The organism is Streptomyces purpurogeneiscleroticus, from assembly GCF_020024005.1.
GTDB lineage: Bacteria > Actinomycetota > Actinomycetes > Streptomycetales > Streptomycetaceae > Streptomyces > Streptomyces purpurogeneiscleroticus.
This window is the reverse complement of the sequence record NZ_NHSG01000393.1, coordinates 1-51,282: the sequence shown is the minus strand read 5'-3', so window position 1 is coordinate 51,282 and position 51,282 is coordinate 1. Positions and strand designations below refer to the sequence as shown.

At 69.8% G+C, this 51,282-nt stretch carries 51 protein-coding genes and 1 pseudogene; 26 read left to right on the top strand and 26 right to left on the bottom strand.

Annotation, left to right across the window (positions count from 1 at the left end):
- Window positions 1-1,308, top strand: a 1,308-nt coding sequence (locus tag CCS38_RS28975; protein ID WP_223736297.1) for a tetratricopeptide repeat protein, incomplete at its 5' end; no start/stop codon positions are given.
- A 191-nt stretch (window positions 1,309-1,499) separates the two neighbouring features.
- Here the strand turns inward: CCS38_RS28975 and CCS38_RS28970 are convergent.
- From CCS38_RS28970 to CCS38_RS28955, 4 genes and pseudogenes are all read right to left on the bottom strand, one after another.
- Window positions 1,500-1,649: a hypothetical protein gene (locus CCS38_RS28970; protein WP_223736296.1), complete on the bottom strand. Its 150-nt coding sequence runs from the start codon at window positions 1,647-1,649 to the stop codon at window positions 1,500-1,502.
- Window positions 1,650-1,791: 142 nt separating this feature from the next.
- On the bottom strand, window positions 1,792-2,721 hold the full coding sequence (locus CCS38_RS28965; protein WP_223736295.1) for an Lsr2 family DNA-binding protein: 930 nt from the start codon (window positions 2,719-2,721) through the stop codon (window positions 1,792-1,794).
- Entirely contained in the window at window positions 2,718-3,089 is a 372-nt protein-coding gene (locus CCS38_RS28960) for a hypothetical protein (protein WP_308050894.1), read from the bottom strand. The genes CCS38_RS28965 and CCS38_RS28960 overlap by 4 nt, the downstream gene beginning before the upstream one ends.
- A gap of 65 nt (window positions 3,090-3,154) precedes the next feature.
- A pseudogene (locus CCS38_RS28955) lies at window positions 3,155-3,355 on the bottom strand (GGDEF domain-containing protein); the annotation flags it as partial.
- A gap of 87 nt (window positions 3,356-3,442) precedes the next feature.
- Here CCS38_RS28955 and CCS38_RS28950 point away from each other — a divergent pair.
- Together CCS38_RS28950 and CCS38_RS28945 are read left to right on the top strand one after the other, a co-directional pair.
- Entirely contained in the window at window positions 3,443-4,198 is a 756-nt protein-coding gene (locus tag CCS38_RS28950) for a hypothetical protein (protein ID WP_223736294.1), read from the top strand.
- Between the two features lie 346 nt (window positions 4,199-4,544).
- Window positions 4,545-5,312 carry a hypothetical protein gene (locus tag CCS38_RS28945; protein ID WP_223736293.1) on the top strand — a complete coding sequence of 256 codons (768 nt, stop codon included), beginning with the start codon at window positions 4,545-4,547 and terminating at the stop codon, window positions 5,310-5,312.
- A gap of 113 nt (window positions 5,313-5,425) precedes the next feature.
- On the opposite strand, the gene CCS38_RS28940 is transcribed toward CCS38_RS28945, so the two are convergent.
- The 4 genes from CCS38_RS28940 to CCS38_RS28930 form a co-directional block, all read right to left on the bottom strand.
- Window positions 5,426-6,055 (bottom strand): hypothetical protein, encoded by a 630-nt coding sequence (locus CCS38_RS28940; protein WP_223736301.1) that lies wholly within the window; start codon window positions 6,053-6,055, stop codon window positions 5,426-5,428.
- An 81-nt stretch (window positions 6,056-6,136) separates the two neighbouring features.
- Entirely contained in the window at window positions 6,137-6,265 is a 129-nt protein-coding gene (locus tag CCS38_RS35395; protein ID WP_263302682.1) for a hypothetical protein, read from the bottom strand.
- Window positions 6,237-7,301, bottom strand: a complete 1,065-nt coding sequence (locus tag CCS38_RS28935) for a site-specific integrase (RefSeq protein ID WP_223736292.1) — start codon at window positions 7,299-7,301, stop codon at window positions 6,237-6,239. Before CCS38_RS28935 ends, CCS38_RS35395 begins: the two co-directional genes overlap by 29 nt.
- A gap of 87 nt (window positions 7,302-7,388) precedes the next feature.
- On the bottom strand, window positions 7,389-7,619 hold the full coding sequence (locus tag CCS38_RS28930; protein ID WP_223736291.1) for a hypothetical protein: 231 nt from the start codon (window positions 7,617-7,619) through the stop codon (window positions 7,389-7,391).
- A 178-nt stretch (window positions 7,620-7,797) separates the two neighbouring features.
- Between CCS38_RS28930 and CCS38_RS28925 the strand changes: the two genes are divergently transcribed.
- Window positions 7,798-8,553 carry a GntT/GntP/DsdX family permease gene (locus CCS38_RS28925; RefSeq protein ID WP_223736290.1) on the top strand — a complete coding sequence of 252 codons (756 nt, stop codon included), beginning with the start codon at window positions 7,798-7,800 and terminating at the stop codon, window positions 8,551-8,553.
- Here CCS38_RS28925 and fdhD read toward each other — a convergent pair.
- The 3 genes from fdhD to CCS38_RS28910 all read right to left on the bottom strand — a co-directional run bounded on the left by fdhD (window position 8,525) and on the right by CCS38_RS28910 (window position 12,674).
- Window positions 8,525-9,370: a formate dehydrogenase accessory sulfurtransferase FdhD gene (gene fdhD, locus CCS38_RS28920; protein WP_223736289.1), complete on the bottom strand. Its 846-nt coding sequence runs from the start codon at window positions 9,368-9,370 to the stop codon at window positions 8,525-8,527. The genes CCS38_RS28925 and fdhD overlap by 29 nt on opposite strands.
- Entirely contained in the window at window positions 9,358-11,667 is a 2,310-nt protein-coding gene (locus CCS38_RS28915; RefSeq protein WP_223736288.1) for an FdhF/YdeP family oxidoreductase, read from the bottom strand. The genes fdhD and CCS38_RS28915 overlap by 13 nt, the downstream gene beginning before the upstream one ends.
- Window positions 11,668-11,735: 68 nt before the next feature.
- Entirely contained in the window at window positions 11,736-12,674 is a 939-nt protein-coding gene (locus CCS38_RS28910) for a LysR family transcriptional regulator (RefSeq protein WP_223736287.1), read from the bottom strand.
- 176 nt (window positions 12,675-12,850) lie between these two features.
- Here CCS38_RS28910 and CCS38_RS28905 point away from each other — a divergent pair, with 176 nt between their 5' ends.
- Complete coding sequence (locus tag CCS38_RS28905) at window positions 12,851-14,365, top strand: SulP family inorganic anion transporter (protein ID WP_223736286.1); 1,515 nt, start codon at window positions 12,851-12,853, stop codon at window positions 14,363-14,365.
- A 38-nt stretch (window positions 14,366-14,403) separates the two neighbouring features.
- Here the strand turns inward: CCS38_RS28905 and CCS38_RS28900 are convergent, their stop codons facing one another.
- On the bottom strand, window positions 14,404-14,817 hold the full coding sequence (locus CCS38_RS28900; RefSeq protein WP_223736285.1) for an arsenate reductase ArsC: 414 nt from the start codon (window positions 14,815-14,817) through the stop codon (window positions 14,404-14,406).
- A gap of 61 nt (window positions 14,818-14,878) precedes the next feature.
- On the opposite strand from CCS38_RS28900, the gene CCS38_RS28895 reads away from it, so the two are divergent.
- Together CCS38_RS28895 and arsB are read left to right on the top strand one after the other, a co-directional pair.
- A complete protein-coding gene (locus CCS38_RS28895) occupies window positions 14,879-15,190 on the top strand; it encodes an ArsR/SmtB family transcription factor (protein WP_223736284.1) in 312 nt (103 codons plus the stop codon).
- Complete coding sequence (gene arsB, locus CCS38_RS28890; RefSeq protein WP_223736283.1) at window positions 15,190-16,281, top strand: ACR3 family arsenite efflux transporter; 1,092 nt, start codon at window positions 15,190-15,192, stop codon at window positions 16,279-16,281. The genes CCS38_RS28895 and arsB overlap by 1 nt, the downstream gene beginning before the upstream one ends.
- Before the next feature lie 10 nt (window positions 16,282-16,291).
- On the opposite strand, the gene CCS38_RS28885 is transcribed toward arsB, so the two are convergent.
- Entirely contained in the window at window positions 16,292-16,654 is a 363-nt protein-coding gene (locus CCS38_RS28885; protein ID WP_223736282.1) for an ArsR/SmtB family transcription factor, read from the bottom strand.
- A 94-nt stretch (window positions 16,655-16,748) separates the two neighbouring features.
- On the opposite strand from CCS38_RS28885, the gene CCS38_RS28880 reads away from it, so the two are divergent.
- The 5 genes from CCS38_RS28880 (at window position 16,749) to folP (ending at window position 21,473) form a co-directional block, all read left to right on the top strand.
- On the top strand, window positions 16,749-18,116 hold the full coding sequence (locus CCS38_RS28880) for an NAD(P)-binding domain-containing protein (RefSeq protein ID WP_223736281.1): 1,368 nt from the start codon (window positions 16,749-16,751) through the stop codon (window positions 18,114-18,116).
- 34 nt (window positions 18,117-18,150) lie between these two features.
- Window positions 18,151-18,819, top strand: a complete 669-nt coding sequence (locus CCS38_RS28875; RefSeq protein ID WP_223736280.1) for a class I SAM-dependent methyltransferase — start codon at window positions 18,151-18,153, stop codon at window positions 18,817-18,819.
- A 223-nt stretch (window positions 18,820-19,042) separates the two neighbouring features.
- Complete coding sequence (locus tag CCS38_RS28870) at window positions 19,043-19,411, top strand: bifunctional 3-phenylpropionate/cinnamic acid dioxygenase ferredoxin subunit (protein ID WP_223736279.1); 369 nt, start codon at window positions 19,043-19,045, stop codon at window positions 19,409-19,411.
- Entirely contained in the window at window positions 19,408-20,592 is a 1,185-nt protein-coding gene (locus CCS38_RS28865) for an NAD(P)/FAD-dependent oxidoreductase (protein ID WP_223736278.1), read from the top strand. Before CCS38_RS28870 ends, CCS38_RS28865 begins: the two co-directional genes overlap by 4 nt.
- Complete coding sequence (gene folP / locus CCS38_RS28860) at window positions 20,589-21,473, top strand: dihydropteroate synthase (protein WP_372457162.1); 885 nt, start codon at window positions 20,589-20,591, stop codon at window positions 21,471-21,473. Before CCS38_RS28865 ends, folP begins: the two co-directional genes overlap by 4 nt.
- On the opposite strand, the gene CCS38_RS28855 is transcribed toward folP, so the two are convergent.
- Together CCS38_RS28855 and purU are read right to left on the bottom strand one after the other, a co-directional pair.
- Entirely contained in the window at window positions 21,470-22,261 is a 792-nt protein-coding gene (locus CCS38_RS28855; protein ID WP_223736277.1) for an IclR family transcriptional regulator, read from the bottom strand. The genes folP and CCS38_RS28855 overlap by 4 nt on opposite strands.
- Before the next feature lie 88 nt (window positions 22,262-22,349).
- On the bottom strand, window positions 22,350-23,222 hold the full coding sequence (gene purU / locus CCS38_RS28850) for a formyltetrahydrofolate deformylase (RefSeq protein ID WP_223736276.1): 873 nt from the start codon (window positions 23,220-23,222) through the stop codon (window positions 22,350-22,352).
- 275 nt (window positions 23,223-23,497) lie between these two features.
- Between purU and CCS38_RS28845 the strand changes: the two genes are divergently transcribed.
- The 3 genes from CCS38_RS28845 to CCS38_RS28835 all read left to right on the top strand — a co-directional run bounded on the left by CCS38_RS28845 (window position 23,498) and on the right by CCS38_RS28835 (window position 28,065).
- Window positions 23,498-25,951, top strand: coding sequence for a GcvT family protein (locus tag CCS38_RS28845; protein ID WP_223736275.1), 2,454 nt, complete (start codon window positions 23,498-23,500; stop codon window positions 25,949-25,951).
- Between the two features lie 28 nt (window positions 25,952-25,979).
- Complete coding sequence (locus CCS38_RS28840) at window positions 25,980-26,846, top strand: bifunctional methylenetetrahydrofolate dehydrogenase/methenyltetrahydrofolate cyclohydrolase (RefSeq protein WP_223736274.1); 867 nt, start codon at window positions 25,980-25,982, stop codon at window positions 26,844-26,846.
- Window positions 26,847-26,940: 94 nt separating this feature from the next.
- A complete protein-coding gene (locus CCS38_RS28835; protein WP_223736273.1) occupies window positions 26,941-28,065 on the top strand; it encodes an aromatic ring-hydroxylating oxygenase subunit alpha in 1,125 nt (374 codons plus the stop codon).
- A 123-nt stretch (window positions 28,066-28,188) separates the two neighbouring features.
- On the opposite strand, the gene CCS38_RS28830 is transcribed toward CCS38_RS28835, so the two are convergent.
- Window positions 28,189-28,911 carry a helix-turn-helix domain-containing protein gene (locus CCS38_RS28830; protein WP_223736272.1) on the bottom strand — a complete coding sequence of 241 codons (723 nt, stop codon included), beginning with the start codon at window positions 28,909-28,911 and terminating at the stop codon, window positions 28,189-28,191.
- Window positions 28,912-29,175: 264 nt separating this feature from the next.
- Here CCS38_RS28830 and CCS38_RS28825 point away from each other — a divergent pair, with 264 nt between their 5' ends.
- Window positions 29,176-29,652, top strand: a complete 477-nt coding sequence (locus CCS38_RS28825) for a CBS domain-containing protein (RefSeq protein ID WP_223736271.1) — start codon at window positions 29,176-29,178, stop codon at window positions 29,650-29,652.
- Window positions 29,653-29,699: 47 nt separating this feature from the next.
- Here CCS38_RS28825 and CCS38_RS28820 read toward each other — a convergent pair whose 3' ends face one another.
- A complete protein-coding gene (locus CCS38_RS28820) occupies window positions 29,700-30,221 on the bottom strand; it encodes a flavodoxin domain-containing protein (RefSeq protein WP_223736270.1) in 522 nt (173 codons plus the stop codon).
- 303 nt (window positions 30,222-30,524) lie between these two features.
- Here CCS38_RS28820 and CCS38_RS28815 point away from each other — a divergent pair, with 303 nt between their 5' ends.
- The gene (locus tag CCS38_RS28815) at window positions 30,525-31,400 is read left to right on the top strand and encodes a universal stress protein (protein ID WP_223736299.1); all 876 of its coding nucleotides are present in this window, start codon (window positions 30,525-30,527) and stop codon (window positions 31,398-31,400) included.
- Between the two features lie 12 nt (window positions 31,401-31,412).
- On the opposite strand, the gene ppk2 is transcribed toward CCS38_RS28815, so the two are convergent.
- On the bottom strand, window positions 31,413-32,246 hold the full coding sequence (ppk2, locus tag CCS38_RS28810) for a polyphosphate kinase 2 (RefSeq protein WP_223736269.1): 834 nt from the start codon (window positions 32,244-32,246) through the stop codon (window positions 31,413-31,415).
- Window positions 32,247-32,546: 300 nt separating this feature from the next.
- Here ppk2 and CCS38_RS28805 point away from each other — a divergent pair, with 300 nt between their 5' ends.
- The 3 genes from CCS38_RS28805 to CCS38_RS28795 all read left to right on the top strand — a co-directional run bounded on the left by CCS38_RS28805 (window position 32,547) and on the right by CCS38_RS28795 (window position 36,817).
- Window positions 32,547-33,359 (top strand): HAD family hydrolase, encoded by an 813-nt coding sequence (locus CCS38_RS28805; RefSeq protein WP_223736298.1) that lies wholly within the window; start codon window positions 32,547-32,549, stop codon window positions 33,357-33,359.
- A gap of 4 nt (window positions 33,360-33,363) precedes the next feature.
- Window positions 33,364-35,757: a glycoside hydrolase family 65 protein gene (locus CCS38_RS28800; protein WP_223736268.1), complete on the top strand. Its 2,394-nt coding sequence runs from the start codon at window positions 33,364-33,366 to the stop codon at window positions 35,755-35,757.
- A gap of 145 nt (window positions 35,758-35,902) precedes the next feature.
- On the top strand, window positions 35,903-36,817 hold the full coding sequence (locus CCS38_RS28795) for a universal stress protein (RefSeq protein WP_223736267.1): 915 nt from the start codon (window positions 35,903-35,905) through the stop codon (window positions 36,815-36,817).
- 37 nt (window positions 36,818-36,854) lie between these two features.
- Here CCS38_RS28795 and CCS38_RS28790 read toward each other — a convergent pair whose 3' ends face one another.
- The 4 genes from CCS38_RS28790 to CCS38_RS28775 all read right to left on the bottom strand — a co-directional run bounded on the left by CCS38_RS28790 (window position 36,855) and on the right by CCS38_RS28775 (window position 39,901).
- Entirely contained in the window at window positions 36,855-37,745 is an 891-nt protein-coding gene (locus CCS38_RS28790) for a universal stress protein (RefSeq protein ID WP_223736266.1), read from the bottom strand.
- A 129-nt stretch (window positions 37,746-37,874) separates the two neighbouring features.
- A complete protein-coding gene (locus CCS38_RS28785) occupies window positions 37,875-38,165 on the bottom strand; it encodes a dsRBD fold-containing protein (protein ID WP_223736265.1) in 291 nt (96 codons plus the stop codon).
- A 134-nt stretch (window positions 38,166-38,299) separates the two neighbouring features.
- Window positions 38,300-38,878 (bottom strand): Rv1733c family protein, encoded by a 579-nt coding sequence (locus CCS38_RS28780; RefSeq protein WP_223736264.1) that lies wholly within the window; start codon window positions 38,876-38,878, stop codon window positions 38,300-38,302.
- A gap of 603 nt (window positions 38,879-39,481) precedes the next feature.
- Window positions 39,482-39,901, bottom strand: coding sequence for a CBS domain-containing protein (locus CCS38_RS28775; RefSeq protein ID WP_223736263.1), 420 nt, complete (start codon window positions 39,899-39,901; stop codon window positions 39,482-39,484).
- Window positions 39,902-40,162: 261 nt separating this feature from the next.
- Here CCS38_RS28775 and acsA point away from each other — a divergent pair, with 261 nt between their 5' ends.
- From acsA to CCS38_RS28750, 5 genes are read left to right on the top strand one after another with little or no spacing between them, the layout of a single operon-like run.
- Complete coding sequence (acsA, locus tag CCS38_RS28770) at window positions 40,163-41,953, top strand: acetate--CoA ligase (protein WP_223736262.1); 1,791 nt, start codon at window positions 40,163-40,165, stop codon at window positions 41,951-41,953.
- Window positions 41,950-43,098 carry a pyruvate dehydrogenase (acetyl-transferring) E1 component subunit alpha gene (pdhA, locus tag CCS38_RS28765; protein WP_223736261.1) on the top strand — a complete coding sequence of 383 codons (1,149 nt, stop codon included), beginning with the start codon at window positions 41,950-41,952 and terminating at the stop codon, window positions 43,096-43,098. The genes acsA and pdhA overlap by 4 nt, the downstream gene beginning before the upstream one ends.
- Entirely contained in the window at window positions 43,019-44,038 is a 1,020-nt protein-coding gene (locus CCS38_RS28760; RefSeq protein WP_223736260.1) for an alpha-ketoacid dehydrogenase subunit beta, read from the top strand. The genes pdhA and CCS38_RS28760 overlap by 80 nt, the downstream gene beginning before the upstream one ends.
- Complete coding sequence (locus CCS38_RS28755; protein WP_223736259.1) at window positions 44,031-45,446, top strand: dihydrolipoamide acetyltransferase family protein; 1,416 nt, start codon at window positions 44,031-44,033, stop codon at window positions 45,444-45,446. Before CCS38_RS28760 ends, CCS38_RS28755 begins: the two co-directional genes overlap by 8 nt.
- Window positions 45,443-45,715: an acyl carrier protein gene (locus tag CCS38_RS28750; RefSeq protein WP_223736258.1), complete on the top strand. Its 273-nt coding sequence runs from the start codon at window positions 45,443-45,445 to the stop codon at window positions 45,713-45,715. The genes CCS38_RS28755 and CCS38_RS28750 overlap by 4 nt, the downstream gene beginning before the upstream one ends.
- A 372-nt stretch (window positions 45,716-46,087) precedes the next feature.
- On the opposite strand, the gene tuf is transcribed toward CCS38_RS28750, so the two are convergent.
- From tuf to CCS38_RS35780, 3 genes are all read right to left on the bottom strand, one after another.
- The gene (tuf, locus tag CCS38_RS28745) at window positions 46,088-47,281 is read right to left on the bottom strand and encodes an elongation factor Tu (RefSeq protein WP_223736257.1); all 1,194 of its coding nucleotides are present in this window, start codon (window positions 47,279-47,281) and stop codon (window positions 46,088-46,090) included.
- 273 nt (window positions 47,282-47,554) lie between these two features.
- Window positions 47,555-48,706, bottom strand: coding sequence for a site-2 protease family protein (locus CCS38_RS28740; RefSeq protein ID WP_223736256.1), 1,152 nt, complete (start codon window positions 48,704-48,706; stop codon window positions 47,555-47,557).
- Between the two features lie 77 nt (window positions 48,707-48,783).
- The gene (locus CCS38_RS35780; RefSeq protein ID WP_223736255.1) at window positions 48,784-48,999 is read right to left on the bottom strand and encodes a DUF2180 family protein; all 216 of its coding nucleotides are present in this window, start codon (window positions 48,997-48,999) and stop codon (window positions 48,784-48,786) included.
- A gap of 545 nt (window positions 49,000-49,544) precedes the next feature.
- Between CCS38_RS35780 and CCS38_RS28730 the strand changes: the two genes are divergently transcribed.
- Window positions 49,545-50,423, top strand: coding sequence for a universal stress protein (locus CCS38_RS28730; RefSeq protein WP_223736254.1), 879 nt, complete (start codon window positions 49,545-49,547; stop codon window positions 50,421-50,423).
- Between the two features lie 159 nt (window positions 50,424-50,582).
- Here CCS38_RS28730 and CCS38_RS28725 read toward each other — a convergent pair whose 3' ends face one another.
- A complete protein-coding gene (locus tag CCS38_RS28725; RefSeq protein ID WP_223736253.1) occupies window positions 50,583-50,894 on the bottom strand; it encodes a hypothetical protein in 312 nt (103 codons plus the stop codon).
- Between the last annotated feature and the right edge of the window lie 388 nt (window positions 50,895-51,282).

The following is a 51,282-nucleotide window of genomic DNA, read 5'->3' as shown; positions in this document are numbered from 1 at the left end:
CCCCACACCGTCCTGACCAGCCCGCCCGCCCTCACTTACCTGACCGCGCACCGGACCTCAGGCGGTACCACCGGCCGGGTGAGCACCGAGGACGCGATCGTTGCCATGCGCTGCCTGCACCGCCTCAGCCTCGCCGACCACATCCCCAGCACACCCCACCGGGCCGTGCGCGTCCATGCCCTCGTCCAACGCGTTACCCGCGAAAGTCTGCCCGCCGATCAGCAGGATGCTCTCGCCCGGACCGCCGCCGATGCCCTGGTGGCTGCCTGGCCCGACATAGAACGCGACACCGGCCTCGCCCGCGCCCTGCGGGCCAACGCCGAGACACTCATGCGCCATGCAGAAGGCGCCCTGTACCAGCCCGACGCCCATGAGCTGCTCTTCCGCCTGGGCGAGAGCCTCGACCGAAGCGGACAGTTCACCGCCGCCATTGCGCACTTCCACCGCCTTGCCCGCACTATCCGTGAGGACCTCAGCCCAGACCGTCCCGCAGTGCTCACCATCCGGCACAACCTCGCTCACCTCATAGGGACGGCCGGGGATCCGGCCGGTGCAACCACTGCCTACACCGAACTGCTGCCCGATCTAGTGCAAGTGCTGGGCCCAGACCACCCCGACACCCTCGTCACGCGCCTCGCCATCGCCTGGTGGCAAGGGGTGGCGGGGGACGCGGCCGGCGCTGCCGCGGCCTTGGCGGACCTTTTGCCCGACCAGGTACGGCTCCTGGGCCCCAACCATCCCTACACCCTCATCGGGCGGTCGACATACTGCTGGTGGCAGGGGGTTGCCGGGGATCCGGGCGGTGCGGCCGCCGGTTATGCCGACCTGCTGCCCGACCTGGTGCGGATGCTGGGCCCGGATGCCCGCGCCTCCCTTGCCACCCGGGGCTCCCTCGCCTGGTGGCAGGGGGCAGCAGGAGACGCGGCCAGCGCTGCCGCAGCCTTGGCCGACCTCCTGCCCGACCTGGTGCGGGTGCAGGGCCCGGATGGACCTGTCACTCTTCTCACCCGTCTTGCTCTAGCCCGCTGGCAGGATGAGGCAGGTACCGCCGCCATAACCGCCCACGCCGTCTCCGAAGTGCTGCCCGACCTGGTGCGGGTGCTTGGCCCGAACCACCCCGGCACTCGCACCATCCGAGCCATCCTCGACCGGCGGCGGACAGAGGCGGGAGAAGGGACCAACGCGGTCGCCACGCTCGCTGAACTGTTTCCCCGCTTGGCGCCGCTGATAAGCCATCCTCACTTCCTCACCGCCCGGCACGACCTCACCTCCTTCCGAAAACAGGCCAACACCGAAAGTGACGACTAAGTCCCCATGCGAGTAGGGCCAGGCGCCGCACTGCTCCGTGCCTGACGACGGCACGGGTGCCGAGGACGGCAACCTGCCTGTGGCGGTCGACCACTACTGCACCTTTCGCCACGCGACCGCAGCGCTGGCTGTCACCAGCAGGAACGACTGTTGCCCAGCCACGGAAAATATTGCATTAGATGCGTTTCCTCCTATTTGTGCTCGCTGCAGACGACCTGGTATGCGGCGCGGCCGGTGCAGCCGGACTGCGGGTCGCGGGGTCGGCCGGAGGGCTTGACCGCGTGGTCGCAGCGGCTGGAGTCGGCGTGCTGCGGCTCGATGCTGACGGTGATGCGGGCCATCGAGGAGTCCTCATTTCGGTGTGGTGGGACGACGAAGCGCCGTGCCCGCGGGAGGCGGCACGGAGCTTCGGGCGGTACGACTGCCGCCACCGCTCGCAGCCGTCGCCAGGCTGATGACGGCTGCGAGCGTCAGTCGGCCTGCCTAAGGGCGGTCCGGGCGGGCGGCATCGTAGGCGTCGAGGACGCTCTTGGCGGGCAGGCCGCGGTCAGCGACCTGGTGGCCGTGAGCGCGGGCCCAGGTACGGATCGCCGCGAGCTCGCACTTGGACCGCTTGTGCAGCGCGGTGGGCGGGGACGTCGCCACGGGAGTGCGGGGGCCGGCCTTCACGGCGCGCAGCTGCTCTTGGGCCTGTTCCAGCTCGGCCTTGAGCGTGGCGATGCGCTCTTCAGCTTCGCGCTGGGCGCCCTCGGCAGCAAGCCGGGTGGTCAGCTCGGCCAGGTCGCCGCGCACTCGGGCGGCCTTGTTGCAGATGCTGGCGGTCTGGTGGGTCTCAGCCCAGGCGAGCAGCTGCTGCACGGAATCCCCGGCGGCGCTTTCGGCGAGCGGAGTGCCGTCGCTGTCGGCGGCGATCTTGCGTTCCTGGGCGGTGACGAGAGCGGTGATCTCGTCCTCGGTCAGACCGGTCGCCTCGGTGATCTGGGCAACGGGGTGGTCGGCGTAGTACATGGACAGCGCCGTCGCCTCGAACGCGTTGGGGGACTGGGGCATGTCACGGCCTCCTGTCGGATCGGAGAGCAGAGGGAACAGGGCGGTCAGGGCGTCTTCGTGGTGGGGGAGGCCGACGGCGGCCAGGAGGCCGGCGAGGTCGTCCTTGTCGTGGACGTGGCGTGCTGTGACGCGAGCCGCGGCGATGAACTGCTGCTCGCTGGCGGCCTCGAGGATGGCGCGGTTCTGCGCCTGGCGGTCCGGGGTCAGCGGCTGGCGCCACGGCTCGTACGGGGTCGGCCGGGTGGGGATGAGCTCCAGCTCCAGGTGGGCCAGGGCCTGCTCACGCTCGGTGGCATCGGTGCCGTCCTCGATGGTGGACAGCTGCGGTTCGGTCCGGCAGTGGGGCGTTCCGGTACGGCTCATGACTGTGCCTCCGGGCCGAGGTGAGGGAGCTGGAGGAGAACCTGGTCCAGGACGTCGGGCAGCGGCCGCCAGGGGCCCAGCGCGCCGACGGCGGGGACAGGCAGCGGCAGAGCGCTGACGTCGGTGAGGACCAGGTGGTACTGGCCGGGGTGGGCCCACGGGCTGCACGGTCCGTCGTCCGCGTGGCAGTCGGCCAGGCGCGCGACGCCGAGGATCGCGCTGCTGGGCAGGTCACGGCCGCGAAGGGTGGTGGCGACCAGCGGGTTGCGCAGGGCCGGGTGGTCGAGGGTGCGTCCGGCGTGCAGCAGGAGCCAGCCGCGCCAGGACCAGGGCTGCGGCCGGTTCTCGGTCCGCTTGGTGCCGTGCACGATGCAGGTGGTCTAGGGTTGCCGGATGGTGATGCCGCGAATCCAGTCACGAGACGGTGACACGCTCATGCGGCCCTCCGAAGGAGTGGAGTGGTGTGGGTGCCGGGGCGGCCAGCGCGACGGCCATTGATGGACGGCACGTTGGTGTGCCGCGCGGTAGCGAGGACGGCGCGGCCGGAGTACTTGCCCACGTAAAGGGCGGCGTCGGCGGCGCGCTGCAGCGCGGACAGCTCACGGATACCGAGGACGTCCGGGGCCGCGGCGCCGTCGGCGAACCGGTCGTGGCCCGCTGGATGCCCAGCGACGGCAAGCAGATCTGGTACATCGCCCCGGACGGGATCAACTGGAACACTGTGGTCGGCTGGCTCGTCCAGCGTGCCCTGCCTGCGCACGTCCCAGGCGCTCTTCGCCGGGTCCGTTCCCCGCACAGCGTCAACCCCGACCTGGAGACGACCGCCGAGTCCTCAGCGCGCCGTGCGCTGGAGGAACTGGAGCGCCACTACGCCGCCGAGAAGGCTCGGCTGGAGGCCGAGCAGAAGCGAGCGAAGGATGCGGCGGAGCCGGTCCGGTCCGGCCTGCTGTTCGGCACCGGCAGTGCGCTGGTCAACGCCGTCGCGGTCGTTCTGCACGCGGCCGGCTTTGACGTTACTGACCTGGACGAGGAACTGGGCACGAAGTCAGCGGACCTGCTCGCCGTCTGGGGCGGGGAGGCACGCCTCGTCGAAGTGAAGTCTGAAGGCGGCCCGGCGAAGGAAGCGCTGGTGGCCGATCTGGAGCGCCACCTGAGCACCTGGCCGAAGCTGCGCCCCACCCAGCCGGTCACTCGTGGAACCTTGGTCGTCAACCACCAGCACAAACTCGACCCCGCGCAGCGTAAGCAGGAGGTATACGAGCGCCCCGAGTTCGTAGCCACCCTCCAGCATCCGGTGATTCCAGCAACGGGCCTCTTCGAGTGGTGGCGGACCGAGGACTGGGCAACCGTGCGAACTGCCGTCCTCGGGCAACATCACGGCACGGAGCCGAGCCGGCCCGAGCCAGCTGAGCCCGAAACCTCGGCCGCGGCGCGTCGCGGCTTCTGGTCCCGCTTCGGCCGCTTCGCCGACTCGTGACAGCACAGTCAGCACCGGCCAGCGGCGCTCTGTAGGCAGCCTGAAAGGCCGATCCGGTGGGCCCCGTCAGCAAGTCCCGCCAGCAAGCGTCCCGCTTATCATCGAGCCTTGACGGCCTCCAACGTCTCCTCCAGCCACCGTCCGACCGGTCTCGCCCTTCCGTTGTAGCCGCGGTCCGAACGCGTGGAGCCGCCGCCGAACCCTGGACGTTCAAGCCGGAACATGCGTGACAGTTGATGGCTACAGGGGCCCTACCCGCGCGGGTTCATCAGCGGCTCGCTCACAAACTCCGAGCAGCCTCAGTATGTTTACTCCGAAAGCGCCTTTGGGTCGGAAGGATCGTCGCATGACTCTCACCATGGCCTGGATCAGAAGGGTCGGCGAGACGGAAGAGATGATCATCGCGAGCGACAGTCGGCTCAGGTCGCTGGGCGCCTGGGACACGGCACCGAAGATCATTCCGCTGCCGCGCGGGGACGCCGCGATCGCCTTCGCGGGAGAGACCGACTATGCCTACCCGATGATGATCCAGGTCGTTAACTCCATCAACTTCTATGACGGTGCGCTCAGCCGGAGGCAGCCGCTGGCAAAGCTCAAGGGTCATCTCATCCGCGTGATCAACTTGATGCTCGACCAGCACAAAGACGTGCCGACCGAGTTGTGGGAAGCTCCGGCGGCCTTCTTCCTCCTGGCGGGATACGACTGGACCACCAACGAGTTCAAGATCTGGAAGCTGCACTTCGACAAGAGCATCGGCAGGTTCACCTTCAGCCCCGCCTCGTCATGGAGGGGTGAAGGACACGATGAGAAGGTGCTGTCGATCATCGGCGATGAGATCGGGGCAGCGCGGGAAGTCGTCTTGGAGAACCTGCGAGGCCCGGATGGGATTCGCTCGGGCGCGTTCGACATGGAACCTATGAGGGCCTTGGCCTTCATGGTCGACGCTGAGAGGTTCCGCTCGATCGGCGGCCACATCCAGATGGTCAAGGTCTACAAGGCTTTGCAGTGCGTGCCGTTTACCATCTCCCGCAACGGGACGAGGTCGCTGCTGGGTCGCCCGCTGCTCGACTACGAGAAGTCCGAGACTATCCCGACGCTGACGCTGGACTATTAGTGGCTTGCGTCAGAGGTCCGCTGCGCTGCTGATGTTCGATCTCGTTCGCCGTCCAAGTGCAATGGCCGGTGGCTGCCTTGCCGAAACTACCTGCGAACTTCAGTCGCAGAGCACTACCCCGCAGGCCAATGTGGGTTCGGCGTGCCGTCATCGCTCATGTGCGCCCGCTGCCAGATCCCTTTCCAGTGGAACGGCGTCTCCGGGACGAACCGGTGCCGCTGCTCGCACGGACATGGCGCCAGCACCCACGCGCACCCACGGCACAGCTCCACCCAGCCGTGCCCGGTCGAGTTCGATACCAGCGGTCTCTCGTCCCCGCAGGCGGGGCAGCCGGGGAGGTCGGCGCCGTCCAGAATCGTGTTCTGTCGCCGGACGTACTCAGGCAGCCGCAGCGACGGATGGCGAAACCGCAGCCACCACGGTCGCGGAGCCAGGCCGTTGCAGCAGCCCGGCTCGACGAAGACGGTGTCGGTGGCATTCTCGGTCACCCGGAACCCTCCGGCGGCGAACAGATCAGGCATGGTGAGCAGCCCGTGCAGGAATGTGCCGAGCGGGTCGGTCGGGCACAGCCCGTGCTCCTCCTCCGGCTCGAAGTCGTTGCAGGCGGCGATCTGCAGAATCGCCGTGCCGACCTCCGCCGGAGCCAGCCCCCCGTTCAGCAGGAGGTAGCCATACGATTCCTGCTCGCCAACCGGCCAGAGCGCGAAGTCGTCGGCGGCGGAGATCTCCAGAACGGGTTGCATCACAATCACATGGGGATGATGCCGGACCCACTGCTACACCGCCACGGGCTTTCAGCTGGCATCGGGCTCGGATCGGGCCCGCTACCTGGGCAGTTTCGCAATGCGCTCCGGGCAGGCGGCGCCGACATAGCGCATGGCGGTCTGCGCGGTGATCCCGAAAAGCCGCATCAGCTTGAGGGGATCACCGGTGGCAAACGCCTCGTTGAGCATGCGGTCCTGCCGCACGCCGACGAGCGTGGAGGGTTCTGCGAAGCAATGTTCTGCTGACCACCGGATGATCTGGGTCGAGGGCGGTCTTCTGGCTGACGAGAAGGTAGGGGTTCGACGATGCCGACCAGCGGTGGTGGCGATAGGCGAGCCACTCGCTGGCGAGTCGGTGGGTGAATTCCTCCAGGTAGAGGGTGTGACGCAGCAAGCCGCGGCGGACTTCGAGAGTGCCGTGAGCAAGGTTGAGGTCGTTCGTCCGAATCGTGCGAAGCTCTTTACCAGGCAGCGCGTGAATGGCCACCAAGGCGATGACCAGGCGGCTGAGCGGAGACTTTGCCTGATCCATCAGTCCGGCCAGTAGATCGCTGCGCATGGACTTCGGGAGTCCCTTCAGGTGACCGACCGAAAGCTGGCGGGTCGGGTCCCGGAACACCATCCGTTCCCACTTGAGCGCCTTGAACAGGCTGCGCAGGCTCACCGCGAGCTGCTGGCGCTCTTGTCCTGACAGGCCGGATACCACCGCCTCAATATGGTCAGTCGTGATCTTTCGCAGAGTGGTCACGCCGGCGGCTGTCCACGTGGTGAGGACGGGTTCAATGTGGGCGAGGTAACGGCGAATGCTGCGGTAATCGCGGACCTCGCCCTCGCGGCGCCCCTGGCTGCGCAGAAGGGTCACCCATGCGTGGATCTCGCTGGCGAGCGGGTCCGGGAGGACACTGATCGCGACCTGGATCCACGCGAGATTTACGTCCTGGCGGCGGTCCGGATCATCAATGAGCAGACCATGAGAACGGAGGAACTGACAGACCGGCTTCGCCGCGAGAGTCGCAGAACAACTGGCCAAATCGTGGACATCGTGCTCCAGGATGGCGTTCTCAGCGCCCAGCCAGTGCACCAGGATGGTCAGCGTGCGGATGTTCTTGCGGTAGTCAGGCGTCCGACGATCGAGGATGAGCTGGTCGAACTCCTCGACCAGCCGCCGTGCTGCCTCCGACAGCGGCAACTCGCCAGGACCTCGGCGCCCCAGGCGGGCCAGCACAGGCGACCAGTCGCGCCGGGGATTTGAAAGCGTTTCCTGCCCGCGGAACGTCCCAGCGGGGCCGGGGGATCGCTCGCAGGTATGCCGCTACGGCTCGGCCGCGCTCGCGCAGCAGCTTCTCTCTGGCCCTTCGAGCCACTGACCTTCGCTGTCCGTCATGTCGCTATCGAGCGGGCAGTAGTGCGGATGGGCATCGCAGAACTGATAGAAGGCCAGGCGCCACGCGTAGGAGCGGACCATCTCGTCTACGGAGGACTCTGACTGCGGTACCGGATCGACGGGGAAGCCCAGTCGGGCAGCGGCCTCGGGGGTGGTCATCGGGAGCCTTTCTGGATGGCAGCAGCGGGGGGTGATGTGCGGGTGAACGAAGCCGTCAGACGGTCACTCCTGGCTTCACGTCACTTACGGGCTGGCCACCACCGCATCAGGCCGGTCCGGCGGGCGAGCCATGCCGAAAACGCCCCGCCCGCACCCCTCCACCCCCGAGGAGCCGCACATGCCCACCGAAAACCCCGCTCCCCGCACCGCGGTGATCGGTCTTGGCGCCATGGGACTGCCCATGGCCCGCCGGCTGGCCGCCGCGCTGCCCGTCACCGTCTTCGACATCGCCGCCGAGCGGCGCGCGCTGGTCACCGCCGAGGGCGCGGCCGAGGCCGACACCCCGGCGGGCGCCGCGCGAGACGCCGATGTGGTGCTGCTGGCCGTACGCGACCAGGCGCAGGTCGACGCTGCCCTGTTCGGTACGGATTGTGCCGCGTCGGTGCTGCGCCCCGGCGCGGTCGTCGTCCTGACCAGCACCGTCGGCCCGGAGGCCGCCCGCGCCACCGCGGACCGTCTCGCCGAGCTGTCCGTGCACCTGGTCGACGCGCCGGTCAGCGGCGGTCCCACCCGGGCCGGCAACGGCGATCTGCTGATCGTCGTCGGCGCCGCCGAGGAGGCCCGCGCGCTCGCCGCGCCCGTCCTGCTGCGCGCGGTCCAGGGCTCGACCACGGTCGCCCTGGTCACTACGGCCGGACTCGTCACCCCACTGCTGGCGCGCACCGACCTGTCCCCGCAGCAACTGGCCCTCGTCTGCCTCGCGATGGGCGCGGGCGGCCTGTCCGTCTCGCACATCAACGACGCCGGGTACTGGATGTTCACCAAGCTCGTCGGGCTGGACGTGGTCGCGGGGCTGCGCACCTGGACGGTCCTCACCACGGCCATGGGCCTCATCGGCTTCGCCCTTACGGCGTTGCTGTGGCAGGTGATGTAGTCAGCCGCTCGGAGCCGGTGTACACATTCATCGACGTACCCCGGAGGAAGCCGACCAGCGTCAGCCCGCTCTCCGCTGCCAGGTCCACGGCGAGCGAGGAAGGGGCGGAGACGGCGGCCAGCATCGGAATTCCCGCCATCACCGCCTTCTGCACCAGCTCGAAGGAGGCCCGGCCGCTGACCATCAGTACCGTCCCGCGCAACGGCAGCAGGCCGGAGCGCAGGGCGTGGCCGACGACCTTGTCCACGGCGTTGTGCCGGCCGACGTCCTCGCGCAGGCACAGCAGCTCGCCGTCGGACGTGAAGAGCCCGGCGGCGTGCAGGCCGCCGGTGCTGTCGAACACCCGCTGGGCCGCCCGCAGTTGGTCGGGGAGGCCGGTCAGTGTCTCCGGTGCGATGCTCAGTGGGTCCTCGGCCACGGACCACGCAGCCGAGGTGCGTACCGCGTCCAGACTGGCCTTGCCGCACAGCCCGCACGACGACGTGGTGTAGAAGTTGCGTTCCAGCGAGGCGTCCGGGGCGGCAACGCCCTCGGCCAGGACGACATCGACCACGTTGTACGTGTTGCCGCCGTCGGACGTGGCGCCCGCGCAGTAGCGGATCCCGGCCACGTCGCCGGCGGCGTGCACCACCCCCTCGCTCACCAGGAAGCCGGCCGCGAGGTCGAAGTCGTCGCCCGGGGTGCGCATGGTCACCGTGAGCGGCCGACCGCCGACCCGGATCTCCATCGGCTCCTCGGCGGCCAGGGTGTCCGGGCGGTACGAGGACACCCCGTCCCGGATGCGCAGCACCCGCCGCCGCGCGGTCACGCGTCCCACGCCGCGCTCCGCTCCTTGGGCTCCAGGCGGACCACAACGCCCTTGGAGGTGGGGCAGTTGCTGAAGTCGGCAACGCTGTCCAGCGGGACCAGGACGTTGGTTTCGGGGTAGTAGGCCGCCGCGGAGCCCCGGCTCGCGGGGTAGCCGACGACGCGGAAGTCCTCCGCGCGGCGTTCCTTCCCGTCGTGCCAGACGCCCACCAGATCCACGACGGAGCGGTCTTCGATGCCCAGTTCCGCCAGGTCGGCGGGGTTGACGAGCACGACCCGGCGGGCGTTGTGAATGCCGCGGTAGCGGTCGTTCGGTGCGTACCAGACGGTGTTCCACTGGTCGTGCGAGCGCAGGGTCTGCAGCAGCAGATGCCCCTCGGGGACGTGCGGCATCGTGAACTCGTTGGAGGTGAACACGGCCTTGCCGCTCGGGGTGCGGAAGACCCGCTCGTTCACCGGGTTGGGCAGATGGAAGCCGCCGGGCTGCGCCACCCGGGCGTTGAAGTCCTCGAAGCCCGGTACTACACGGGAGATCCGGTCGCGGATGGTGCCGTAGTCGCCCTCGAACTGCTCCCAGGGGATGAACGGATCGTCCCCCAGGGTCCGGTGCGCCAGCCGGCTGATGATCGCGACCTCGCTGAGCAGCTGCGGGGAGGCGGGCGGCAGCTTCCCCCGGGAGGCGTGGACGTCACTCATCGAGTCCTCGACGGTGATGAACTGCTCGACGCCGTTCTGGAAGTCCTTGTCGCTGCGGCCCAGCGTGGGCAGGATCAGGGCGGTGTCACCGCAGACGGTGTGGGAGCGGTTGAGCTTGGTGGAGATGTGCGCGGTGAGCCGGCACTTGCGCATCGCCTCCTCGGTGACCGCGCTGTCGGGAGTGGCCCGTACGAAGTTTCCCGCGACACCGAGGAAGACCTTGGCGCGGCCTTCGTACATCGCGTGGATGCCGTTCACCGCGTCCAGACCGTGCTGGGCGGGCGGCGTGAAGCCGAACTCCTTCTCCAGCGCATCGAGGAACCTCTGCGGCATCTTCTCCCACACGCCCATGGTGCGGTCGCCCTGGACGTTGCTGTGGCCGCGCACCGGGCACACGCCCGCGCCGGGCCTGCCGATGTTGCCGCGGAGCAGCAGGAAGTTGACGATCTCGCGGATGGTGGGGACCCCGTGCTTGTGCTGGGTCAGCCCCATCGCCCAGCACACAATGATCTTCTTGCTCTTCAGGACCTGGGCATGGACGCCCTCGATCTCCTCGCGCGTGAGCCCGGTCGCTTCGAGGACGTGCTCCCAGGAGACCTTCCGCACGTGCTCGGTGAATTCGGTGCTGCCGATGGTGTGGGCCTGGATGAAGTCGTGGTCGAGCACGGTGCCCGGCGCGGCGTCCTCGGCCTCCAGCAGCAGCCGGTTCAGGGCCTGGAAGAGGGCGAGGTCGCCGCCCGCGCGGATGTGCAGGAACCGGTCGGCGATCGGCGTGCCGCGGCCGATCACACCGCGCGCCCGCTGCGGGTGCTTGAAGCGCATCAGCCCGGCCTCGGGCAGGGTGTTGACCGCGATGACCTGACCGCCGTTGCGCTTGGTCTCCTCCAGCGCCGAGAGCATCCGCGGGTGGTTGGTACCCGGATTCTGACCTACGACGAAGACCAGGTCGGAGCCGTGAATATCGTCCAGCGAGACGCTGCCCTTGCCGATACCCAGCGTCTCCGTCATCGCGAAGCCGCTGGACTCGTGGCACATGTTGGAGCAGTCCGGCAGGTTGTTGGTGCCGTACGCGCGGGCGAAGAGCTGGAGGAGGAAGGCGGCCTCGTTGTTCAGCCGCCCCGATACGTAGAAGAGCGCCTCGTCGGGGGAGGCCAGCGCCTTGAGTTCCTCGGCGAGCAGGCCGAACGCCTCGTCCCAGTCGATCGGCTCGTAGTGGGTCGCGCCGGGCCGCTTGACCATCGGCTCGGTCAGCCGGCCCTGCTGGTTGAGCCAGTAGTCGGACTTGGTGTCCAGCTCGGCGATCGAGTGCGCGCGGAAGAAGTCCCGGGTGACGCGCCGCGAGGTGGCCTCGTCGTTGATGTGCTTGGCGCCGTTCTCGCAGTACTCGTTCATGTGCCGCTTGCCCGGCGCGGGCTCGGGCCAGGCACAGCCCGGGCAGTCGATGCCCTTGGGCTGATTGACGTTCAGCAGGGTCAGCGCGGTGCGCCGCGGGGACGTCTGGCCCAGCGAGTACTCCAGCGCGTGCGTCACGGCGGGCAGACCGGTCGCCCAGGTCTTGGGCGGAGTGACCGACAGGTCGTCGGCGGGATCCTCGATCTCTGCACGGCTCATGCCCTGACCTTCCGGCAATTCCCGGAGACAAGTCAAAGAGGGGTTTCCGATTGCTTGATAGGCGCCGCTTATTGGGCTGCGGAATTGCCGGGGAGTCGCTCCAGGGCGGCGGCGAGGTCGGTCTGCCGGGCGATCTCCATCAGGGCGCGGGCCATGACGGAATCCGGCTCGCGGGCGGTCGTCACCAGCCCGATGGGGACCGAACGGGTGGGTTCGACCAGCGGTACGGCGCGCATGCCGGGCGGAATACCGAAGACGTGCAGCCAGGCGTGCGGCACGATGCTGGCCCACCGGCCCGTCCTGACGTGCGCGAAGAGCGCGGCCACCGAGTCGGTCTCCACGCGGGGCGTCGGCCGCACCCCGGCCTCGGCGAACAGCTCGTCCAGCACCCTGCGCCCCTGCATGGTCCCGGTCAGCAGGCACAGTGGCAGCCGCGACGCCTCCGCCCAGGTCGCCGTCGTCCGACGGCCCAGATTGTCGGCCGCGGAGGTCAGCAGTACATACCGTTCCTGGTACAGCGGAACCGTCCGGAAATTCTCCGGATTCTCGGAGATGCCCTCGCGCAGATAACTGATGGCGGCATCGATTTCGAAATTCTGCAGCCGCCGGAGAATGTCCGCCGACCGGAGGTCCGCCTGGACATCCACGGTGACCAGCGGGTGCGCCGCGCAGAACGGGTCGATGAGCAGGGAGACGGCGCCGGTCGCGGTCGGGACGGCGCCGATCCGTATCCGCCCGCTCAGTCCGGTGCGCAGCGCGCCGACCTCGTCCTTGAGGGCGTCACGGTCGGCGAGGATGCGCTGCGCCCACACCACGATGCGCTCGCCCTCCGGCGTGAGCCCCTCATAGGTACGGCCGCGCCGGACCAGCGGCACGTCCAGCTCCTCCTCCAGCTTCCGGATCGCCTCCGAGAGCGCGGGCTGGGAGACGTAGCACGCCTGGGCGGCACGCGCGAAATGGCGCTCTCGGGAGAGCGCCACCAGATATTCGAGTTGGCGAAACAGCACGTCAAGGGTCTACCCGACGGCCCGCTGGAACGCCAGTCGGGACGGCGGGTGAGCCGGTCGCCCGCCTCGGAGTGCCGGACGGTGCGAGTAGAGTTTCCGGAGGAGGGCGGTACACGCTGCCCTCCTTTGCCGTGTCCGGGCCGATGCCGCCCCCGGCGAAAATCTTGTGCCCGAGCATGACAGGTTCTGCGTTGTTGTCTTTTTTCCCGTCCGCTTTTCCGTCCGCGGCCGGCCGCCCCGCCTGGCTGGCCTCGCCCAAGGTCTTCCGTACCGAGGTCCTGGCCGGTCTGGTCGTCGGTCTGGCCCTGATCCCCGAGGCGATCTCCTTCTCGGTGATCGCCGGGGTCGACCCGAAGGTGGGACTGTTCGCCGCCTGCGTCATGGCGATGGTGATCGCCTTCGTCGGCGGCCGCCCGGCCATGATCTCCGCCTCCACCGGTGCCGTCGCCCTGGTCGTCGCTCCCGTCGCCCGCGAGCACGGGCTGGGTTACCTGCTCGCCACCGCCGTCCTCGCCGGCGTCTTCCAGATTGCCCTCGGCGTCCTCGGCGTGGCCAAGCTGATGCGGTTCGTGCCGCGCTCGGTGATGGTCGGCTTCGTCAACGCGCTCGGCATCCTGCTCTTCGCGGCCCAGATCCCCAACCTCCGCGACGTGCCGTGGGCGGTCTACCCGCTGGTCGTCGCCGGGCTGGCGCTGATGATCTTCTTCCCGAGGCTCACCAAGGCCGTGCCCGCGCCGCTGGTCTCCATCGTCATCCTCACGGTCATCACCGTGGCGGCCGGCATCGCGGTCCCCACCGTCGGCGACAAGGGCAAGCTGCCGTCCTCACTGCCCGTACCGGGACTGCCGGACGTACCGTTCACCCTCCACACCCTGACCGTCATCGCCCCCTACGCGCTGGCGATGGCCCTGGTGGGGCTCATGGAGTCGCTGATGACGGCGAAGCTGGTGGACGAGATCACCGACACCCGCTCCAACAAGACCCGCGAGTCCATCGGCCAGGGCATCGCCAACATCACCGCCGGCTTCTTCGGCGGCATGGGCGGCTGCGCCATGATCGGCCAGACGATGATCAACGTGAAGAACGGCGCCCGTACGCGTCTGTCGACGTTCCTGGCCGGGTTCTTCCTGCTGATCCTGTGCATCGTCCTCGGGCCGGTCGTCTCCGAAATCCCGATGGCCGCGCTGGTCGCGGTGATGGTGCTGGTCTCGGTCGGCACCTTCGACTGGCACTCGGTCAAGCCCGCCACGCTCAAGCGGATGCCGATCGGCGAGACCACCGTCATGGTGATCACGGTCATCGTCGTGGTCGCCACCGACAACCTCTCCATCGGTGTCGTCGTCGGCACCCTCACCGCCATGGTGATCTTTGCCCGGCGCGTGGCCCACCTCGCCCACGTCACCTCGGTCACCGACCCCGACGGCACCCAGGTCGTGTACTCCGTCACCGGCGAGCTCTTCTTCGCCTCCTCCAACGACCTGGTCACGCAGTTCGACTACGCCGGCGACCCGGACCACGTGGTGATCGACCTGACCGCCGCCCACGTCTGGGACGCCTCCTCCGTCGCCGCACTGGACGCGGTCGAGACCAAGTACACCCAGCGCGGCAAGACCGTCGAGATCATCGGCCTGAACGAGCCCAGCGCCCGCCTGCACAAGACGCTGAGCGGGGAACTGGCCGACAGCCACTGACCGGACCAGTGCCGGTCATTTCCGGCGCACGTCGTCGCTCACCGCGTCTCCTGCGGGGCGATCTCGGCGATCAGGTCCGCCACCCGGCGCTTGATCTCATCGCGGATCGGACGTACGGCTTCGACGCCCTGGCCTGCCGGGTCGTCCAGCTTCCAGTCCAGGTAGCGCTTGCCGGGAAAGACGGGGCAGGCGTCGCCGCAGCCCATCGTGATGCACACGTCGGACGCCTGGACGGCGTCGACGGTCAGGACCTTGGGCCGCTGCGCGGACATGTCGATGCCGACCTCGCGCATGGCCTCGACGGCGGCGGGGTTGACCCGGTCGGCGGGGGCGGAGCCGGCGGAACGTACCTCGATACGGTCCCCGGCCAGGTGGGACAGCCATGCGGCGGCCATTTGGGAGCGCCCGGCGTTGTGGACGCACACGAACAGAACGGAGGGCTTCTCGGGCATCGGGGACCTTCTCATCAGTGGCCAATGGCATCAGTGAAAACTGATGTGAAAGTATCAGTCCATGATGACGTCAGCCAATGCTGAACTGATCAGGGTCCTCGCCGACCCGCTCAGGCTTCGGATCGTGTCCCTCCTCGCCCACGAGACCCTGTGCACGACGCACCTGGTGGCGGAGACCGGGGCCCGGCAGACGAATCTCTCCAACCACCTCCGTGTCCTGCGCGAGGCGGGTGTGGTGGAGACCGAGCCGTGCGGCCGCTTCACCTACTACAAGCTGCGCCCCGCGGCGTTGGAGTCCCTGGGTGCGATGTTCGGCGAGCTGGCCGCCACCGCGCGTACGACGATCGAGACCGACCGAAAGCGAGCCTGCTGATGACCGCGACCGAATCCGGCACCACCTCACCCCCGACCGGTGAGGATGCCTCGATCGTCGCCAAGCTCTCCACGCTCGACCGCTTCCTGGCGCTGTGGATCCTCCTCGCGATGGCCGTCGGTCTCGGCCTGGGGCGCCTGATCCCCGGCCTGAACAGTGCGCTGAGCAAGGTCGAGGTCGGCGGCATCTCGCTGCCGATCGCCCTCGGCCTGCTGGTCATGATGTACCCGGTCCTCGCCAAGGTCCGTTACGACAAGCTGGACGCCGTCACCGGTGACCGCAAGCTGATGATCTCGTCCCTGGTCATCAACTGGCTCGTCGGGCCCGCCGTGATGTTCGCGCTGGCGTGGATCTTCCTGCCCGACCTCCCCGAGTACCGGACCGGCCTGATCATCGTCGGGCTGGCCCGCTGCATCGCCATGGTCATCATCTGGAACGACCTGGCCTGCGGCGACCGTGAGGCCGCCGCCGTCCTCGTCGCCCTGAACTCGGTCTTCCAGGTCATCGCGTTCGGCCTGCTCGGCTGGTTCTACCTCGACCTGCTGCCCCAGTGGCTCGGGCTCGGGAACGGCCAGGGCCTGGACGTCCCGGTCTGGCACATCGCCCTGAACGTGATCGTCTTCCTCGGCATCCCGCTGCTCGCCGGCTTCCTCACCCGCCGCATCGGCGAGAACAAGCTCGGCCGCGAGCGCTACGAGTCGACGTTCCTGCCGAAGATCGGCCCCTGGGCGCTGTACGGCCTGCTCTTCACGATCGTCATCCTCTTCGCCCTGCAAGGAAAGACGATCACCACGCAGCCCCTGGACGTCGCCCGGATCGCCCTGCCGCTGCTGGTCTACTTCGCCGTGATGTGGGCCGGTACCTTCCTGCTCGGCAAGGGCATCGGCCTGGCGTACGACCGCACCGCCACCCTCGCCTTCACCGCCGCCGGCAACAACTTCGAACTGGCCATCGCGGTCGCCATCGCCACCTTCGGCGTCACCTCCGGCCAGGCCCTGTCCGGTGTCGTGGGCCCGCTCATCGAGGTGCCGGTACTGGTGGCACTGGTGTACGTCTCGCTGGCCTGGCGCAAGAAGTTCACCACGCGCTGACGCACTCGCCTCAGGCGCTGTACCGCCCCAGCGTCTGCCCCATCGCGGCCAACACCGAGGGCTCGACGCGGTAGTACACCCACGTCCCCCGCCGCTCCGAAGCGAGCAGGCCGGCTTCCCTGAGCTTCTTCAGGTGGTGGGAGACGGTGGGCTGGGAGACGCCGACATCGGAGATGTCGCACACGCATGCCTCGCCGCCCTCGTGCGAGGCGACCAGCGAGAAGAGCCGGAGCCGTACCGGATCGCCGAGGGCCTTGAACATCTTGGCGGTCCGCTCCGCCTCTTCCGCGGTCAGCGGGCGCTCGGTGAGCGGCGGGCAGCACGGCGCCGCGGTCTCCGGCTCCAGCATCGGCAGGCTTTCGGAATTCGACATGTGTCTATGTTGACACGTGTCGAATCCGATGGCCATGCTGGCAGTGCAACCCATCGACGGATGTCGAATCAGGGGAATCGAAGGAGTCGTCGTCGTGAACGCACCCACCACCACCGGACTTCCTGTCGTGGTCGTCGGGGCCGGTCCCATCGGCCTGGCAGCTGCCGCGCACCTCATCGAGCGCGGCCTCACCCCGCTGGTTCTGGAGGCCGGGCCGTCCGCGGGTACCGCCGTCCGGGAGTGGGCGCACGTACGGCTGTTCTCGCCCTGGGCCGAGGTCGTCGACCCTGCCGCCGAGAAGCTGCTGGCCCCGACGGGCTGGGTCCGGCCGGCCGGCGAGACCTACCCTTCGGGCGCGGACTGGGCCGAGCGGTACCTCCAGCCGCTGGCCGGCGTCCTCGGTGACAAGGTCCGCTTCGGCGTCCGCGTCACCGGCGTCTCCCGCGTCGGCCGCGACCGCGTGGTCGACGCCGGCCGGGAGGACCAGCCCTTCGCGGTCCACCTCCGGCACGCCGACGGCACCGAGGAGCGGCTGACGGCCCACGCGGTGATCGACGCCTCCGGTACCTGGTCCACGCCCGGCCCGCTGGGCGGCGACGGCCTCCCCGCCCTCGGCGAACACACTGCCGCCGACCGCATCTCCTACCGCGTCCCCGACCTCAAGAACCCGGCCGTCCGCGCCCGTTACGCGGGCAAGCGCACCGCCGTGATCGGCTCCGGCGCCTCGGCCTTCACCGCCCTCGCCTACCTTGCCGACCTCGCCAAGGAGGCCCCGGGCACGCACACCACCTGGGTCCTGCGGCGCGGCATCAGCGGCAGCACATTCGGCGGCGGCGAGGCCGACCAGCTCCCGGCCCGCGGCGCGCTGGGTCTGCGCGCCAAGGCCGCCGTGGACGACGGGTACGCCGACGCCGTCACCGGCTTCCGTACCACCGCCGTCGAGCCGGACGGCGAGCGGCTCGTCCTGGTCGCCGAGGACGGCCGCCGCCTCGACCCGGTGGACGAGGTCATCACCCTCACCGGCTTCCGCCCCGACCTGAGCTTCCTGGTCGAACTCCGCCTCGGCCTCGACGAACGCCTCCAGGCCCCCGTCGAGCTCGCCCCGCTGATCGACCCCAACGTGCACTCCTGCGGCACCGTCTACCCGCACGGCGTCAAGGAGCTCTCCCACCCCGAGCGGGGCATCTACCTCGTGGGCATGAAGAGCTACGGGCGTGCCCCGACGTTCCTCGCGATGACCGGATACGAGCAGGTCCGCTCCATCGCCGCCGCCCTGGCCGGTGACCAGGAGGCCGCCGAGCGCGTGGAGCTCACCCTCCCGGAGACCGGCGTCTGCGGGGGAGCGGGCCTCTTCGACGCCCCGGAGGCCGCCGAGGCGGACCGGTCCGGCGGGGCGTGCTGCGCCGCCCCGGCCACCCTCCAGATCGGAGTCGGCGCGCCCGCTCCCTCCGGAGGCTGCTGACGCCACCGGGGCGCCGCCCGGTTAGCCTCGAACCATGGCGGCACGGGACCGGGAGCTGGGTGAGACCCAGCGCGCGCACTGGCAGAGTACGTACAGTGCCCACCCCGGCATGTACGGCGACCAGCCCTCCGCGTCCGCCGTGCACGCCGCCGGTGTCTTTCGCGCCGCCGGAGCCGGTGACGTGCTGGAACTCGGCTGCGGGCACGGCCGCGACGCGCTGTACTTCGCATGGTGCGGCTTCACCGTGCAGGCGACCGACTTCAGCTCGGTCGGGCTCCAGCAGCTGCGTGCCGCTGCCGCGGCCGCCGGGCTCGACGGCAAGGTCACAACGGCGGTCCACGACGTACGTGATCCGTTGCCGTTGCCGGCTTCCTCGGTGGATGCGGTGTTCGCGCACATGCTGCTGTGCATGGCCCTGTCCACCCAGGAGATCCACGCGGTGGTCGGCGAGATCCGTCGCGTGCTGCGGCCGGGCGGGACGCTCGTGTACACCGCCCGGCACACCGGCGACGCCCACTACGGCACCGGCATCGCCCACGGTGACGACATCTTCGAGCACGGCGGCTTCGCCGTGCATTTCTTCCCGCGCGACCTGGTCGACGTCCTCGCCGAGGGCTGGGAGCTGAACGAAGTCCACACCTTCGAGGAAGGCGAACTGCCCCGCCGCCTGTGGCGCGTCACGCAGACCGTGCCCCGAGCCTGAACGCTGCGCCCGGCTGCCGCCCGCCGAGCGGCCTCGCCCTTGAAGGGGCTGCGTAGGTGATAGTCGCGTCATTTCACATGGCGATTTTCGTTGCGCGATACGCAACTCATGGACTGTCGTCCGTTCTTTGTTTGAGCGCCTTGACAGGGGTTCAGGGGGCCCGCAGACTCGTTGCGTAAGGCGCAGCCTGTTTCTTCATACGCAACGTATGCAACGAGGTGCCATGATGATTCCCGCAGGTCGTCTCGCCGACATCCCGCGAGGCGAGTCCTACCGGCTCGAGACCGACCCGCCCGTCGCGGTGTTCCACACCGAGGACGGCGAGGTCTATGCGATCGACGACACCTGCACCCATCAGGACGCCTCGTTGTCCGACGGCTGGCTGGAGGGGTGCGCGGTCGAATGTCCGCTGCACGCCTCGACGTTCGATCTGCGTACAGGCAAGGTGGACGGCCCGCCGGCCAGGCTCCCCGTGCGCACGCACCAGGTCCTCATCGAGGACGGCATGGTCTACGTCGCACTGTCCGACGCCCCGCCGAACCTGCCGCCGTCCTGCGTCGCCGCGCGCCTGGCAGGAGGGGTGGTGGCATGAAGACGGTCGCCGTCGTCGGTGCCTCGCTTGCCGGACTCTTCGCTGCCCGGTCGCTGCGCAAGCAGGGCTATGACGGGCGCCTCGTCCTCATCGGGGAGGAGACCCACCGGCCCTACGACAGACCGCCGCTGTCGAAGGAGTTCCTCACCGGAAAGGTGGATGAGGGCGAGCTCGCCCTTGAGGCGGAGGGTGAGGACCTCGACGCCGAGTGGGTTCTCGGGACGCGGGCCGTCGGTCTGGAGACCCGGGAGCGCGCGGTACGGCTCGCCGACGAGAGGGTCGTGCGTGCGGACGGTGTCGTGATCGCCACGGGGGCCGCCGCGCGAAGGCTGCCCGGTAGCGAGGGCCTGGCAGGCGTGCATGTACTGCGTACGCTCGACGATGCCCGTGCGCTGCGGGACGACCTGGCACACGGTGGCCGGCTGGTCGTCGTGGGCGGGGGATTCGTCGGTGCCGAAGTGGCCTCGACCGCCGCCGTGATGGGCCTGGACGTGACGTTCGTTGTGGCCGGGCCCACGCCGCTCGCCGGTCCGCTGGGGACGGAAATGGCCTCAGCCGTATCGGAGTTGCATGCCGATCACGGCGTTCGTCTGGTGTGCGGCACCGGCGTGCGAGGGGTGACCGGGAAGCCGGGGGAGCGGGTGGAGGCGGTCGTGCTCGACGACGGCCGCAGCCTGCCGGCCGACATCGTCGTGGTGGGCATCGGCGCGAATCCCTGCACCGACTGGCTGGAGGGGTCGGGCGTTGCGCTCGACAACGGCGTGCGGTGCGGGGCCGACGGCATCACGAGTGTGCCGGGCGTCGTCGCGGTCGGTGACTGCGCGGCCTGGTACGACCCGGCTTTCGGCACCCATCGCCGGATCGAGCACTGGACCGGCGCCAAGGAGCGCCCGGCGGCGGCCGTGGCCGCCCTGCTGTCCGGTGGCACCGCCCCCGCCGGACCGCCCCGCCCGCCGTACTTCTGGTCCGACCAGTACGGAGTGAAGATCCAGTTCGCCGGGCACGCGGCGCGGGCCGACAGTGTGACCGTCGAGGACGGCAGCCCGGCCGACCGCAGCTTCCTCGCGGTCTACCGGCGCGCCGGGGAGCCGGTTGGCGTACTGGGCGTGGATCGCACCAAGCTCTTCACGCGCTGGCGCCGGCAGCTCGCCACCGCGGTGGCGCAGGGCGGCACCGCATGAGCACCGCAACACGGCCGAGCCAGGGCGCCCCCGCGCTGTATCCGCACGGGCTCCCTCGACCCGCCCGGACGCTGGTCATGGGCATTGTGAATGTCACGCCCGACTCGTTCTCCGACGGCGGGCGGTGGTACGGCTCCGAGCAGGCCGTCGCGCACGGACTCGCGCTGCTCGACGAGGGCGCGGACATCCTGGACGTGGGCGGTGAGTCGACCCGTCCCGGTGCGCTGCGTCCGTCACCCGAGGAGGAGCTGCGGCGCGTGCTGCCCGTCGTCCGCGAGCTCGCTGCCACCGGCGTGCCCGTCAGTGTCGACACCATGCGGGCCGAGGTGGCCGCTCGCGCCATCGAGGCCGGCGCGACGCTGGTCAACGATGTCTCGGGCGGTCTCGCCGATCCCGCGATGCTGCCGCTGATGGCGCGGGCCGGGCTGCCGTACGTGGCCATGCACTGGCGCGGGCACTCCGCCGGCATGCAGGCCAACGCCGTGTACGACGATGTGGTCGCCGATGTGGTGGACGAGTTGCGGTTGCGGGTCGAGGCGGCGCTGCACGCCGGCATCCGGCCGGAGTGCATCGTCCTGGATCCGGGGCTGGGGTTCGCCAAGTCCCCTGAACACAACTGGGAGTTGCTGGGGCGGCTGCGGGAGGTTGTCGGGCTCGGTCATCCGGTACTCGTGGGCGCGGCCCGCAAGTCCTTCCTGGGGCAGCTGCTCACGGACCCGGCGACGGGCCTGCCCCGCCCGGCGGACCAGCGGGACGCGGCCACTTCCGCGGTGTCCGTCCTGGCCGCCACGCAGGGGGCCTGGTGCGTGCGTGTGCACGACGTCGCCTCGACGGCCGACGCGGTGCGGGTGACTGCCCGCTGGGGTCTGGCGGCCTTCTAGCCCGGATACCCCAGGCGCCGGCTGAGCTCCTCCGCCCCTGCGACCAGGGCCGGTGCGAGCTCGTGCATGCGTTCCTCGGTGAAGCGGAAGGCCGGTCCCGAGGCGGTCAGTGCCGCGACGGTTTCGCCGTCGCGCGAGCGGACCGGAGCGGCCACGGCGTTCAGGCCCTCCTCGTACTCCTCCATTGTGATGGCATAGCCCTGCTCCCGGGTCTCGGCCAGCGCTGCTTCCAGCTTCTTCCTGGACGTCAGCGTGCGGGGCGTCATGCGCGCGAGCCGGGTCTCGGCGAGGAGCGCGCGCCGGCGCTCGGGGGAGAGGTGGGCCAGCAGGACCTTGCCGCTCGATGTGCAGTGCGGCGGCGTCAGCCGTCCGACCCAGTTCTGCGCGGTGATGGCCGACGGGCCGCGCACCTGGTCGAGGTTGATCACGTAGTGGGACTCGAGCACGGCGATGTTCATCGTCTCGCCCAGTTTTCCGGCGAGGCGCTCGCAGATCTTCCGACCGTGCTTGGTGATGTCGATGCGTGCTGTCACCGCGCCGGCCAGGCGCACGATGCCGAAGCCGAGCCGGTACTTCCCGCGCTCGCTCTCCTGCTCGACCATCCCGCGCGCTTCCAGGGCACCGAGCAGTCGGAACGCGGTGGACTTGTGCACACCGAGCGCCGCGGCCACGTCACTCACGCCGGCCTCGCCGTGTTGGGCCAGTAGCTCCAGCACGGAGACAGCCCGGTCGACGGACTGCACTCCGCCGCTGGAAGCGCCCGCGGGCTCAGTGCGGTAGTTGCTCATAACGGAACTATATGGGCCAACGGAAGTGCTGCCCCGGAACGTCCTCGGTGGGTGTCCTGAGAGGGCGCCCCGGAGGTGAAGCTCCCGGTCAGCGAAGGACGACCGTGCGGTTGCCGTTGACCATGATCCGGCTCTCGCTGTGCCACTCCACGGCCCTGGCGAGGACCTGTGCCTCGACGTCGCGGCCCAGGGTGACCAGGGTGTCGGGGCTCTGCGAATGGTCCACGCGGACGACGCCCTGCTCGATGATGGGGCCCTCGTCGAGGTCCGGGGTGACGTAGTGCGCCGTGGCGCCGACGAGCTTGACGCCGCGCTCGTGCGCCTGGTTGTACGGCCGTGCGCCCTTGAAGCTCGGCAGGAACGAGTGGTGAATGTTGATCGCCCGGCCTTCGAGCTGCTTGCACAGATCGTTCGACAGGATCTGCATGTAGCGGGCGAGGACCACCAGGTCGATGTCGAGTTCGTCGACCAGTTCCAGCAGCCGCGCCTCCGCCTCGGGCTTGGTGTCGCGCGTCACGGGGATGTGGTGGAACGGGATCCCGTGGCTCTCCGCGAGCGGTTCGAAGTCCCGGTGGTTGGAGACGATCGCCGGCACCTCGATGTTGAGCGCGCCGGTGCTGCGTCGGAAGAGCAGGTCGTTCAGGCAGTGGCCGAACTTCGACACCATGATCAGCGTGCGGGTCGGGGTCGACGCATCGTGCAGCTGCCAGGAGAACCGGTACGCCTCCGCCACGGGGGCGAAGCCGGAGCGCAGATCGTCCAGCGAGATGTCCGGATCCGGGACGTCGAAGCGCATGCGCAGGAAGAAGTGGCCCTGCAACCGGTCGTCGAACTGCTGGCTCTCCTGGATGTTTCCGGAGTGCTGGACGACGAAGCCGGTGACGGCGTGGACCAGGCCGGAGCGGTCGGGGCACGAGACGGTGAGGATGAACTCGCGATCGGGCTGCGGTCGAGCGGACACGGAGACCTCCCAATGGGTGCGCATTACGCAACAGCGTGTTTGATACGCAACATAGTCCGGACGTGACGGCCTGCGGTCAAGGGCTCTGATCGACCTCGCTGATCAGGGAGTTGCGGCACCGGGCCGACCAAGCACCCGCTCTCCGGCCCGCCGAGCCGCGTGCGCCCGATGCCCCCGGATCACCTCTTGACACGGGTCTGGGTGGACTGCACTGTGTGTTGCGCAACCCGATGCGCGTTGCGCATGAAGCAACTTTTCGATGGGAGGGTGTGGCGATGGCAGGACCGCGCGTGGTCATCATCGGTGCGGGCGTCGTGGGGGCGGCGCTGGCCGACGAGCTGTCCGTCCGGGGCTGGACCGAGGTGACGGTGGTCGACCAGGGGCCCCTGCCGGCCACCGGCGGGTCCTCGTCACACGCTCCGGGCCTGGTGTTCCAGACCAATGCCTCGAAAGCCCTGACGGAGATGGCCCGCTACACGGTGGAGAAGTTCTCCTCGCTGCAGGTGGCCGGGGAGCCGTGCTTCCTGCCGGTGGGCGGGCTGGAGATCGCCACGACGCCGGAACGGCTGGCGGAGCTGCAGCGCCGGCACGGCTGGGTGACGTCGTGGGGTGTCGAGGCGCGGCTGCTGGGCCCCGAGGAGTGCGTCCGGCTGCATCCGCTGGTGAACGCCGAGCGGGTCCTGGGCGGCATGCTGATCCCGACCGACGGCCTGGCGAAGGCGGTACTGGCGGTCGAGGCACAGCTGAAGGCGGCCGAGGACCGCGGAGCGCGCCTCCTGGGCGAGCACGAGGTCCTGGACGTCCGCACCGAGGACGACGGCACCGGCGGTGACCGGGTGACCTCGGTGGTCACCGACCAGGGCGAAATCCCGGCGGACATCGTGGTGTGCTGTGCCGGCATCTGGGGGCCGAAGGTCGCCCGCATGGTCGGCATGGACCTCCCCCTGACCCCGCTCGCCCACCAGTTGGCCTGGACGGGACCGGTGCCGGCGCTGGCGGGCCAGGACGAGGAGGCCGTACGTCCGATCCTGCGCCACCAGGACGCCGATCTCTACTACCGGGACCGCTACGACCGGCTGGGCATCGGCTACTACGGGCACCGCGCGATGCCCGTGTCGGCCGATGACATCGTCTCGGTGAACGAAGCCGAAGAGATGCCCTCCGTCCTGCGCTTCACCCCCGAGGACTTCGCCGACGCCTGGACCGAGACGCAGTCGCTGCTCCCGGCGACGCAGGAGGCCAAGGTCGAGGAAGGTATCAACGGACTGTTCTCCTTCACCACCGACGGAATGCCACTGCTGGGCGAGTCGTCGCAGGTGAAGGGCTTCTGGGTGGCGGAAGCGGTGTGGGTGACCCACTCCGCGGGCGTGGGCCGGGCCGTCGCCGAGTGGCTGGTGGACGGGTACTGCTCCTCGTTCGATCTGCACGAGTGCGACGTCAACCGGTTCGACCCGCACCAGCTGGCCCCCGAGTACGTCCTGGCGCGGGACTGCCAGAACTTCGACGAGGTCTACGACATCCTCCACCCCCTCCAGCCGGCTGGTGCGCCACGACCCCTGCGCACCAGCCCCTTCCTGCCCCGCCAGCAGGAGCTCGGTGCGTACTTCTTGGAAGCATCGGGCTTTGAGCGGCCCCAGTGGTACGCGGCCAATGAGCCCCTGCTGGCGGGGCGGGAGATCCCCACACCGAACGACTGGGCGGCCCGCCACTGGTCGCCGATCGTCGGGGCCGAGGCCCAGGCGACCCGCGAGGGCGTCGCACTGTACGACATGACCGCACTGAAGCGGCTGGAGGTCACCGGCCGCGGCGCCGCGGCCTTCCTGCAGCACCTGACGACGGGGAACATCGACAAGTCGGTGGGCTCGGTCACGTACACACTGCTGCTGGACGTGGACGGCGGGATCCGCAGCGATGTGACGATCGCCCGGCTGGGACGCAACCGCTTCCAGGTCGGCGCGAACGGCGCGCTCGACCTGGACTGGCTCACCCGGCACCTCCCGGCGGACGGCTCCGTGTCGGTGCGCGACATCACCGCCGGCACCTGCTGCATCGGCCTGTGGGGGCCCAAGGCCCGGGAGGTGCTCCAGCCGCTGACCGACGCGGACTTCTCCAACGCCGGGCTGAAGTTCTTCCGCGCGAAGGAGGCGTACATCGGCTCCGTCCCCGTCACCGCGATGCGGCTGTCCTACGTCGGCGAGCTCGGCTGGGAGCTGTACACCACCGCCGACATGGGACTGAAGCTCTGGGACACGCTCTGGGAGGCGGCCCGGCCGTACGGCGGCATCGCGGCAGGCCGGGGCGCGTTCAACAGCCTGCGGCTGGAGAAAGGCTACCGGTCCTTCGGTACCGACATGACGTACGAGCACGACCCGTACGAGGCCGGCGTGGGCTTCGCGGTGAAGATGGACAAGGGCGACTTCATCGGCCGCGAGGCGCTGCTGCGGCGCTCCGAGCGGGTGCAGCGCCGCCTGGCCTGTCTGACCATCGACGACCCCAGTGCCGTGGTCATGGGCAAGGAACCGGTCCTCGACGGGGACTGCGCCGTCGGCTACGTCACCAGCGCCGCGTACGGCTACACGATCGGCAAGGCCATCGCCTACGCCTGGCTGCCCGCCGAACTGGCCACTCGCGGCCGCACCCTGCACATCGGCTACTTCGACCAGGCCATCCCGGCGGTCGTCACCGAGGAACCACTGTTCGACCCGAAGATGCAGCGCCTTCGCGGCTGAGCCGTGCCCATCCAAGAAGGGGAGCGACATGAGCGCAAACATCCTTGACGGCCGCCGCACCGCGGCCGCCATCCGTGCCGAACTCACCACCCGCGTAAAGGCGTTGGCCGAGCGGGGCGTCGTACCGGGCCTCGGCACGGTACTGGTCGGTGACGACCCCGGCAGCCACGCGTACGTGGGCGGCAAGCACCGCGACTGCGCGCAGGTCGGGATCGCCTCGATCCGCCGTGAGCTGCCGGCCGACGCCACCCAGGACCAGGTCGAGGCAGTCATCGACGAACTCAACGCCGACCCGGCCTGCACCGGCTACATCGTCCAACTGCCCCTCCCGCGCGGGCTCGACGCCAACGCCGTACTGGAGCGGATGGACCCGGCGAAGGACGCCGACGGCCTGCACCCGGTCAGCCTGGGGCGCCTGGTCCTCGGCGTCGAGAGCCCGCTGCCCTGCACCCCGCGCGGCATCGTCGAGCTGCTGCGACGCCACGACGTACCGCTCGCCGGCGCCCGGGTCTGCGTGATCGGCCGCGGTGTCACGGTCGGCCGGCCCATCGGCCTGCTGCTCACCCGCAGATCGGAAAACGCAACGGTGACGCTCTGCCACACCGGCACCAAGGGCCTGCCCTGGCATGTCCGCGAGGCGGATGTCGTCGTCGCGGCAGCCGGTTCGCCGGGCCTGATCACTCCGGACATGGTCCGGCCGGGCGCCGCCGTCCTGGACGTCGGCATCACCCGCACGGAAGAGGGCCTGCTCGGTGACGTGCATCCGGACGTCGCGGCCGTCGCCGGTTGGGTGGCCCCGATGCCCGGCGGTGTCGGTCCCATGACGCGGGCGATGCTCCTCGCCAACGTCGTCGAGGCGGCCGAACGCAACGCCGGCCTTCACACCGCCGCATGAAGGCACCCCGGCACCTCCTGACAGCCGACAGCTCACAGCCCCACCCTTTGCGCTTTTTCTCCCCTACCCAAGGCACTTCTCTTCGAGGTGAACCATGACCACGACCGGACTGCCGGAGAGCCTGATCGCGACTCTCCCCGGTGACTACTACACGGACCCGGAGATCTTCCGGCTGGAGCAGGAGCACATCTTTGAATCGATGTGGTTCTGCGCGGCGCGCTCCGCGGACCTGGACAAGCCGGGCGCGTTCAAGACCGTGGATGTCGGGCGCGAGAGCGTCCTGCTGACCCGGTCGCGGGACAACTCCGTCCGGGCCTTCTTCAACGTGTGCCGGCACCGGGGCGCCAAGCTGTGCACGGAGGAGTCCGGCGAGGTGAAGCGGGCGTTCCAATGCCCGTACCACGCCTGGACGTACGACCTCACGGGCAAGCTCGTCGCGGCCCCGAACCTGACGAAGATGCCGGACATCGGCCGGACCGAGTACGGCCTGGCGAACGTGGCGGTGCGCGAGTGGCTCGGCTATGTGTGGGTGTGCCTGGCCGAGAACCCGCCCCCGTTCGAGGAGTCGGTGATCCAGGACGTGGTGGCACGCCTGGGCGACGCCGAGTCGATCAGCGCGTACGACGTGGAGAACCTGGAGCTCGGCAAGCGGATCGTCTACGACGTGCAGGCGAACTGGAAGCTCATCATCGAGAACTTCATGGAGTGCTACCACTGCGCCACGATCCACCCGGAACTGACCGAAGTACTGCCGGAATTCGCCGACGGCTTCGCGGCGCAGTACTACGTGGGTCACGGTGCGGAGTTCGGTGAGGACGTCAAGGGCTTCACCGTTGACGGCTCGGAGGGCCTGGACCGCATTCCGGGTGTCTCCGAGGGCCAGGACCGCCGGTACTACGCGATCACGGTGCGGCCGCAGGTGTTCATCAACCTGGTTCCCGACCACGTCATCTTCCACCGGATGTACCCGGTGGCGGCCGACCGCACGATCGTGGAGTGCGACTGGCTGTACCTCCCGCACGTCGTCGAGAGCGGCAAGGACGTCAGCCGCTCGGTGGAGCTGTTCGACCGGGTCAACCGCCAGGACTTCGACGCCTGCGAGCGCTGCCAGCCGGCGATGAGCTCACGCCTGTACGCCAAGGGCGGCGTCCTGGTCCCGAGCGAGCACCACATCGGTGAGTTCCACGACTGGGTCCAGAACCGCCTCGGCACCTACTGAACCTACTGAGCCCTCCATACCCGCACGGATGCCGGGCGGCGAGCAGCCTCTGCTCACCGCCCGGCAGCTGCCGTCGCGGAGCTGGGTCCTTCTGCGTCCGATTGGTACACCGGCCGCTCGGTCTCATCCGTTACTCCGGGACCGGCGAGACTCTGAGGACGAGCCGCCACCCTGAACGCGAATCCGACGCCCCGTGATCCGAGCCGGGCGGATGACGATCCACTGGTCGCGGCCCTCGCCGGCCCACGGGGTCGTATAGGCGCGTTCGTCCAGCGCGCGGGCTTCGTCGGCGTCGGTGACCAGATGGGCGGTACCGACGACCAGAACGCTCCAGCCCTGGCTGAACGCCTCGTCGATGTGATCGACTTCGAGCGCAGTCTCGTGGCCGGCCGCCGCGGCCGGACCGGACCCCGGAGCGGTCCGGTAGGCGATCAGATCGCCGGCGACGGTGTAGTTGACGGGGAAGATCCCGGGTACGCCGCCCACGGTGACCGCCACCCTCCCGACGCCATGCGTGCCGAGCCTCGCCCGGCATTCGTCGTCGCTGAGTTCCCACACCTCGGGATGGGTGCCGGCCATCCCGAGGCCGGGCGGGAGCTCCCCTGTCCCGCCCGCCAGGTCCGCCACGGAGGTCTCCAGCGCATGGGCCAGGCGCAGCATGAAGGCGATGTCGGGCATGGCCGACCCCTCCTCCACGAACTGGAGGTAGCCCGGTGCGGCACCCGCCCGCGCCGCCACCTGTTCGCGGGTCAGCCCCAACTGCTGCCGACGCAGCGTGGCCCGGCGCCCCAGGTCACTTCGGTCCATTCCCGGCCCGTACCGGGCGCCGGTCTCGTGATTCTCCATCGCGCACGTCCCTTCGTCCCCCGCCGCCAGTGGCGATCACCGGGCCCCAGGACTCCAGTCTGCGGCAGCGCACACGCCCGGCGCATGGGCCGATCGGTCCTCACCAGGGGTGGACCGGCCTTGCCCGGGCTGCCCGGTCCCTCGGCTGAACCGTTCGGCCCTGGAGCTCGCCGGCGAGCAGTGGTGTCATGGAATTGAGCCGGGGGCGACCCTTCGCGTGCCGGGCTTGCGAGGTCGGCCAGGGCCGGCAAGAGGAGTCGGCTGATGAAGGTCTCCACATCGATGAGCTGTCCGGCGGTGACCGTTCCGGCAGAGATGCCGTTGGAGGCGGTCGCCCGGCAGATGGACGAGTACGGGGTCGGTTCCGTGGTGGTGACGGAGCACGGAGCACCATGTGGTGTCGTCACCGACCGTGACCTTGCGGTACGTGCACTGGGCGGCGGTCTGGATCCGGATATGCGGGTGGCTGCAATCATGTCCGCGCCCGTGATCACAGTGCACGCCGACGACGACATCCACCAGGCGTACCGGACTTTCCGCAGGTCCGGGGTCCGTCGACTGCCCGTGCTGGAGGGGCAGCGGGTTGTGGGCATGCTGACCGTGGACGACATGCTCATGGACGTCTTTCAACGCGTGGCGGATCTCCTGGGCCCCGTTGCCTGGAGCGTCCTGGAAGAGCCGCCCGGCCCGCCCTCCGCGGGTGCGCTTCCGGGCGGCCGCCGGGCCGGAGCGCCCCGATGATCAAGCGCCCTCGGCCCCGCGCCGTGCGTGACGCCATGCTCATGGCGTCACGGCTGCTGCGATGCCATCGACGCCTCGATCTCCTTGGCTGTACCGCGTGCCCAGGCCCGTATCCGGTCCATGTCGCGGAAATCCCCGCCCTTCCCCTGCTTGAGGATCATCCGGGCGAGGAAGCCCCGGGCCCCTTCCTTGAGGCAGCCACCGAAGGTGATGTGCTCCCGCGCGTCGAGGTGGGCCGCCGCACGAGCGGCACCGCGGACAGGCGGAATGTCGCGCTCGCCCGCCGAGGGATCCAGCGGACCGCTGCTGAACAGCCACACCGGACGGCCGGCCAGGGCTTTCCGGTGCCGACGGGCGAAACGCACGGCGTCGCGGTGCCAGCGGCCGGCGTAGAGGGCGCCGCCGAGCACCACCGCGTCGTACTCCGTGACATCGCGGACGTCCGCCGCGGGACGCACCTCGCAGCGCGGCCCCGCGGCCCGCAGGGTGTCGGCGATGACGTCGGCGATCTCCGCGGTCGAGCCGTTCTTCGTGCCGTACGCGACGAGAATGTTTGCGGCTCCGGTCATTGCGTACACCTCCGTACAGCTTGCGAGACCCCGTTCTCCAGGAGTCGCGCTGTTTTCTTCGGTTTCTCCGGGAGTCGCGCTGTCTCCAGCCTGCGTCGGATCGGCGGCCGGAGCGCTGGGCCGAAGGGCCCCAGGAAGAGTCTGGGTGGCCCCTGCGCGCTTCTTCCCGGCCTCGGAGCCGAGCGGCCCATGCCACAGTGCCCGTCCGGCCCTCACGGTCATCGGCGCACCGTGCGACGGTGACAGTGCCGAGGCCACTTCACCGATGCGAGTGAGCCACGGAAGAGGAAGGCGGTGAGCAGGATGGAACTGCCCGTGATCGTGGGAGTGGACGGATCGGACAGCAGTTTCCAAGCACTCGACTGGGCTGTGGACGAGGCCGCGCTCCATGGACTTCCGCTGCGGTTGGTCCATGCCTCGAAATGGGAACGCTACGAAGGGCTGACGGCGGCACCACTTGGGGGCCGCCCCCCGGGACGGGTGGTCGCCGACAATATCGCCGGCTCCGCCGCTGAACGTGCTCAGCGCCGCAACCCGGACGTCAAGATCTCGGCAGAAACCTTTGCCGAGGACGCCGTCGGCGCGCTTCTGCGCGAGGGTCACCACGCCTCGGCCCTGATCGTGGGCTCACGGGGCCGCGGTGAACTCGCCGGCCTGCTGCTGGGGTCGGTCGGCCTGGCCGTGGCCGCCCGCGCCACCTGCCCGGTGATCGTCGTACGCGGCGACAAGGCCGCTCTGGCACGGTCGCATGAGCGGATCCTGCTCGGCGTCGGCGACCCGGCCCACGGGCTCGCGGCCGTCCGGTTCGCCTTCCGCGAGGCCGAGGCCCGCGGCTGCGCCCTGGACGCCGTACGTGCCTGGCGCTGCCCCGCCCATGAGACCACCGACCATCCGCTGCTCGCCGGAGAGCCCGAGCGCTACCACGAGGATCGCGCTTCTGCCTACCTCGACGAGGCACTCGGCGAGGCGGTCGGTGACCACCCCGAGGTACGCGTACGCCGTGCCACGGTCGAGGGCCCGGCACACAAGGTGCTGGTGCGGCGCTCCGCCGCCGCGGATCTGCTCGTCGTCGGCGCCCGGCGCCGCCACGGGCATCTCGGCCTCCAGCTCGGCCTGGTGGGGCATGCCGCCCTGCACCACGCCGTCTGTCCCGTGGCCGTCGTCCCCCAGCCGGGCTGACCGGCTCCGTCCTCACCGCCCGAGCCGGGACGCGTGATCGGGGACGTACGTCTGCAGGTCCCTGGGCGGCCGTTGATAGCCCGTCGCCGAGGGGCGTTCGGGCAGCTCCAGCATGGGCGGCAGCACGTCCTGGTACGGAACGGTGGACAGCAGGTGGGCGATCATGTTCACCCGGGCCCGGCGTTTGTCGTCACTCTCGACCACGTACCACGGGGACTCCGTGGTGTCCGTGTCCGCGAACATCTCGTCCTTCGCCCGGGAGTACGCCTCCCACCGCGTGATCGACTCAAGATCCATCGCGGAGATCTTCCAGCGCCGGGTGGGATCCTCCAACCGGCGCCGGAACCGCTGCTGCTGCACCTCATCGCTCACCGAGAACCAGTACTTGCGCAGCAGGATCCCGTCCTCCACCAGCAGCTGCTCGAACACCGGGCACTGGCGGAGAAAGCGGCGGTACTCGTCGGGCGTGCAGAACCCCATCACGTGCTCGACGCCTGCCCTGTTGTACCAGCTCCGGTCGAACAGAACGATCTCCCCAGCGGCGGGCAGGTGCTCCACGTACCGCTGGAAATACCACTGGGTGCGCTCCCGCTCCGTCGGCCGTGGCAGCGCGGCGATCCGCGCGATCCGCGGGTTGAGGCGCTCGACGACCCGCTTGATCGTGCTTCCCTTGCCGGCCGCATCACGCCCCTCGAAGACCACGACGAGCCGAGTGCCTTCAGTACGCACCCACTCCTGCAGCTTCACCAGCTCTGTCTGCAGCCGGTACAGCTCCTGCTCGTACAGCGCCCGCGGCAGCTTTCCGGCCTTCTTCTTTCCCCGGCCTGCTCCCTGTTTCTCCGCCATGCGGCAACGCTACGGAAACTCGCCCTCGCCGTCTTTCTCGCCTCGCTCGAGTCGCCGCTGATTCCCGGAACGGGTCGGTTCCGTCACCGGTCATTCGGGCCGCAGACGGGGCCGACCGGCCCCTGGCACGGGATCGGCCCGTCGCCGAGGGTGGAGGCGTGAGGTGGGCATCCGCCTCCTGCGCCTTCCGTGCGCCGCCTTCACCACACCGAGCAGCTGGAGACCGCCGGTGGCGGGGCCGGAGGCGTATACGTTGATTTCCGCGGACCGGGCAGCAGGGAGACAGCCGACGTGAGCGGTGTGGAGGAGTTCAGGACCGCGCGTCGGCGCGCCCGCGCGGAGCTCGCCCCGTGCCTGCGCGACGTACGAGCCGTGGTGTTCGACACGGACGGTGTGCTCGTCGATTCGGCGAAGCTGCACGCGGCCGCCTGGAAGGAAGCCTTCGACGCGTGTCTGCGGTCCCACCCACCGGATGACCCGGCGCAGCGTCGTCCCTTCGACGAGCGCGAGGACTACCGGCGGTACGTGGACGGGAAGTCGCGGCTGGACGGGGCTCTGGCCTTCCTCGAATCCCGCGGGCTGCGGCTGCCCGAAGGCGAGGTGGGGGAGGAGCCGGGTACGGGGTCGGTGCGGGCCGTGGCGGCGGACAAGGAACGGCGTTTCGTCGCGCGGCTGCACGCCTCGGGAGCGCAGACCTGGCCGGGCACCGTTCGTCTGCTGCGGCAGCTGCGGGCGGCGGGCATTCCCTGTGCCGCGGTGTCGGCTTCCCGGCACGCGCGCGAGCTGCTGGAGAAGGCAGGGCTGACGGGCCTGTTCCGCACTGTCGTGGACGGGCAGGACGCGGCCCGGCTCGGCCTGCGCGGTAAGCCGGACCCGGCGCTCTTCCTCGAAGCCGCCCGGCAGCTGGAGGTCACCGCCGCCACGACAGCCGTGGTGGAGGACGCGCTGGCCGGAGTGGAGGCAGGGCGGCGCGGCGGCTTCGGCGTGGTGGTGGGGGTGGACCGGGCAGCGACGCCGGACAGCGCCCGCGACCTGCGCGAGCACGGTGCCGATGTCGTGGTCGGTGACCTGGCCGAGCTGCTGACCGTGGTAGCCGGAAGCACGGAGGACTGAGGCGATGGAGGGCTGGACGTGGGAGTACGAAGGGTACGACCCGCGGCAGGAGCGGCTGCGCGAAGCGCTGTGCACGCTCGGCAACGGCTACTTCGCCACGCGGGGCGCCGCACCCGAAGCTCCCGCCGGACCGGCCCACTACCCGGGCACGTACGTCGCCGGCTGCTACAACCGGCTGCTGTCCGACGTGGCCGGCCGCCAGGTGGAGAACGAGGATCTGGTCAACCTGCCGAACTGGCTGCCGTTGCGGTTCCGCGTGCGCGGTGACGGCGCCCCCCTGCCGTGGTTCACGCCGGACGACGGCTCGTTGCTGGCCCACCGGCAGGCCCTGGACCTGCACGGCGGCACCCTGACCAGGCACCTCCGGGTACGCGTCGACGGCGCGCCCGGGCGGGAGCTGCGTGTGGTCCAGAAGCGCCTCGTCCACATGGGCGATCCGCATACCGCTGCCCTGCGTACCGAATTCACCGCCATCGGCTGGTCGGGCACGCTGGACATCGAATCCGCACTGGACGGCGACGTGACCAACGCCGGCGTGGACCGTTACCGTGCGCTCGCCGGCCGGCACCTGACCCGCCTGCACACCGGCACGGTCGACCCCAGCACCTGCTGGCTGCGCTGCCGCACCGTGACGTCCGACCTGCGCATCGCCCTCGCCGCCCGGACCCGGGTCACGGCCGGCGGACCCGCCGACTCACACCCGCTGCTGGAGCCGGCCCGGGCAGGACAGCGGCTGACGGCGGAGGTCACCGACGGCACGCCGCTGGTGGTGGAGAAGACCGTGGCGCTGTACACCTCCCGTGACCCCGCCATCAGCGACCCCGCGCTGGCCGCGCTCGACAGTGTGACCCGGGCCCCGGACTTCCCCGGCCTGCTGAGCTCGCACCACGCCGCGTGGCAACGGCTGTGGCGCCGGGCGGAGCTGGACGTACCGGGCCAGGCCGGCGACATCCTGCGGCTGCACACCTTCCACCTCCTGCAGACGCTCTCACCGCACACCGCGGAACTGGACGTGGGCGTACCGGCCCGGGGACTGCACGGCGAGGCGTACCGAGGGCACGTCTTCTGGGACGAACTGTTCGTCCTGCCCTACCTCAACCTGCATTTCCCCGAAGTCTCCCGCGCTCTTCTGGACTACCGCTACCGGCGGCTGCCGCAGGCATGCCGGGCAGCGAGCGCGGCCGGCCGGGCCGGTGCGATGTACCCCTGGCAGAGCGGCAGCGACGGCCGGGAGGAAACACAGGTCCTGCACCTCAATCCGCGCTCCGGCCGCTGGCTCCCGGACCACTCCAGGCTCCAGCACCACGTGGGGTCGGCCGTTGCGTACAACGTCTGGCGCTACTGCGAGGCCACCGGCGACATGGCATACCTGCACACCAGGGGCGCGGAGATGCTGCTGCAGATCGCCCGGTTCTGGTCGAGCGCCGCCACGTACGACGCGTCGCTGGAGCGTTACCGCATCCGGCGGGTGGTCGGCCCCGACGAATACCACGACGGCTATCCGGACATCGCGGAGCCGGGAGTGGACGACAACGCGTACACCAACGTCACCGCGGCCTGGGTGCTCGCCAGGGCCTTGGAGACGACCCGCCTGCTGCCCGTCCCACGCCGTCGGGAGCTGCTGGAGCAACTGGCCGTCGACGACGGAGAACTCGACCGCTGGCGGGACATCTCGCACCGGCTTCACGTCCCCTTCCACGCCGGCGTCATCAGCCAGTTCGAAGGGTACGGTGACCTGGCCGAACTGGACTGGGCGGCCTATCGGGCACGCTACGGCGACATCCGGCGGCTGGACCGCATCCTGGAGGGCGAGAACGACACGCCCAACCGCTACCAGGTATCCAAGCAGGCCGATGTCCTGATGCTCGGTTACCTGTTTTCGCCCGCCGAACTCTCGTCTCTCTTCGAGCAGTTGGGCCACGAGATGAATGAGGACCTGTGGCGGTCCACCGTCGATTACTACTTGCACCGGACCGCGCACGGCTCGACGCTGAGCAGCCTGGTACACGGCTGGGTCCTGGCCCGAGCCCGGCGCCAGGACGCCTGGGAGCACTGCCTGGAGACGCTCAAAGGCGATGTCGCCGATACCCAGGGCGGTACCACTGCCGAAGGTATTCACCTCGGCGCCATGGCCGGCACGCTGGACTTCGTACAGCGCGGACTGACCGGCCTGGAGACACGGGAGGACGCCCTGCGCTTCGACCCGGTCCACCTTCCTCAACTGTCGGAATTCGGCTACCGGCTGCGCTACCGCGGGCACTGGGACGTCGGCGTCCGGTTCCGCGAGGGCCGGCTGCACATCATGGTCCCGGCTTCGGAGCAGCGGCCGATCCGGGCGGTGTGCGCCGGCCGGTCGGTGACGGTCCGGCCGGGGGAGACGGGGCAGTTCCCGCTGTAGCCGGTGACCGGTCGCGCGTGAGGGTCCAGCAGGCCCTGACAGGTACCGTCCGGCCCCGTGCGGTCGGACGGAGAGCGGCGCGATGCTCGGAGCGTAGCGAGTGCACCGGCCGGCAACACCCCGCGTTGCCATGGAGGTGGTCACCATGCCAGGCCCCATTACCGTCGGGCTGGACGGCTCGCGTGAGAGTCTGGCCGCCGCCGGCTGGGCGGCCAGGGAAGCCAGGCGGCGCGGACTGCCGCTCCGGCTGGTCCATGCCTGGGAAGGTCTGACGCCGGTCGACCGCGAGCCGGACCTGCCGGAACTCGCCGTCCCGCGCCACTGGGCGCGCAGGATACTGCGGGAGGCCGAAGGCACGCTCGCGCAGCGCTACCCGGACGTGCCCGTACTCGCTGAACAGATCGCCGGCGCTCCCGCCGGCGCGCTGCTCGCCGCCGCGAAGGAAGCCGGCATGCTGGTGCTCGGCTCCCGGGGGCTGGGCGGTGTCGCCGGCACCCTCGTCGGCTCGGTCGCGCTCGCGACCGCCGCACATGCCGGCTGCCCCGTGGCCCTGGTGCGCGCCGGTGAAGTGACCGCAGAAGAAGGCCAATTGCAGGACGAGGCCGGGCCACCGTACGCCGACGCTGCACACGGTGATGTGCTGCTCGGCCTCGATCCGCATTCCACGTGCGATGCGCTGATCGAGTTCGCCTTCGACACCGCGGCACGACGTGCGGCGCCGCTCCGCGTACTCCACGTGTGGCGTCCTCCCAGGGCGTACGCCGACGTCCCGGTCGCCGGGTACGAACTCGGCATCGACGCCGAATACGAGGCGAAGGCCCGCGAGGACGTAACGACGGCGCTGCGCCCATGGCGGGACAAGAACCCGAGGCAGCCGGTGACCGAAGACGTGCTCGTCGGCCGGGCGGCCGGCCGGGTACCGGTGGCCGCGGACCAGGCAGCGCTGGTGGTGGTCGGACGCCGGATACGGCACGCGGCCCTCGGCGCGCACCTCGGCCCTGTGGCCCACGCGGTCATCCACCATGCCCATTGCCCGGTGGTGGTGATCCCGCACGACTGAGGGATGCGGTCCGGCGGCATCTTCCGCCCGGTGCCGGTCAGTCCGACGGGACCAGGACCACTGGGCAGCGCGCGTGATGGAGGAGCGCATGCGTCACCGGACCGAGTTGGAGGCCGAAGTGGCGCGGTCGGCGGTGGGCGGCGAGAACGATGACATCGGCCTCCTCACTTGCCTGGATCAGGGCCCGGGCCGGGTCCTGACAGACGGCCTGTGCGTCTGCGCGTACCTGCGGGTACTTCTCCCGCAGCGAGGTGACGGCGTACTGCGGGACCGCTTCCGCGGCCTTGCGCAGGGCTTGCACTTCTTCCCACGTCAGTTGGGCGGGCCGGGCGACCTCACCATGAGGTGCGGGGAACTGCCAGGTGTGCAGCACGCGCAACGCCGCGTCGCGGCGGACCGCCTCGTCGAAGGCGAAGCGCAGGGCCTCCGTGTCGGCCTCCGATGCGAGACCGAGGACGATGGTGCGGTGCGGAGGCTCGGGTTCTCGGCGCACGACCATCAGCGGTGTGACGCAGTGGGCCGCGACGCGGAGGCTGACGGAACCGAGGAGCAGCCCCGCGAAGCCGCCGTAGCCGCGGGTGCCCAGGACCGTGAGGGACGCATTGCGGCCTTGACGCAGCAGCGCGCGGGCTGCTGCTTCCGTGGTCAGTACGGGCGTGACGGGAGTGTCCGGGGCCCGGGAGCGAGCCCGGTCGACGGCGGCGTCCATCGTCCGCTGCGCGCTGTTGAACAGGAGCGTTCCCACGTCGTCCCGCATGCCGTAGTCGGGCGACAGCCGTTTGCTCCACGGCCAGCCGCAGAGAATCTCCAACGCGGCCCCGCGGCACCGGGCTTCCGTCACGGCTGCGTCGAGCGCGATGACGGCGGGCGGCGAGCCGTCGTAACCGACGAGCACCCGGCCGTGCGGGGGATGCGAGGAGGAGGTCATGAGGACTCCTTGGGATATGCCTTTTCGCCTGTGCGGCGGGGGAGCAGCTCTCCGGGCCCACGTGCCACATTCCGAGGACCAGGGCCCGGCACCGGAGCAACCGGCGGTCACAGGAGCACGCGAGACAGGTCATTTCTCGGGGCTGAGCCGCCCGGCTCCCACCCCTTCGACATCCATGGCCGCGTAGTGGATCAACTGCTGCCCCAGAATTACCAGCGCGCGCCCCGCCGCCAGCTCGTCGCCGATCTCCGGCACGGGTGCGTCGTGCGGATGCTGGTGGGCGTGGCCCCGTGCTTCGAGCACGTTGTCACCGGTGTCGAGCACAGCCCATGCCGTGGTCTTCGGGCCCGTCTCGTAGAGATGCAGGCGCAGCTTCCACTCCTTCACGGCCAGCCGCTCGGCGTTACTGGTTCCGGACACGGCCCCTCTCCTTCCCGCGGTCGCGCGAGCGGCACCCACACCGGCCCGCGTACGCCCTTCCGTCACCTCCCACTGTGCGGCGCGCAGACGAATGCAGCAGCGGGCCGTCCGGCCCCCGCAGCCGCCGACCGGGGTCACGTCTGCTTGTGTCCCCATCGCGGACCGACTCGCTCCCATTCGCGGTCCCACAGCCGGGCACGCCGACGGTCGAGGCACAGGCGCACACCCCGGACGGCGAGCCACACCGCGGTGCACCAGCCGACGGCGGCCGCGGTACCGGTCAGAGCGGCAGTGATGACACTGTCCACCGGATCGAGCGGTTGCTTGGTGAGCCGGTTGTGGCCGTCGAGCCAGATGGCGAGGGCCGATCCGGCCCTGCGTCCCGGTTCGGCCTGTGCCATTCCGGTGTGAACGGAGCCCTGGGCGTCGCGCCAGCGGACCGTGACAGCGACCTTGCCGTTGTCGCCACTCTCGTACCCGGTGCTCGGGGCCCGCCCGGGTGCGTTCTCCACCAGGAAGGCCGTAGCCGGGTGCCGGTCCAGGCGCTGCTGCCGCAAGGTGTCGTGGGTCGAACGGCCCGCCATGACGGCGACAGCCGGCCCGCCGACCAGCACCAGCACCATGGCGACGAGCACGACCACCGACTCCAGGACGTCGGAAGGCCGCTTGAGCGGATTGCTCCGCCAGCGCCACAGCCGCTTCTTCGTCCTCATCACGTGCCTTCTTTCGTCCACCGGACGGCGGACCGCCCCGGCCACGGGCGCCGCGTGTGGCTGCCCGGAGCCCGGCCGACCGCCGGAATCCCGCCCCCGCCGGCCGTCGGCCGGGCGGCCCCGGCGTCGCCGTTGCCGGGACCTTCCCCGTGGCCGCTGCCCACTCCCGTCCGCTGTTCGCTGTCGCGGACCGCGCGGAGACCAGTGTGCGACGGTCCGGCCAGAGGGTCCGTGGGCCGTCCGGCCCACGGCACTGGGACGTACGGCCCTGCCGCCGGGCGGGAAGCCGAGCGAGACTCCTGCGGCCTCACGCGACCGTCGGCAGCCACGAGTTCCCGCTGACCGCTGGGCAGTGGGCTCTCTGTGCGGCCGCCGCAAGCTCGGTGGTCTTCGCTGCATGTGCCGCGCCACGTCCTGAACCGAGGCCAGCACCGGAACGGCGACGGCCGGCGCGGACATCGCGTACCGGACTTCCACGGCTTCTCCTCCTGCCCTCCTGCCTGATCGACGGTGGCTGTTCGTGGCTGCCGGCGTGGTGGTCCCGGTCGCGGGCCACCACGCCGGCCCACTGTCCGGCGGATGTCGCGTGCTCGGGGCACCCGCTCACTTCGCCGCGGCTATCACCTCTACGAAGTGCCCCACCTGGTCCTCGCTGAGGTGGCGGGCGAGGTCGGCCTCGCTGATGACACCGACGGGCCTGTCGTTCTCCACCACGGGCAGCCTGCGGATGAGGTGGTCCTCCATGGTCTGCAGTACGCGCCGCACGTCGGCGTCGGGGTCGACGGTGACCGGGCTGTCCTGTGCGAGCTCACCGGCGGTCATGCTCTGCGGGTCATGACCGTACGCCAGGCACTTCACCACGATGTCCCGGTCCGTGATGATGCCGCGTATCCGCTGGTCCGCGTCACAGACCAGCATCGAGCCAATGCCGTGCCGTGTCATTCGCTTGGCCACGTTCACCAGTGTTTCCTGCTCACCGACGCACTCGGCACCCTGGTGCATGATGTCCCGTGCCGTGGTCATGGCACCCTCCTCCTGCTCTGCCGACAGGCGGGCCGGACGTGCCCGCCCGTAGTGCCGTGAGCACAGCCTTGCACCGTCGGAGGGAAGTGGACAGAGTCGAACGGCCCTACGGACGGGGCACCTTCCGCGCCAGGATGGCCGTATGGGCCCCGGCAGGGGGACGATCGGCCCCTACGCGCCCCGGGAAAGGCTGGCGACGCTTGTGCCGGGAGAACGAGCAACCCGGCGCGAGCGGCCGGGAATCCGGAAGCGGGGGCGGTCATGGCGGGAGAGACGATCCCCAAGGCCACCCGGCCACGGGTCGGGCCGAACCTCACCGACTACGACGCCACCTGCGCGCGCTTCAGCTGGCGCGCGGTACGTGAGCGACTCGCGGGTCTGCCGGACGGCGGGCTGAACATGGCCTACGAGGCGGTGGACCGGCATGTCACCGAGGGCTGGGGCAAGCACACTGCCCTCCGCTGCGTGCGCCGGGACGGAACGACGGGAACCACCAGCTACGCCGAACTCGCCTTCTCCAGCAACCGTTTCGCGGCGGCTCTGAACTCTCTGGGCGTGTCCCGTGGCGACCGGGTCTTCACACTGCTCGGCCGCTGTCCGGAGCTGTTCACCACCGTCCTCGGTACGCTCAAGTGCGCCGCTGTGCTCTGTCCGCTGTTCTCCGCCTTCGGTCCGGACCCGGTCCAGCAGCGCATGCGCCTCGGCAACGCACGTGTACTCGTCACGACCGAGCAGTTGTACCTGCGCAAGGTCGCCGCGGCCCGCGCGTCACTTCCCGAACTGGAACACGTACTGATCGTCGGCCCACGAGAGCACGAACTCCCCGGCACCCACTCCTTCGACGAGACCCTCGCGGCGGCTCCGGAGAACTTCACCGTGCCGCACACCGAACCGGACGACATGGCGCTGCTGCACTTCACCAGCGGCACCACCGGCACACCCAAAGGCGCGATACACGTCCATGAAGCAGTGGTCGCCCACCACGTCACCGCGGCCTACGCACTCGACCTGCATCGTAACGACGTGTTCTGGTGCACCGCCGATCCCGGCTGGGTCACCGGCATGTCGTACGGCATCATCGCCCCGCTCACGCACGGCGTGACCGTCGTCGTGGACGAAGGCGACTTCGACGCCCGCCGTTGGTACCGGATCCTCGCCGACGAGCGCGTCACCGTCTGGTACACCGCGCCCACCGCCCTGCGCATGCTGATGCGCGCCACGCCGCGCGAGGGCCCGTACGACCTGCCGCGCTCCTACGACCTGTCGGCCCTCCGCTTCATCGCCTCCGTCGGCGAGCCGCTCAACCCCGAAGCGGTCCGGTGGGGGAGTGACGTCCTTGGCCTGCCGGTGCACGACAACTGGTGGCAGACCGAGACCGGCTGCATCGTCATCGCCAACCTGGCCGGCACCGACATCAGGCCGGGATCGATGGGACGCCCGCTGCCCGGCATGCACGCCACCGTCCTGGCACGCGGTCCCGACGGCCGCGCGCTGCGCCGCGCGGGGCACGTCCAGGAGGCGGACCGGCCCGACGTGGCCGGGGAACTCGCCCTGCGGCCCGGCTGGCCCTCCATGTTCCGCGGTTACCTGCACGAGAAGGAGCGCTACGCCGGGAGCTTCGCGGACGGCTGGTACCTCACCGGCGATGTGGTCCGCCGGGACGCCGACGGCTACTACTGGTTCGTCGGACGGGCCGATGACGTCATCAAGTCCGCCGGGCACCTCATCAGCCCCTTCGAGGTGGAGAGCGCGCTGCTGGAGCATCCGGCTGTCGCCGAGGCGGGCGTGATCGGACGCCCCGACGACACCGTGGGCGCGGTCGTGAAGGCATTCGTATCGCTCCGGCCGGGACGGGAGCCGGGAAAGGAGCTGGAGCGTGAGCTGATCGCCTTCACCCGGCGCAAGCTCGGTGCCGCGGTGGCACCCCGCGAGATCGCCTTCGACCAGGACCTGCCGAAGACCCGCAGCGGCAAGGTCGTACGGCGGATACTGCGGAGCCGCGAACTCGGACTGCCGGAAGGTGACGTGTCCACGCTGGAGGGACCACCATGAGCACCGCGCGCAAGAAGAGCCCGGAAACCGAGGTCATCGACCAGGGCGTCGGGCGTTCCCGGCCGGCCCGGGCCGGTTCCGGGAGCCACCGGGAGGCCGCGGACAAACACCGGCACGAACTCCTCGCGGCGATGCTGCTGATCCGCCGGTTCGAAGAGCGCTGCGTCGAGCTCTACAGTGCTTCCAAGATCCGCGGGTTCGTCCACCTGTACATCGGAGAGGAAGCCGTCGCCGTCGGCGTGACGCAGGCGTTGGGACCGGCGGACGCGGTGGTGTCCACCTACCGGGAGCACGGACACGCCCTGGCCCGCGGCGTCCCTGCCGAAGCCGTGCTGGCGGAGATGTACGGCAAGGCCAGTGGCTGCAGCCGGGGACGCGGCGGCTCCATGCACCTCTTCGACACCGGGCGCCGCTTCTACGGAGGCAACGCCATCGTCGCAGGCGGCCTTCCGGTGGCCGCGGGGCTCGCGCTGGCCGAGAAGCTGCGCGGCACCACGAATGTCGTCTGCTGCTTCTTCGGCGACGGAGCGTTCGCGGAGGGGGAGTTCCACGAAACAGCCAACCTCGCGGCACTGTGGAACCTGCCGTTGCTGCTCGCCTGCGAGAACAACCTCTATGCCATGGGAACGCCGCTGGCAGCCGAGCATGCCCAGACCGACCTGGCGATGCGTGCCTCCTCGTACGGCATGCCGGCCTGGAGCGTGGACGGCATGGACGTCCTGGCTGTCGAGCAGGCCGCCCATCGCGCGGTGGACGGCATCCGGGCGGGGCACGGGCCGCACTTCCTCGAACTGCGCACGTACCGCTTCCGCGCCCACTCCATGTACGACCCCGACCGCTACCGCGACAAGGCGGAGATCGAGCGGTGGCGCAGTCGCGACCCCCTCACCGTGCTCAGCACACTGATGCGGACGTTGGGCGAGCTGAACGACGAAGAGTACGCCGAGATGGAGCGGACGGCCGCCGAAACAGTCGGGCGGGCGGAGGCGTACGCCGAGGAAGCCCCGCTCGAACCGGCCGCGGACCTGCAGCGTTTCGTCCACTCCGAGAATCAGGTGGGACGTCATGGGGACGACAACGAGTGCCAACAGCCCCAGGAGCACGGAAACGACGTACCGGGAGGCGTTGCGCGACGCGATGCGTGAGGCGCTGAGGGCCGACGACCGCGTCTTCCTCATGGGCGAGGACGTCGGCAAGTACGGCGGCGCCTTCGGTGTCAGCCTGGGGCTCCTGGAGGAATTCGGCCCCGAGCGGATCCGCGACACACCGCTGTCGGAGGCAGCCTTCGTCGGCACCGGCATCGGTGCGGCCATCGCCGGCCTCCGGCCGATCGTCGAGGTGATGACGGTCAACTTCAGCCTGCTCGCACTCGACCAGATCCTCAACAACGCCGCCACCCTGCTCCACATGTCCGGCGGTCAGGTGTCGGTACCGATCGTCCTCCGTATGACGACCGGCGCCGGCCGGCAGCTCGCCGCCCAGCACTCCCACAGCCTGGAGGGCTGGTACGCGCACATCCCCGGCATCCGGGTACTGGCCCCGGCCACGCCGGAGGACGCCCGGGACATGCTCGCGCCCGCCCTCGCCGACCCGGACCCGGTCGTCATCTTCGAACACGGCTCCCTCTACAACACCAGCACCGTGCTGCTCGCGGCGCACGACCGACGCACGGACATCTCCTCGGCTGCCGTACGGCGGCAGGGCAAGGACGTCAGCCTCATCACCTATGGCGGATCGCTGCCCAAGGCACTGGCCGCCGCGGACCGGCTGGCGGCGGACAGAGTGTCCGCCGAGGTCATCGATCTCAGGTCGTTGCGCCCGCTGGACGACGCCACGGTCATGGCGTCCGTCCACCGCACCAACCACGCCGTCGTCATCGACGAGGGCTGGCGGACGGGAAGCCTGGCCGCCGAGATCACCGCCCGCATCTGCGAGCAGGCTTTCTACGAACTCGACGCCCCGGTCGAGCGGGTGTGCAGCGCCGAGGTCCCCATCCCCTACGCCCGCCACCTGGAGGAAGCGGCCCTGCCGAGCACAGGAAGCATCATCCGGGCGGCGCTGAAGGTGGTGGGCCGCAATGGGTGAGTTCCGCATGCCCGCGCTGGGCGCCGACATGGAACAGGGCACCCTTACCGAATGGCTGGTGCATCCGGGCGACCACGTCACCAAGGGCGATCCGGTGGCCGTGATCGAGACGGCGAAGTCCGACATCGAGGTGGAGTGCTTCGAAAGCGGCGTGATCACCGAACTCCTCGCCGAACCGGGAGACTTGCTGCCGGTCGGCGCGCCGCTCGCCGAGATCACTTCCGAAGCGGAAGCCGGCGTGGTTCCCCCGGCGGCCGGCGAGGGAGCGGCCCCGGGGCCCGTCTCTCCGGAGCCACCTGCCGAACCGGCCACGGCGGAACCCGCCCCGCCCATGGAGACGGTGACGTCCCCTCTCGTACGCCACCTCGCCCAGGACAAGCACATCGACCTCGCCACGGTCCACGGCACCGGTCGCGGCGGACGCGTCACCCGCAACGACGTGGAACGGGCCGCCTCCCCTCCGGAGCGCGTACGCGCCACCCCCATGGCCCGCCGCGTCGCCGCCGAACTGAACATCGACCTCGCCACGGTGCAGGGCACGGGAGACGCGGGCGCGGTACGTGTCGCGGACGTACGCGGCCGGGCCGCTGCCCATCCGCCGCTCGCCTTGCCGGACGGGCGGAGCGAGGCGGGCACCGCACCGCGGACGACCACCGCACCGCGGTCGACCACCGCGCCCCAGACAACCGCCGCAGCGCCGCACCGTACGACGAGCGGGCCTGCCGCCGGCGGACGGGACCAGCGCCGGGAAGCGATGCGCTCGGCCATCGCCGCCCTCATGGCCCGCTCGCAACGCGACATCCCGCACTACTACCTCTCCCGGACCATCGACCTCACCCACGCCATGGCCTGGATGAACGCGCACAACCGTGACCGGCCCGTCTCCCAGCGTCTGCTTCCCGCATGCCTGCTGCTCAAGGCCGCGGCACGGGCCGCACGCGAAGTGCCGGAGACGAACGGACACTGGACGGACGGCCGTTTCCACCCCGCCGGGACGGTGCGTCTCGGTGTCGCGATCGCCCTGCGCGGTGGCGGCCTGGTCGCCCCTGTTCTCCGTGACGCGGACGAGGCCACACTTCCGCAGCTCATGGCCCGCCTGAAGGACCTTGCGAACCGAGTCCGCGCAGGACGCCTCAAGAGCTCCGAGATGGGCGCACCCACCATCACGGTGACCAGCATCGGAGACCGCGGAGCGGACGCGGTCTACGGCGTGATCCACCCACCGCAGGTGGCCCTCGTGGGATTCGGCACGGTCCAGGAGCGGCCGTGCGCGGTGGACGGCCTCCTGGGCATCCGGCCGACCGTCATCGCCACGCTCGCCGGGGACCACCGGGCGAGCGACGGAGCCACCGGTGCCCGCTACCTCGCATCGGTCGAGCGGCTGCTTCAGCAACCGGAGGAACTATGACACCACTGACCCGTGCGGAAGCCCTCACGATCATGCGGCAGGAGATCTCCCGCATCGCACCCGACGCCGATGTCGACGCGGTGCCGACGGACGCACCGTTCCGGGAGGTCCTGGAGCTGGATTCGCTGGATTTCCTCAACCTCGTCGAAGTACTCATCGAACGCACCGGTGCCCGCATCGACGAAGAGGACTACGCCTCCTTGCGAACGCTTTCCGGCAGCGCCGACTTCCTGGTCGCCCGGACCGCCGACCGTGCGGCCGCTCCATAGCTGCGACCGCATACGCTCTCTCCACGCCGGCCGACCGACTTACCTGAGGGCGTGCCGTGCGGCGATCCGTACCGCACGGCACCGGCACCCGGCCGGCGACCCCAGTTTCACCAGCACAGTCGGGTGCCGCGTCCCCCAGCGGAATCAACTGGCAGTCCGATTGCCCGCTCCCGGCAAGGCAAGCGTCCGCAGCCAGGCGATTGTGGCTTCCGCACCGACAAGCCTGTCCAAAGCGAGCCGAAGGCGCAACAGGCGTGCGATGCCGATATCGGGACCCGGTGTCGGAATGCGGCGCCGGTGATTGCGATAACAGGTGCGGCAGGCGGCCGACGGCCCGGGGGAGGGAAACCGGATCTCTGCCCCGGCCACGGCTCACTTGAGGATGGCAGTGACCTGTCCGGCACCGACGGTATGACCGCCCTCACGAATGGCGAATTTCTGCCCTACCTCCATCGCGACTGGCTGAATCAGCTGGACGGAAATGCTGGCGTCGTCGCCCGGCAGGACCATCTGTGTGCCTTCGGGGAGCGTCACGACGCCGGTCACATCCGTGGTGCGGAAGTAGAATTGCGGCCGATAGTTGGTGAAGAACGGGGTGTGACGCCCTCCTTCGTCCTTGGACAGGATGTACGCGCGGGCCTCGAATGCCGTGTGCGGTGTGACTGATCCGGGGGCGGCGATGACTTGTCCCCGCTCGACGTCGGTTCGCCGGGTACCGCGGAGAAGCAGTCCGACGTTCTCGCCGGCCCGGCCTTCGTCCAGGAGTTTGCGGAACATTTCGATGCCGGTGACGGTGGTGTTGGTCTTCTCCGGCCGGATGCCGATGATATCGACAGGCTGATTCACTTTCAGTACACCGCGCTCGATGCGCCCGGTGACGACAGTACCGCGTCCGGTGATGCTGAAGACGTCCTCGATCGGCATGAGGAACGGCTTGTCGACGTCGCGCTGCGGCTCGGGTATGGAAGCGTCGACCGCGGCGAGCAGTTCCATGACGGAGGCGGACCACTCCTTGTCGCCTTCCAGGGCTTTGGCGGCGGACACCCTGAGCACGGGGATGTCGTCACCGGGAAAGCCGTAACTGCTGAGCAGTTCCCGCACTTCGAGTTCGACGAGCTCCAGAATCTCCTCGTCGTCCATGAGGTCGGCCTTGTTGAGGGCGACAACGATGGACGGAACGCCGACCTGCCGGGCGAGCAGCACGTGCTCCCTCGTCTGTGGCATGGGCCCGTCGTCGGCAGCGACCACCAGAATCGCGCCGTCCATCTGCGCGGCCCCGGTGATCATGTTCTTGATGTAGTCCGCGTGGCCGGGGCAGTCGACGTGCGCGTAATGACGATTCTCTGTTTCGTACTCGACGTGCGCGATGGAGATGGTGATGCCGCGCTGGCGCTCCTCAGGGGCTTTGTCGATCTCGTCGAACGGTGTGAACGGGTTGAGATCCGGAAGCCGGTCGTGCAGCACCTTGGTGATGGCCGCGGTAAGGGTTGTCTTGCCGTGGTCTATGTGGCCGATGGTCCCGATATTGACATGTGGCTTGGTGCGCTGGAATTTCGCTTTCGCCATGTCAGCTCCTCCTGCCCTGTCGTGGGGGTGAAGCAAGTGAATTCACTGATCCGTATCAGAAGTGGCGCCGACGGGCTCACCATCAGTTCTGAACCTGGTTCCCTCAAGGGGCTGGCATCAGCATTCCGGCAGCGATCCGCACATGGGGAGGTGGACAACAAGCCAGACTTCATGCCGAGGTCTTCTGTTGTTCGGTGCGTGCACCGCCTTCCCCAGAGCACCGAATGTCAACTCCGGCTGGTACGGCACCCCCAGTGTCGGAAGGCCGCTTCGCTAAGGCCGGTGTGCCGCTCCCGCCATCAGCCAGGAGACGGTGCGGCTGATGTCCGAACGCGACACGATGCCGAGGAGGTTGCCGGTCGTGGGCGAGAGGACCAGGGCGCGTCCCGCACCGCTCTCCAGGAGCGGTAGCAGCTCCACCACCGGAGTGCCGGGGAGGGCGGTGGCGACGTCGGCCAACGGGCTCATGACCTCTCCGAGCGTGGTGGTGGCGCGGCGGTCCGCCGGGGTGCGATCGATCTGCGTGACGGACACCAGGCCGACCGGAATCCCGTCCATGCCGGCCGAGGCCATGACGGGGAAGGCCGTATGGCGGTAATGGCCGGTGGGCAGGTGCATGAGGAAGTCCTGAACGGTGGCCGTGGCGGAGACGGTGGCGGGGTGCGGCGTCATCACCTGCCGTACCGGGACGCCGGACAGCGTGCTGCGGAGCTGGGCCTGCTGGCCTTCCGCGGTCGCCGTCACGATCATGAACCATCCGATGAGCGCCAGCCAGAGCCCCGAGAGGTCACCGCCGAACAGAACCGACACGAACCCGAGCAGCACTAGGAGCCAGCCGACGAAGCGTCCGGCGGCGGTGGCGCCGAGAGCGGCCTTCAACCGGTCGCCGCTGCGCCGCCACAGAAACGCCCGCAGCAGCCGGCCACCGTCCAGCGGGGCGGCGGGGAGGGAGTTGAAGACGGCCAGCAGGATGTTGACGGCGGCGAGCCAGCCGACGGCTTCGGTGAGGAGCTGCGGGACGGGCAGGCGGTCCAGCCACAGGAAGAGGCCGACGAACACGCCACCGAGTACAGCACTGGTCAGCGGGCCGACCCCGGCAATGCGCAACTCGGCACGCGGGGAGGAGGCTTCGTCGCGCAGGCGTGCCACTCCGCCGAGCATCCACAGGGTGATGTCTTCGACCTTGACGTGATGGCGCCGTGCCACAATGGCATGTGCCACTTCGTGTGCCAGCAGCGAAGCGAGGAAGACCACGGCGGTTGCGAGGGCCACGCCCCAGTAAGCCGCCGCCGAGTAGCCGGGGTGGCTCTCGGGAAGGCGCCCTTGGGCGAGGGCGAGTGTCACCAGTACCAGGATGACCAGGACACTCCAGTGGACGCCGATCCGTACGCCGGCGATCCGGCCGAGGGCGAGTGCTCCCTTCACGGCCCCTCCTTCCCTCCTTCAGAAGTCCGGCGGCGTGCGTGTGCTGTGCTGGAGTGCATGTGCCGTGCTGGAGACGTCTAGGCGGCAGGACCCTCGTGTTCGGCACCGCCGCAGGTACGGCAGGTCGCACGGCGAGCGGAACGCTTCCCCCAGGAAGGGCCGGTACCCACGTCGTGGTGCACTTCCTCGGTCGTGAGAACCATGTGCTCGGCACAGATTCCCGTGCCGCAATGACAGCAGATCGCGACCGCTGGGACGTTCTTCCGTTCTTGTGTGCAATCGAAGCAGTTCATGAAGAGAACCCCGATGCTCGGCTTCCTACTTCGTCCTACGGCCAGTGTGCAGCGCAATGCCTCCCGGTACTGGGGGCCGGATGGCCTCATACGTGTGGCAACCGGCTCTGGCCACGGGGCAGAAGCGTGCTGGAGAAGCCGCCGGGGTGAGGCGTCCACCTCACGCGACGTCCATACGCCGCCCGCTGAAGGTGTCCGAGAGGCCAGTTGCTCGGCGGCCGGTCCTGTGACGAGCCGCGCGGGCCCGACCATCAGAAAGACGTACGCCTTCAAGGGGCCCCTTCACTTTCACTCTGTTCGTTCTTTGCACAGCGCTCCGGCACGTACGCGGCTGCCCGAACCGGCCGAGACTCCAGCTTTCGCGCGTACTGAAATCCGCACCAGGGCCGAACGGACCCGGCCGTTGCCAACCGGCGGCCGATCGGTCCAGGAAAAGGGCCCTCATGCGGGACCGAATCGGCCCTGCCCGCGAATACCCGCATGCGCGAAGGTGTCAGGCGTGCCCCCGAGAATCCCGGAGGGGGTCGGGTAGGCGAAAGGACGACATGGTGGATCACCGCCCTGTGGTGGTGGGAGCCGACGGCTCGGGATGGAGTCTGCAGGCCGTCGACTGGGCCGTCGACGCGGCAGTGCGATACGGCGTGCGGCTGCGCATCGTGCATGCCTTCCGGGAGGAGGACCGGCAGGTCGGGCACGTTCCCGGCTTTCACCCCACCGAGCCCCCGGAGAGCCTCGTCAGCGTCGCGAGCGAGCATGCCGCCCGGCGCGCTCCGGGGCTGGAGGTCACCACGCACCTGATTCCGCATGCCCCGGAGGCAGCCCTGACGGCCGAGAGCCGGGAGGCCAGGGTGGTGGTCGTCGGCCACCGTGGCCGCGGACGGCTGGCATCGTCGCTGCTCGGTTCGGTGGGGCTGGGCGTGGCCGTTCGCGCGCACTGCCCGGTGGTGGTCGTACGGGGCCGTCCGGCGAACATCGAAGGGCGCAACCGCCGCATATGTCTGGGAATCGGCAAGCGGATGGCCGACAGCGGAGCGGCAGCTTTCGCCTTCGAAGAGGCGGTGCTCCGTGGTGCTCACATCGAAGCCGTGCACGCTTGGCTGTGCACCAGTGTGGAAGGACGCGAGCGGCACGGACTGCTGTGCGAGTGCCGGGCCGCTCATGAACGACGGGCGAAAAAGCTCTTCGATGAGGTGCTGGCCGAACAGGGCAGGAAGCATTCGCGTTTTTGGGACGTTCACCACCGGACCGTGGAGGGGGCGCCGGGTACCGTTCTGACGGCCGCGTCGATGACCGCCGACCTACTGGTGTTGGGCGCCCGCCGCAGGAAGGCGCCCTTCGGCCCTCACCTCGGCTCGGTCGGCCACGCGGTATTGCACCATGCACTGTGCCCGGTCGCGGTCGTTCCCGAAGTCCGGCCTCGGTGAGCGGGAGGACGGCACACCGAGCGCGGCCGCGGCGGACTGGGCGGCCAGGGAAGCCCGGCGGCGAGTTCTGCCCCTGCGGCTGGTCCACGCTTGGGGAGGGCTGACGACCACCGGCACCGACCCGGACCTGCGATGCCGGTGATCTGTGCCCGGGAGCGGTCAGAGGTCGCGTACCCGCCCGGCGATCAGGTGCCCGACGAGCAGGTAGATCACGGCGGGCAGGCCGTAATTGAGGGCGACGCGCAGCCCCTCGGTATCCATGGTGAAGATGTCCCGCGCCCACCAGGCGAGGGGGTCGGCCACGCCCTGGACGAACTGGACGAAGACGTTCGCCTGGTTCGCTCCGAGCAGGTAGAGCAGGATCCACAGCACCAGGAACGTGGCGGCGATATCGGCCATGGTGTGGATGATCAGGGCGGTCCGGTTGGCGGTGCCGCCCCGGCCGCGGTTGTACTGATCATCGACGGGCATGGAATCGGGGACGTTGCTCACTGGAGTCGCAATCCGGCGCAGGCAGCGCCTCGACGGCGGGGGAGAGCGATCACGGCCAGGGTAGCCACCCCCCACAGGAGACACCCTGGCCGTGATCGGATGCGGGACGCTCGCGTGCGCCCGCATGCAGTTCTGCGCCGTTGGTGTGCTGCCGCGTTACTCGACCCAGCGAGACATCCGAAATGTGCAGCAGTGCGCCTTGTGGCAGGCGCCTGCTCGTTACGGGCGTGACAAAAGAGCAACCAGTGACGCAGGAAAAGACGAGCCGACTGGTCATCGGCGTGTGCGGCTCCACCGGTCTTCCCCCCGTGCCGGCGGAGCCGCCCCGGCGCGGGCGGGGCAGCAACCTCCGTAGGCCCCGCCCGCG

Coding starts and splice junctions, on each gene's coding strand:
- ppk2 (WP_223736269.1), bottom strand. CDS start 32,246: ATGGCGGAGAAACAGGGAGCAGGCCGGGGAAAGAAGAAGGCCGGAAAG.
- CCS38_RS28780 (WP_223736264.1), bottom strand. CDS start 38,878: ATGAGGACGAAGAAGCGGCTGTGGCGCTGGCGGAGCAATCCGCTCAAG.
- CCS38_RS28895 (WP_223736284.1), top strand. CDS start 14,879: ATGATGACGTCAGCCAATGCTGAACTGATCAGGGTCCTCGCCGACCCG.
- CCS38_RS28855 (WP_223736277.1), bottom strand. CDS start 22,261: ATGAGCAACTACCGCACTGAGCCCGCGGGCGCTTCCAGCGGCGGAGTG.
- tuf (WP_223736257.1), bottom strand. CDS start 47,281: ATGGCGAAAGCGAAATTCCAGCGCACCAAGCCACATGTCAATATCGGG.
- CCS38_RS28730 (WP_223736254.1), top strand. CDS start 49,545: ATGGTGGATCACCGCCCTGTGGTGGTGGGAGCCGACGGCTCGGGATGG.
- CCS38_RS28760 (WP_223736260.1), top strand. CDS start 43,019: ATGGGGACGACAACGAGTGCCAACAGCCCCAGGAGCACGGAAACGACG.
- CCS38_RS28885 (WP_223736282.1), bottom strand. CDS start 16,654: ATGTCGAATTCCGAAAGCCTGCCGATGCTGGAGCCGGAGACCGCGGCG.
- CCS38_RS28905 (WP_223736286.1), top strand. CDS start 12,851: ATGACAGGTTCTGCGTTGTTGTCTTTTTTCCCGTCCGCTTTTCCGTCC.
- CCS38_RS28875 (WP_223736280.1), top strand. CDS start 18,151: ATGGCGGCACGGGACCGGGAGCTGGGTGAGACCCAGCGCGCGCACTGG.
- CCS38_RS28845 (WP_223736275.1), top strand. CDS start 23,498: ATGGCAGGACCGCGCGTGGTCATCATCGGTGCGGGCGTCGTGGGGGCG.
- pdhA (WP_223736261.1), top strand. CDS start 41,950: ATGAGCACCGCGCGCAAGAAGAGCCCGGAAACCGAGGTCATCGACCAG.
- CCS38_RS28750 (WP_223736258.1), top strand. CDS start 45,443: ATGACACCACTGACCCGTGCGGAAGCCCTCACGATCATGCGGCAGGAG.
- CCS38_RS28815 (WP_223736299.1), top strand. CDS start 30,525: ATGGAACTGCCCGTGATCGTGGGAGTGGACGGATCGGACAGCAGTTTC.
- CCS38_RS28800 (WP_223736268.1), top strand. CDS start 33,364: ATGGAGGGCTGGACGTGGGAGTACGAAGGGTACGACCCGCGGCAGGAG.
- CCS38_RS28940 (WP_223736301.1), bottom strand. CDS start 6,055: ATGCAACCCGTTCTGGAGATCTCCGCCGCCGACGACTTCGCGCTCTGG.
- CCS38_RS28795 (WP_223736267.1), top strand. CDS start 35,903: ATGCCAGGCCCCATTACCGTCGGGCTGGACGGCTCGCGTGAGAGTCTG.
- CCS38_RS28835 (WP_223736273.1), top strand. CDS start 26,941: ATGACCACGACCGGACTGCCGGAGAGCCTGATCGCGACTCTCCCCGGT.
- acsA (WP_223736262.1), top strand. CDS start 40,163: ATGGCGGGAGAGACGATCCCCAAGGCCACCCGGCCACGGGTCGGGCCG.
- CCS38_RS28820 (WP_223736270.1), bottom strand. CDS start 30,221: ATGACCGGAGCCGCAAACATTCTCGTCGCGTACGGCACGAAGAACGGC.
- CCS38_RS28915 (WP_223736288.1), bottom strand. CDS start 11,667: ATGAGCCGTGCAGAGATCGAGGATCCCGCCGACGACCTGTCGGTCACT.
- CCS38_RS28755 (WP_223736259.1), top strand. CDS start 44,031: ATGGGTGAGTTCCGCATGCCCGCGCTGGGCGCCGACATGGAACAGGGC.
- CCS38_RS28900 (WP_223736285.1), bottom strand. CDS start 14,817: ATGCCCGAGAAGCCCTCCGTTCTGTTCGTGTGCGTCCACAACGCCGGG.
- CCS38_RS28970 (WP_223736296.1), bottom strand. CDS start 1,649: ATGGCCCGCATCACCGTCAGCATCGAGCCGCAGCACGCCGACTCCAGC.
- CCS38_RS28725 (WP_223736253.1), bottom strand. CDS start 50,894: ATGCCCGTCGATGATCAGTACAACCGCGGCCGGGGCGGCACCGCCAAC.
- CCS38_RS35780 (WP_223736255.1), bottom strand. CDS start 48,999: ATGAACTGCTTCGATTGCACACAAGAACGGAAGAACGTCCCAGCGGTC.
- CCS38_RS28825 (WP_223736271.1), top strand. CDS start 29,176: ATGAAGGTCTCCACATCGATGAGCTGTCCGGCGGTGACCGTTCCGGCA.
- CCS38_RS28865 (WP_223736278.1), top strand. CDS start 19,408: ATGAAGACGGTCGCCGTCGTCGGTGCCTCGCTTGCCGGACTCTTCGCT.
- CCS38_RS28840 (WP_223736274.1), top strand. CDS start 25,980: ATGAGCGCAAACATCCTTGACGGCCGCCGCACCGCGGCCGCCATCCGT.
- CCS38_RS28965 (WP_223736295.1), bottom strand. CDS start 2,721: ATGAGCCGTACCGGAACGCCCCACTGCCGGACCGAACCGCAGCTGTCC.
- CCS38_RS28930 (WP_223736291.1), bottom strand. CDS start 7,619: ATGACCACCCCCGAGGCCGCTGCCCGACTGGGCTTCCCCGTCGATCCG.
- folP (WP_372457162.1), top strand. CDS start 20,589: ATGAGCACCGCAACACGGCCGAGCCAGGGCGCCCCCGCGCTGTATCCG.
- CCS38_RS28925 (WP_223736290.1), top strand. CDS start 7,798: ATGCCCACCGAAAACCCCGCTCCCCGCACCGCGGTGATCGGTCTTGGC.
- CCS38_RS28945 (WP_223736293.1), top strand. CDS start 4,545: ATGACTCTCACCATGGCCTGGATCAGAAGGGTCGGCGAGACGGAAGAG.
- CCS38_RS35395 (WP_263302682.1), bottom strand. CDS start 6,265: ATGCTCAACGAGGCGTTTGCCACCGGTGATCCCCTCAAGCTGATGCGG.
- CCS38_RS28870 (WP_223736279.1), top strand. CDS start 19,043: ATGATGATTCCCGCAGGTCGTCTCGCCGACATCCCGCGAGGCGAGTCC.
- arsB (WP_223736283.1), top strand. CDS start 15,190: ATGACCGCGACCGAATCCGGCACCACCTCACCCCCGACCGGTGAGGAT.
- CCS38_RS28790 (WP_223736266.1), bottom strand. CDS start 37,745: ATGACCTCCTCCTCGCATCCCCCGCACGGCCGGGTGCTCGTCGGTTAC.
- CCS38_RS28775 (WP_223736263.1), bottom strand. CDS start 39,901: ATGACCACGGCACGGGACATCATGCACCAGGGTGCCGAGTGCGTCGGT.
- CCS38_RS28830 (WP_223736272.1), bottom strand. CDS start 28,911: ATGGAGAATCACGAGACCGGCGCCCGGTACGGGCCGGGAATGGACCGA.